Source organism: Rhizobium leguminosarum bv. viciae USDA 2370, assembly GCF_002008365.1.
GTDB classification, from domain to species: Bacteria; Pseudomonadota; Alphaproteobacteria; order Rhizobiales; family Rhizobiaceae; genus Rhizobium; species Rhizobium leguminosarum.
Genome location: NZ_MRDL01000037.1, coordinates 114,986 through 171,695, shown reverse-complemented (window position 1 = coordinate 171,695; position 56,710 = coordinate 114,986). Strand labels below are relative to the sequence as shown.

General features: G+C 58.8%; 52 protein-coding genes and 10 pseudogenes (1 of these 62 only partly in view). 31 read left to right on the top strand and 31 right to left on the bottom strand.

The window, feature by feature from the left end:
* On the top strand, window positions 1–111 hold the end of the coding sequence (locus tag BS629_RS19860; RefSeq protein WP_018245347.1) for a thiamine phosphate synthase. The gene continues 498 nt to the left of window position 1, outside the view; the window shows 111 of its 609 coding nt (coding positions 499–609); its start codon lies off the left edge, out of view; it ends in the stop codon at window positions 109–111.
* A gap of 227 nt (window positions 112–338) precedes the next feature.
* Here BS629_RS19860 and BS629_RS38945 read toward each other — a convergent pair whose 3' ends face one another.
* Window positions 339–485 (bottom strand): hypothetical protein, encoded by a 147-nt coding sequence (locus BS629_RS38945; RefSeq protein WP_155256962.1) that lies wholly within the window; start codon window positions 483–485, stop codon window positions 339–341.
* Between the two features lie 394 nt (window positions 486–879).
* Between BS629_RS38945 and BS629_RS19850 the strand changes: the two genes are divergently transcribed.
* The 4 genes from BS629_RS19850 to BS629_RS19835 all read left to right on the top strand — a co-directional run bounded on the left by BS629_RS19850 (window position 880) and on the right by BS629_RS19835 (window position 3,237).
* On the top strand, window positions 880–1,299 hold the full coding sequence (locus BS629_RS19850; protein WP_018245344.1) for a GNAT family N-acetyltransferase: 420 nt from the start codon (window positions 880–882) through the stop codon (window positions 1,297–1,299).
* 323 nt (window positions 1,300–1,622) lie between these two features.
* Window positions 1,623–2,360, top strand: coding sequence for a GGDEF domain-containing protein (locus BS629_RS19845; RefSeq protein WP_018245343.1), 738 nt, complete (start codon window positions 1,623–1,625; stop codon window positions 2,358–2,360).
* 273 nt (window positions 2,361–2,633) lie between these two features.
* Entirely contained in the window at window positions 2,634–2,906 is a 273-nt protein-coding gene (locus BS629_RS19840; RefSeq protein ID WP_018245342.1) for a type II toxin-antitoxin system ParD family antitoxin, read from the top strand.
* Entirely contained in the window at window positions 2,893–3,237 is a 345-nt protein-coding gene (locus BS629_RS19835; protein WP_018245341.1) for a type II toxin-antitoxin system RelE/ParE family toxin, read from the top strand. Before BS629_RS19840 ends, BS629_RS19835 begins: the two co-directional genes overlap by 14 nt.
* Window positions 3,238–3,336: 99 nt before the next feature.
* On the opposite strand, the pseudogene BS629_RS39860 reads toward BS629_RS19835, so the two are convergent.
* The 3 pseudogenes from BS629_RS39860 to BS629_RS19830 form a co-directional block, all read right to left on the bottom strand.
* Window positions 3,337–3,490, bottom strand: a pseudogene (locus BS629_RS39860) (integrase); the annotation flags it as partial.
* A 43-nt stretch (window positions 3,491–3,533) separates the two neighbouring features.
* A pseudogene (locus BS629_RS40550) lies at window positions 3,534–3,641 on the bottom strand (PGN_0703 family putative restriction endonuclease); the annotation flags it as partial.
* A gap of 90 nt (window positions 3,642–3,731) precedes the next feature.
* Window positions 3,732–4,456, bottom strand: a pseudogene (locus BS629_RS19830) (DUF2726 domain-containing protein).
* A gap of 498 nt (window positions 4,457–4,954) precedes the next feature.
* Here BS629_RS19830 and BS629_RS19825 point away from each other — a divergent pair.
* Window positions 4,955–6,916, top strand: a complete 1,962-nt coding sequence (locus tag BS629_RS19825; RefSeq protein ID WP_018245340.1) for an elongation factor G — start codon at window positions 4,955–4,957, stop codon at window positions 6,914–6,916.
* Between the two features lie 39 nt (window positions 6,917–6,955).
* Here the strand turns inward: BS629_RS19825 and BS629_RS19820 are convergent, their stop codons facing one another.
* Together BS629_RS19820 and BS629_RS19815 are read right to left on the bottom strand one after the other, a co-directional pair.
* On the bottom strand, window positions 6,956–8,449 hold the full coding sequence (locus tag BS629_RS19820; protein WP_018245339.1) for a xylulokinase: 1,494 nt from the start codon (window positions 8,447–8,449) through the stop codon (window positions 6,956–6,958).
* Between the two features lie 116 nt (window positions 8,450–8,565).
* On the bottom strand, window positions 8,566–9,522 hold the full coding sequence (locus BS629_RS19815) for a sugar-binding transcriptional regulator (RefSeq protein ID WP_018245338.1): 957 nt from the start codon (window positions 9,520–9,522) through the stop codon (window positions 8,566–8,568).
* 139 nt (window positions 9,523–9,661) lie between these two features.
* On the opposite strand from BS629_RS19815, the gene BS629_RS19810 reads away from it, so the two are divergent.
* The 10 genes from BS629_RS19810 (at window position 9,662) to BS629_RS19765 (ending at window position 22,041) form a co-directional block, all read left to right on the top strand.
* Window positions 9,662–11,017 carry a sn-glycerol-1-phosphate dehydrogenase gene (locus BS629_RS19810; RefSeq protein ID WP_018245337.1) on the top strand — a complete coding sequence of 452 codons (1,356 nt, stop codon included), beginning with the start codon at window positions 9,662–9,664 and terminating at the stop codon, window positions 11,015–11,017.
* A 4-nt stretch (window positions 11,018–11,021) separates the two neighbouring features.
* Window positions 11,022–11,834, top strand: coding sequence for an HAD-IIB family hydrolase (locus tag BS629_RS19805; protein WP_018245336.1), 813 nt, complete (start codon window positions 11,022–11,024; stop codon window positions 11,832–11,834).
* Entirely contained in the window at window positions 11,831–13,378 is a 1,548-nt protein-coding gene (gene glpD / locus BS629_RS19800; RefSeq protein ID WP_018245335.1) for a glycerol-3-phosphate dehydrogenase, read from the top strand. The genes BS629_RS19805 and glpD overlap by 4 nt, the downstream gene beginning before the upstream one ends.
* 154 nt (window positions 13,379–13,532) lie before the next feature.
* Window positions 13,533–14,420 (top strand): carbohydrate ABC transporter permease, encoded by an 888-nt coding sequence (locus BS629_RS19795; RefSeq protein WP_018245334.1) that lies wholly within the window; start codon window positions 13,533–13,535, stop codon window positions 14,418–14,420.
* Window position 14,421: 1 nt separating this feature from the next.
* Entirely contained in the window at window positions 14,422–15,303 is an 882-nt protein-coding gene (locus tag BS629_RS19790) for a carbohydrate ABC transporter permease (RefSeq protein ID WP_018245333.1), read from the top strand.
* A 69-nt stretch (window positions 15,304–15,372) separates the two neighbouring features.
* The gene (locus tag BS629_RS19785) at window positions 15,373–16,872 is read left to right on the top strand and encodes an ABC transporter substrate-binding protein (RefSeq protein ID WP_018245332.1); all 1,500 of its coding nucleotides are present in this window, start codon (window positions 15,373–15,375) and stop codon (window positions 16,870–16,872) included.
* A 125-nt stretch (window positions 16,873–16,997) separates the two neighbouring features.
* Window positions 16,998–17,723, top strand: coding sequence for an SDR family oxidoreductase (locus BS629_RS19780; protein WP_018245331.1), 726 nt, complete (start codon window positions 16,998–17,000; stop codon window positions 17,721–17,723).
* A gap of 49 nt (window positions 17,724–17,772) precedes the next feature.
* A complete protein-coding gene (locus tag BS629_RS19775; RefSeq protein WP_018245330.1) occupies window positions 17,773–18,837 on the top strand; it encodes an ABC transporter ATP-binding protein in 1,065 nt (354 codons plus the stop codon).
* A gap of 70 nt (window positions 18,838–18,907) precedes the next feature.
* Window positions 18,908–20,956 (top strand): bifunctional aldolase/short-chain dehydrogenase, encoded by a 2,049-nt coding sequence (locus BS629_RS19770; protein WP_018245329.1) that lies wholly within the window; start codon window positions 18,908–18,910, stop codon window positions 20,954–20,956.
* A 44-nt stretch (window positions 20,957–21,000) separates the two neighbouring features.
* Window positions 21,001–22,041: an NAD(P)H-dependent glycerol-3-phosphate dehydrogenase gene (locus BS629_RS19765; protein WP_018245328.1), complete on the top strand. Its 1,041-nt coding sequence runs from the start codon at window positions 21,001–21,003 to the stop codon at window positions 22,039–22,041.
* A gap of 29 nt (window positions 22,042–22,070) precedes the next feature.
* On the opposite strand, the pseudogene BS629_RS19760 reads toward BS629_RS19765, so the two are convergent.
* Window positions 22,071–22,333, bottom strand: a pseudogene (locus BS629_RS19760) (Gfo/Idh/MocA family protein); the annotation flags it as partial.
* Window positions 22,334–22,349: 16 nt separating this feature from the next.
* Window positions 22,350–22,553: pseudogene (locus BS629_RS39855) on the bottom strand (DUF433 domain-containing protein); the annotation flags it as partial.
* A gap of 153 nt (window positions 22,554–22,706) precedes the next feature.
* Here BS629_RS39855 and BS629_RS19750 point away from each other — a divergent pair.
* Window positions 22,707–23,801, top strand: coding sequence for a nucleotidyltransferase family protein (locus tag BS629_RS19750; RefSeq protein ID WP_018245327.1), 1,095 nt, complete (start codon window positions 22,707–22,709; stop codon window positions 23,799–23,801).
* 296 nt (window positions 23,802–24,097) lie between these two features.
* On the opposite strand, the gene rsgA is transcribed toward BS629_RS19750, so the two are convergent.
* Together rsgA and BS629_RS39265 are read right to left on the bottom strand one after the other, a co-directional pair.
* On the bottom strand, window positions 24,098–25,150 hold the full coding sequence (gene rsgA, locus BS629_RS19745) for a ribosome small subunit-dependent GTPase A (protein ID WP_018245326.1): 1,053 nt from the start codon (window positions 25,148–25,150) through the stop codon (window positions 24,098–24,100).
* 34 nt (window positions 25,151–25,184) lie between these two features.
* Entirely contained in the window at window positions 25,185–25,361 is a 177-nt protein-coding gene (locus BS629_RS39265; RefSeq protein ID WP_018071841.1) for a hypothetical protein, read from the bottom strand.
* A gap of 176 nt (window positions 25,362–25,537) precedes the next feature.
* Between BS629_RS39265 and BS629_RS38940 the strand changes: the two genes are divergently transcribed.
* A complete protein-coding gene (locus BS629_RS38940; protein ID WP_018517229.1) occupies window positions 25,538–25,867 on the top strand; it encodes a hypothetical protein in 330 nt (109 codons plus the stop codon).
* On the opposite strand, the pseudogene BS629_RS39850 reads toward BS629_RS38940, so the two are convergent.
* The 5 genes and pseudogenes from BS629_RS39850 to BS629_RS38935 all read right to left on the bottom strand — a co-directional run.
* Window positions 25,851–26,189: pseudogene (locus BS629_RS39850) on the bottom strand (PIN domain-containing protein); the annotation flags it as partial. The gene BS629_RS38940 and the pseudogene BS629_RS39850 sit on opposite strands and share 17 nt — an antisense overlap.
* Window positions 26,186–26,413, bottom strand: a complete 228-nt coding sequence (locus BS629_RS19735) for a CopG family transcriptional regulator (protein WP_085990123.1) — start codon at window positions 26,411–26,413, stop codon at window positions 26,186–26,188. The gene BS629_RS19735 and the pseudogene BS629_RS39850, both read right to left, overlap by 4 nt.
* Before the next feature lie 209 nt (window positions 26,414–26,622).
* On the bottom strand, window positions 26,623–27,006 hold the full coding sequence (locus BS629_RS19730; RefSeq protein ID WP_018245324.1) for a type II toxin-antitoxin system VapC family toxin: 384 nt from the start codon (window positions 27,004–27,006) through the stop codon (window positions 26,623–26,625).
* Window positions 27,003–27,203, bottom strand: a complete 201-nt coding sequence (locus BS629_RS19725; protein WP_018245323.1) for a type II toxin-antitoxin system VapB family antitoxin — start codon at window positions 27,201–27,203, stop codon at window positions 27,003–27,005. Before BS629_RS19725 ends, BS629_RS19730 begins: the two co-directional genes overlap by 4 nt.
* A gap of 164 nt (window positions 27,204–27,367) precedes the next feature.
* Window positions 27,368–27,607, bottom strand: a complete 240-nt coding sequence (locus BS629_RS38935; protein ID WP_155256963.1) for a hypothetical protein — start codon at window positions 27,605–27,607, stop codon at window positions 27,368–27,370.
* Window positions 27,608–27,706: 99 nt separating this feature from the next.
* Here BS629_RS38935 and BS629_RS19715 point away from each other — a divergent pair, with 99 nt between their 5' ends.
* On the top strand, window positions 27,707–28,057 hold the full coding sequence (locus BS629_RS19715) for a hypothetical protein (protein ID WP_080646143.1): 351 nt from the start codon (window positions 27,707–27,709) through the stop codon (window positions 28,055–28,057).
* Window positions 28,058–28,205: 148 nt separating this feature from the next.
* Here the strand turns inward: BS629_RS19715 and BS629_RS19710 are convergent.
* Window positions 28,206–28,337, bottom strand: a pseudogene (locus tag BS629_RS19710) (transposase domain-containing protein); the annotation flags it as partial.
* Between the two features lie 59 nt (window positions 28,338–28,396).
* Between BS629_RS19710 and BS629_RS19705 the strand changes: the two are divergent.
* Window positions 28,397–29,029 carry a DUF433 domain-containing protein gene (locus BS629_RS19705; RefSeq protein ID WP_018245319.1) on the top strand — a complete coding sequence of 211 codons (633 nt, stop codon included), beginning with the start codon at window positions 28,397–28,399 and terminating at the stop codon, window positions 29,027–29,029.
* Window positions 29,026–29,400, top strand: a complete 375-nt coding sequence (locus BS629_RS19700; RefSeq protein WP_018245318.1) for a DUF5615 family PIN-like protein — start codon at window positions 29,026–29,028, stop codon at window positions 29,398–29,400. Before BS629_RS19705 ends, BS629_RS19700 begins: the two co-directional genes overlap by 4 nt.
* Before the next feature lie 71 nt (window positions 29,401–29,471).
* Here the strand turns inward: BS629_RS19700 and BS629_RS19695 are convergent, their stop codons facing one another.
* Window positions 29,472–31,052: an ABC transporter substrate-binding protein gene (locus BS629_RS19695; protein ID WP_018245317.1), complete on the bottom strand. Its 1,581-nt coding sequence runs from the start codon at window positions 31,050–31,052 to the stop codon at window positions 29,472–29,474.
* A 121-nt stretch (window positions 31,053–31,173) separates the two neighbouring features.
* On the opposite strand from BS629_RS19695, the gene BS629_RS19690 reads away from it, so the two are divergent.
* Window positions 31,174–31,959: a helix-turn-helix domain-containing protein gene (locus BS629_RS19690; protein WP_018245316.1), complete on the top strand. Its 786-nt coding sequence runs from the start codon at window positions 31,174–31,176 to the stop codon at window positions 31,957–31,959.
* Between the two features lie 56 nt (window positions 31,960–32,015).
* Here the strand turns inward: BS629_RS19690 and BS629_RS19685 are convergent, their stop codons facing one another.
* Entirely contained in the window at window positions 32,016–33,050 is a 1,035-nt protein-coding gene (locus tag BS629_RS19685) for a LacI family DNA-binding transcriptional regulator (RefSeq protein ID WP_018245315.1), read from the bottom strand.
* A 160-nt stretch (window positions 33,051–33,210) separates the two neighbouring features.
* On the opposite strand from BS629_RS19685, the gene BS629_RS19680 reads away from it, so the two are divergent.
* The 6 genes from BS629_RS19680 (at window position 33,211) to BS629_RS19655 (ending at window position 39,284) form a co-directional block, all read left to right on the top strand.
* Window positions 33,211–34,785 carry a sugar ABC transporter ATP-binding protein gene (locus BS629_RS19680; protein ID WP_018245314.1) on the top strand — a complete coding sequence of 525 codons (1,575 nt, stop codon included), beginning with the start codon at window positions 33,211–33,213 and terminating at the stop codon, window positions 34,783–34,785.
* Window positions 34,785–35,795, top strand: a complete 1,011-nt coding sequence (locus BS629_RS19675) for an ABC transporter permease (RefSeq protein ID WP_018517231.1) — start codon at window positions 34,785–34,787, stop codon at window positions 35,793–35,795. The genes BS629_RS19680 and BS629_RS19675 overlap by 1 nt, the downstream gene beginning before the upstream one ends.
* A 100-nt stretch (window positions 35,796–35,895) precedes the next feature.
* The gene (locus BS629_RS19670; RefSeq protein ID WP_018245311.1) at window positions 35,896–36,819 is read left to right on the top strand and encodes a sugar ABC transporter substrate-binding protein; all 924 of its coding nucleotides are present in this window, start codon (window positions 35,896–35,898) and stop codon (window positions 36,817–36,819) included.
* Between the two features lie 108 nt (window positions 36,820–36,927).
* On the top strand, window positions 36,928–37,932 hold the full coding sequence (locus BS629_RS19665) for a Gfo/Idh/MocA family oxidoreductase (RefSeq protein WP_018245310.1): 1,005 nt from the start codon (window positions 36,928–36,930) through the stop codon (window positions 37,930–37,932).
* Window positions 37,929–38,888 carry a sugar phosphate isomerase/epimerase family protein gene (locus BS629_RS19660; protein WP_018245309.1) on the top strand — a complete coding sequence of 320 codons (960 nt, stop codon included), beginning with the start codon at window positions 37,929–37,931 and terminating at the stop codon, window positions 38,886–38,888. The genes BS629_RS19665 and BS629_RS19660 overlap by 4 nt, the downstream gene beginning before the upstream one ends.
* Window positions 38,889–38,996: 108 nt before the next feature.
* Window positions 38,997–39,284, top strand: a complete 288-nt coding sequence (locus BS629_RS19655; RefSeq protein WP_018245308.1) for a MurR/RpiR family transcriptional regulator — start codon at window positions 38,997–38,999, stop codon at window positions 39,282–39,284.
* Between the two features lie 664 nt (window positions 39,285–39,948).
* Here BS629_RS19655 and BS629_RS19650 read toward each other — a convergent pair.
* Complete coding sequence (locus tag BS629_RS19650; protein ID WP_018245307.1) at window positions 39,949–41,376, bottom strand: aldehyde dehydrogenase family protein; 1,428 nt, start codon at window positions 41,374–41,376, stop codon at window positions 39,949–39,951.
* A gap of 165 nt (window positions 41,377–41,541) precedes the next feature.
* Window positions 41,542–41,952 carry a winged helix-turn-helix transcriptional regulator gene (locus tag BS629_RS19645; RefSeq protein WP_018245306.1) on the bottom strand — a complete coding sequence of 137 codons (411 nt, stop codon included), beginning with the start codon at window positions 41,950–41,952 and terminating at the stop codon, window positions 41,542–41,544.
* 296 nt (window positions 41,953–42,248) lie between these two features.
* Between BS629_RS19645 and BS629_RS39845 the strand changes: the two are divergent.
* The 3 genes and pseudogenes from BS629_RS39845 to BS629_RS40355 all read left to right on the top strand — a co-directional run.
* A pseudogene (locus BS629_RS39845) lies at window positions 42,249–42,569 on the top strand (hypothetical protein); the annotation flags it as partial.
* Between the two features lie 464 nt (window positions 42,570–43,033).
* Window positions 43,034–43,249, top strand: a pseudogene (locus BS629_RS39840) (methyl-accepting chemotaxis protein); the annotation flags it as partial.
* 176 nt (window positions 43,250–43,425) lie between these two features.
* On the top strand, window positions 43,426–43,617 hold the full coding sequence (locus tag BS629_RS40355; RefSeq protein ID WP_312860767.1) for an exonuclease domain-containing protein: 192 nt from the start codon (window positions 43,426–43,428) through the stop codon (window positions 43,615–43,617).
* Here BS629_RS40355 and BS629_RS19620 read toward each other — a convergent pair.
* The 11 genes and pseudogenes from BS629_RS19620 to BS629_RS19570 form a co-directional block, all read right to left on the bottom strand.
* Complete coding sequence (locus BS629_RS19620) at window positions 43,538–45,130, bottom strand: amidohydrolase family protein (protein ID WP_018245304.1); 1,593 nt, start codon at window positions 45,128–45,130, stop codon at window positions 43,538–43,540. The two genes, BS629_RS40355 and BS629_RS19620, sit on opposite strands and share 80 nt — an antisense overlap.
* Window positions 45,127–46,176 (bottom strand): questin oxidase family protein, encoded by a 1,050-nt coding sequence (locus BS629_RS19615; protein WP_018245303.1) that lies wholly within the window; start codon window positions 46,174–46,176, stop codon window positions 45,127–45,129. Before BS629_RS19615 ends, BS629_RS19620 begins: the two co-directional genes overlap by 4 nt.
* Before the next feature lie 41 nt (window positions 46,177–46,217).
* Window positions 46,218–46,641: pseudogene (locus BS629_RS19610) on the bottom strand (tRNA-specific adenosine deaminase).
* Entirely contained in the window at window positions 46,631–48,319 is a 1,689-nt protein-coding gene (locus tag BS629_RS19605; RefSeq protein ID WP_018245302.1) for a CocE/NonD family hydrolase, read from the bottom strand. The pseudogene BS629_RS19610 and the gene BS629_RS19605 overlap by 11 nt, the downstream one beginning before the upstream one ends.
* 2 nt (window positions 48,320–48,321) lie before the next feature.
* Complete coding sequence (locus BS629_RS19600; protein ID WP_018245301.1) at window positions 48,322–49,140, bottom strand: creatininase family protein; 819 nt, start codon at window positions 49,138–49,140, stop codon at window positions 48,322–48,324.
* Window positions 49,137–50,651 (bottom strand): NAD(P)-binding domain-containing protein, encoded by a 1,515-nt coding sequence (locus BS629_RS19595; RefSeq protein WP_018245300.1) that lies wholly within the window; start codon window positions 50,649–50,651, stop codon window positions 49,137–49,139. Before BS629_RS19595 ends, BS629_RS19600 begins: the two co-directional genes overlap by 4 nt.
* A complete protein-coding gene (locus BS629_RS19590; protein WP_018245299.1) occupies window positions 50,648–51,445 on the bottom strand; it encodes an ABC transporter permease in 798 nt (265 codons plus the stop codon). The genes BS629_RS19595 and BS629_RS19590 overlap by 4 nt, the downstream gene beginning before the upstream one ends.
* Complete coding sequence (locus BS629_RS19585) at window positions 51,442–52,320, bottom strand: ABC transporter permease (protein WP_018245298.1); 879 nt, start codon at window positions 52,318–52,320, stop codon at window positions 51,442–51,444. The genes BS629_RS19590 and BS629_RS19585 overlap by 4 nt, the downstream gene beginning before the upstream one ends.
* Window positions 52,320–53,405, bottom strand: coding sequence for an ABC transporter ATP-binding protein (locus BS629_RS19580; RefSeq protein WP_018245297.1), 1,086 nt, complete (start codon window positions 53,403–53,405; stop codon window positions 52,320–52,322). Before BS629_RS19580 ends, BS629_RS19585 begins: the two co-directional genes overlap by 1 nt.
* Window positions 53,406–53,407: 2 nt before the next feature.
* On the bottom strand, window positions 53,408–54,490 hold the full coding sequence (locus tag BS629_RS19575) for an ABC transporter substrate-binding protein (RefSeq protein ID WP_245268268.1): 1,083 nt from the start codon (window positions 54,488–54,490) through the stop codon (window positions 53,408–53,410).
* Between the two features lie 137 nt (window positions 54,491–54,627).
* Window positions 54,628–55,668 carry a LysR family transcriptional regulator gene (locus tag BS629_RS19570; RefSeq protein WP_018517233.1) on the bottom strand — a complete coding sequence of 347 codons (1,041 nt, stop codon included), beginning with the start codon at window positions 55,666–55,668 and terminating at the stop codon, window positions 54,628–54,630.
* Window positions 55,669–56,710 lie beyond the last annotated feature (1,042 nt).

Genomic DNA, 56,710 nt, shown 5'->3' with positions numbered 1-56,710 from the left:
TTCGACGCGAGCGCTGACACCGTGGCGGTTGTCACCGACATCACCTTGAACGCCGATCCCGAAGCGCGGACGCGCGAATGGATCGATCGCACGGCACCGTGGCGTTATTGAGGGTACCACCACGCTTCCGTCGTGCGCTCTGCAGGAAGTCCACGTTGTTTTTGGCGCAGTATCCCGATATCGACGTGGAAATTAGCGTTGATGAGGGCCTGACCGGTATCGCAGCCGCGGCCGCAGGCGTAATCCGCCTTAGTAGCGTCTGTTGAGGTGGCTTTGTCCAATGCAAGCGGTGCAACCGACGCCGCTTCGCGAATCCGCTATTCATCCAATATGGCGGCTCAGGGCCGGTGCGCCGGCGCCAGTCTGGAGGTCTTTTCCGAATGGATTTCCGGCCACTTGCTATTCGGCGCCGGTGCAGTGCCAATCGCCGAAATGGACACCACGATCGCCGTTACCGCCGAGAAAAGCACGAGTGCATAGGTCATAGCTTTTGATCCTTTGAGGTTGGTTCCCAGCCATCCCGGCCGCAAACTGCTCTGGGAGGATGAATCAAAGGCTAATCAACATGGTTAAGCGCACGGATTTTTTCCCGCTTAGGGACAGAGCTCTGGATGAAACTTCCATCGCCACGGTCTTCGGGACCTTTGGCTTGCCGCGAGTTCCATTTTAAGCGCGATTGTCGGCCGCGGTTATTGGCGAAGTGATCGCAGCCGTTTGCGGATGATCAGAGAGTGGTTCGGAGGAAACATGGCCTGGAGAGACGTTCTGTTATCTTTTTAGGGCCAGTTCATAGCGCGATAACTTGGCCCATCAATCGCCAGCACCGCGATAACGGTGGCGAGAGAGATTTTTTAGGAGACGTACATTGAAAGGCATCACATGACCCAGCATGACGATTACCGCATCGAGCCCCGCGTCCCGGGCATCGACGATTACCTGCGCCTGCGATACCTGTCGGGCCTCAGCCCCTTTTCGAAAGAGGCGGCCGAAAGGGGGCTGCCCAACTCGATCTTTGGTGTCTGCCTGATGAGCGGCGACGCGGTAATTGGCATGGGTCGCATCATCGGCGACGGAGGCTGCTTCTTTCAAGTCACCGACGTCGCGATCATGCCCGAACACCAGGGCAGGGGGCTTGGCAAGATGATCATGGCTGCGCTGACGAACCATATCGAGAACCAGTTGCCAAAGACGGCCTATGTCAGTCTGATCGCCGACGTCCCGGCGAACCGCCTGTACCGACAGTTCGGTTTCGCTGAAACCGCGCCGCGCTCGGTCGGGATGGCGAGGAAAGTTGCCTGACGACAGGCCGTCCGGCGAGCCTTCCCGTCTTCTGCCGGCAGGCTTAGACGCGCAAATCCGCCGGGCGGCAATCATGGGATAAACCTCTCGATGTTCCACGACCATTCAAGACGGCCACGATGACCGACCGCGCAGCCGCGCTTTCTCGCATAGTTAAAAACAGAACAAGGATAGCTGCGACGATCTGGCGGCCAGATGAGGGGGGTGGCCATTCGAGGCAAATCGTCGGTGAGAGAGACGCATGAATCAAGTTTTATCGATGTGTTTCAACCCATTTTAAATTGATGAGCTCATAGCAGTTTCACTTCGTCACGGTGGTATTGATGCGTCGTATTGTCGAAAAGTCTATTTTAACTGGACTGCTTTCAGTGTTCGCCTCGCTGGCACTTTCGTTCATCATTGTTCCACTGTTGGGCGGACAAGTGGCAGGCGCTGGCCTATTCATGACGATTTTTTGCCCGCTGGCGATATCGATCCCGGCTTCGGCGCTGCATTTTACTCAGTCGGAAAAAGTCCGACGCGCTGAAGCTGCGACAAAAGAGGCTTTGAACAAGCTCGCGGACGCTTATGACGCCCTTCGCGTCCAATCTCGCACGGATGGCCTGACGGGCACCCTCACTCGCAGCGCCTTCCTTGAAGAGCTAGACGCGACCAGTCAACACGGTGTATCCGGCGCCTTGCTGTTTCTGGACCTCGACTATTTCAAGTCGATCAACGACCGATATGGTCATGCAACGGGCGATGAAGCACTCCACTGCACCGGTCTTATCCTCGCCCGCTACCAAGGGCAGTCAGGGTTCGCAGGACGCCTCGGGGGCGAAGAGTTCGGTCTGTTTCAACGCAATTTGACTCCTGCCGAGATGCTTATACGTAGCGAGGAAATCCGGGACGAGGTCGCGCGTATTGATCTGCGATCTCCTTCGGGTTCGAAAGTGCTAATCTCGGCGAGTATCGGTGTGTTTCATTGCCGGCCGGGGTTTCATCCACACTCTTGTTTGAAAGCCGCGGACGAAAACCTTTATCAGGCTAAAGCCTCGGGTAGAAACATGGTGATCGGGTAGCTGTCGAGCATATGTCCGAGGACCTTTCCACGATCACAGCTAGTGCTGAGAGTCCGAGAACCGGATATTCATGAATCGCTTGGGACACTCGGCCCCGGCGGGGCGCTGGGCGGCGCACATCGTGACGCGGACCGCGAACCAGCAAAAAGCTATTGATCCAGCGTTGATCCTGGATTGACATTGCGCGGCCATCCTTTGCCGCCCTGACGGACATCTCGTCATACTGACAAATGTGCTACTGAGTAGCAAATTAGGTTCAAAGGAGTTAAACCTATGAGTGTCAAATCGTCGATCTCGCTGACCGACCAGCAGGATGCGTTTGCCCGTTCGTTGGTGGAGAGCGGCCGGTATGCCAGCCTGAGCTCCGTTCTTCAGCAGGGCCTAGAACTGCTTCGCCAAAAGACGGAAACCGAGACCGTCGAAACGGCAGCGCTTCGCGAATTGGTTCAGCGGCGATTGAATGGACCTATGATTACTGCGACGGAAATGGAAAGCCGCGTCTCGGCAATGATTGAGCGGAAGCGACGGGTTCGTGTGGACTCTTGAATATTCTGAGGATGCCGAACGCGATTTCGAGTTGATCTTCGATCATCTGTTCGGCGCCTATGTCGAACTCGGGGACTCGCCTGACGAGGCGGTGGAGCGTACCGCTGAACGGATCCACAAACTGCGTGTCAAAATCGATCGTCTCGCCGATACGCCTTATATCGGGACTCTGCGGCCCGATATTCATCCCGGGATCCGGTTTCTTCAGCGGGACAAGGCAGCTATTTGGTTTCTACCGGTAGAAGATAGCCGCAAAATCATTGCCGCGGCAATTTTCTACAGCGCGCAGGACTACATCAGAAATATGCTCGCACGTATGCTGGCCCGATAAGGTCCCTACAGCCCTGTAGCTTTTACTCCCTGATTTCAATTGAAGCGCTAAGCTGAACACCCAGCCGGCAATTTTGACCGCTTGGGGAGGGCCCTTAAAGCCCAGACGCTTGGTGAGGTTGCTGCGGAAGCGGCCGCGCCGCCGCTGACGTTTGCGCGTCAACTCAGCCGAAGTGTGCCCCTGCTGTTTTTCAACGTAGCGCTCCTCGACATCGCCCGAGGAGGGCAAGGCCGGCGCGCAGCAAATGGCCGGTCAAGTTGCGTTCCTATTCATGGTCCGAGGGATGGAGCCCGAAGCATTTGATTGGTTCGATCACGATGCCAGGGGAACTTGCTCCAGTCCTCGATCGCTCCGTGACTCGCCGGAAACAGATTTTCGCGAACTGCCTCGAAGTCGGAGATCATCTCGGGTGCGCCTCAATTCCATTAAGGCACGGCAATCTGCTTATCCACTCAGAGAGGCACGAGCGTGCAGTCATGCGTGTTGAGATCGCTTTAAGTGACAGTCGGCTTGTCCACCAGCTTCTCGACCAATCGCCTGAGTTCCGACGGCGTCGTTTGACCAGCCACCACTTCATAATAGCCGATCCCGGCGCGTCGTAGCGCCTCCTTCTTTACCGCGTCACGCGCGGCCGTGGCTCCTTGATGGTGCGCTCCGCCCTGGTATTCGATGACGTCCGCGGTTGGCAGTTGCCGTCCACGAGGAGCAGGTCGACACGTTTGGAGTTGATGCAACTGTAGGCCTCCGGATCGGCACTTCGGAGGATCTCGCCCATTGAAACCTGCGCCATCACCTGCCAGGAGGAATTGCAGCCGATCACGACGCTGTCGAGCTCCCAAAACACCCGGGCTTCGCTTTTGTTCAGCAATGGTTGAATCGTGAAATTCGAGCGCATCACGATACGCAGTTGATCCGCAGCATCGACCGGTCGCAATCGCTCCGCAACTGGCGTCTGAAGCCAGGGCCTCGGTACGATGCGCTCGTTCCGGCGCCGGTTCTCCCAGCGTGATCTGCTTCTCTGCCGCCACGCCTGTTTGTTCATCGTGGCGAGGAACTGCTCAACGGCCATTCCGATGATAATGCCGACAAACAGTGCGGCGACTAACAGTTCCGGCTTTTCGAAGTCTGCAATCGTTATACCGCTCGAAGCGCCGGCTGCGGCAGCTCCGATGATCAGCCAAGGTGCTGCGAACAGCACCGACCTTTGGCGATATTGCATGCCCCTCTCCGGATTTCCCGCCAAGATAGTATTACGCTTTTACGATGCGCGAAAAGCTATCCAAAAGAATGAGGGCGCGCACGCATGAAGCTTCCCCCGAGGAACCGATATTGGCTCTAGCGGTCAGTTAACATCCGCCTCGGCGCAGGACGTTCCTACGTCCCTGGCACAAGCAGCGGCGCGGGCGGAGATTTCTGCGGAGGAACTGAACCTGACGCCCTCCGCCGTCGACGGCTTCCAGCCCTTGGCCGTAATCAGCACCCGAAGCCTAGGTCGAGAAAGGCGGAAGAAGCAATTTTCCTGCCAGCCCGTCGGGTTGGCTTCAAGATCAAACGAGACTTTCTCGGATTTAGTATCGAACCGTAAGCTCAATGGATCAGCCTCAAATGCAAGTCTAAGTCAAAGCGTCGTGAAACTGAACACCTCTGGCGCCTTGCAGCGGTTCAGGGCATCCTATGATGGCTGAAAATTGTGTTTATGGCAGTTGGAGGAAGACCGATGCGCTGCTTTACCGTGCTTGGACCCTCGCAGACCGGAAAATCGACAGTCGTGGAAAAGCTCGGCTCCTTGGAGGGGGCGCCGAAAAAATCCAGCTCCCCCTACGGATTGAACCTCACGGAATTCACCTTCGGAAACGAGGCGTGGTGTGCGCTGGATGCGCCAGGACCCAACGAAGCGTTGGCGCATGCGCAGCACGCGCTTCTTGCCAGCGACGCCTGCATCCTGTGCGTTTCATCGGCACCCGAGGAGGCTGTGCTCGCCGCGCCCTATCTGCGGATAGTCGAAGCCTCGGAGACGCCGTGCATCCTCTTCGTCAACCGGATGGACGAACCGAGAGGGCGGCTGAGGGACGTGATCGCCGCGCTTCAAGACTACGCCAACCACACGCTTTTGCTTCGCCAGATCCCGATCCGCGAGGGAGACAGGATCATAGGCAGTTGCGATCTGATTTCGGAACGGGCGTGGCGCTACCGGGAAGGCCAGACTTCGGCGCTGATCGCAATCCCCGAAAGCGCCGCCGAGCGCGAGCACGAAGCGCGCACCGAGCTCCTGGAACACCTGTCCGAATTTGATGACTGGCTTCTCGAGGAACTGATCGAGGATCGCGAGCCGCCCAGCGACGCGCTCTATGCCATTTCATCACGGGTTCTCAGGGAAAACAGAATTATCCCGGTCCTGATCGGTGCTGCAAGTCACGGCAACGGCATGACGAGGCTGATGAAGGCGCTGCGCCACGAGGCGCCGCCGTTAGGGGTTCTTCGGCAGCGTCTCGCTCATACGGGAACTGTCGATGAAGGCAAGCTGGTGGCCGTGAGCTTCCATGCCTATCATCGCCAGAATGTCGGCAAGACGGTGCTCGTGCGCGCACTTGGCGAGGGACTGCGGCAAGGCGCATCACTGGGCGGCTCCAACCTCGGCGCCGTACAAAATCTCGCAAACGGGCGGTCCAATTCGGCGGTTCTGCCTGCGCCGGGGGATGTCTTCGCGACGGTCAAGTCCGACCACCTGCCCGTCCCTTCGCTATTGACCTCCGGAGCGGTGGTCGCCCCGCCTGAGTGGACGGATCCACCCACGCCGATGCTTGAAAGGATCCTAATTCCGGGCAGCGAGCGCGATGAAAACAAACTTTCCGAAACGCTGGCGAAGCTTTCCCAGACGGATCGCGGTCTGAAAGTCTTGCAGGAGGAAGGCACGGGCGCTCAACTCGTGCGCGCCCAAGGGCCGGTCCATCTGCGTGATCTCTGCCGAACGCTGTCCGATGTCTTTCATATCTCCGTGACCGACCGAACGCCCAGCCCAGTCTACCGCGAGACGATCACGAAACCGTCGGAGGTTCACTACCGCCATCGCAAACAGACCGGCGGTGCCGGGCAATTCGCGGATGTGAAGTTGAGCATTCACCCCAACGAGCGCGGCCAGGGCTTCACCTTTGGCGAAACCATCAAGGGCGGCGCCGTTCCGCGCAATTACATCCCCGCCGTCGAAGCGGGCGCGCGCGAAGCGATGGAGAAAGGACCGCTAGGCTTCGAAGTCATCGATGTCGGCGTAACGCTGTTAGATGGTCAGCACCATACCGTCGACAGTTCGGAACACGCCTTCCGGACTGCATCGAAAATGGGAGTGCGACAGGCGCTTTCCGAAGGGTCGACCGTCTTGATGCAGCCGGTCTTTCGCAGCGAGTTCCACATCCCGTCGGTCTATTCAGGCAGCCTTGTCCAGATCGTCGCCGCTCTCAACGGTCAGGTTCTCGGTTTCGACCGTGATGAAACCGCCAAGGGATGGGACATCTTCCGGGCGCTCGTTCCGGGCGGCGCGCTTAACGATCTGGCGCGGGCGCTGCGCTCGGCGACGCAGGGCATTGGTTATTTTTCCAAGACCTTCGATCACTTCGAGGAACTATACGGCAAGGAAGCGGACGCCATTGTGAGGGCAAACGAGAAACCAGGCACCGCACACTGAAACGTTCGCGCCACTTCATGCTCGTTCACACAGCCGGGCTCACGTCCGCCCTTGCTCGCGATTGTTGATGTAAACTTGGGCCTGTCTTTCCGAGAGGGTAAGCCAATCCTCGTAAGCGGCAGGATCAGGCGCAAGGGCTTCGGTCGTCCGCGCCATGGCATTTTTCGCTTCGTGGAAATTGCTGTACCACCCGGCACCCACCGCTGCCGCAATGCCTGCACCAAGTGCCGATGCCTCATTGGAGAGGCTGCGATGGACAGGAAGCCCTGTAGCATCTGAAACCATTTTTCTCCACAGCACACTCGAAGCTCCGCCGCCGATCACGAAAATTCGCTCGGCTACGAGCCCCGTGGCCCTCATCTCCTGCAAGCTCCTTGCAAATTCGAGCGTGATCGCTTCAAGGGATGCGCGATAGAGATGACCCATTCCGTGATCCGGCCCGAAGCCAGTAAAACTCGCCCGCGCATTTTCATCCCAGTAGGGATCCATACAGCCCATCAGATATGGGCACACCGTCAGCCCGTCAGAGCCGACAGGCAGGCGCATGGCTTCCGCCTCTAGTCGTTGAAAAACCGCCACATCCGTGCGTCCGCCAGCGAAATTATCGAGCAGCCAGTTCACGAAAAAAGCACCGCCCCGCTGTACGCTTTCCAGAACATAGCCGTCGCCAGTGGGAGATACCAGCGTGCGCCAATGTCCGCTCAATTCCGGCGTGGCTGACCAGAGGCCACCCACGACCGCTGTTCCGAGATTAAGATAGACTGTCCCCGGTTCGATCGCGCCTACGCCAAGAGCGGCGCAATGACCATCTCCGCCGGCAGCAAAGATTGGCGTGCCTGGTTTCAGGCCCGTCTGCGCAGCGGCTTCCTGGGAGATAGAGCCGATTCTGGAGGCGGGCGGATTGAGCGGCGGAAGCTTGGCCTCGTCGATCATGAGGTGGCCGAGGATCGTCTTCGACCAGGTTTTACTGACGATATCGAAAATTCCGAACGGATCGGCGCTTGTCCATGTCGCCTGCGGCGTGCCGCTCAGCTGCATCGTCAAGTAGTCATGCACGGACAGAATATAAGCCGCCTTATCGAGCAACTCCGGCTGATTGGCACGCATCCAGCGCAGGCGATAGACGCAAGGAATAACATCGACCGGCTTTCCGGATATGCCGTGCAGAACATCCGCGCCCAATTCGTCAGCAAGGAGGGCGGGCATGTCCCGCGCACGCCGGTCGAGCCAAACCGTGGCGGGCGCCAGCGGACGTCGCTGGTCGTCCAGCAATGCCATTGTCTCGCGCTGATTGGAAATCGCTATGCCATCGATGCGGTCGGGGTCGGTAGCTCCGGCTACAGCTTTCAAGGCAGTGATCGCTGCGCTCCACCATTCGTCGGGATCCTGTTCTGCGCGGTGGGCGTCAGGCGTTATCAGCGTGTGCGGCGCACGCCCTTCGAAACAAGGCTGACCGTCTTTCGACCAGGCAATGGCCTTCACCGATTGCGTCGATGAATCGATCCCTATGACATAACGTTCCTCCGACTGCATTAAAGCGGCTCCTCTCCGCTGAGTGATCCGCGATACCTCGGTACGAACCGATGTGATGCGGGTGGGTCCATTGAATACCTCCACAGGCAGCGGCCCTTCGCCACCGCTTGTGATTGTCAAACCCCCAACAAGGCCTCTCCCGTGGCCATGTCTGTGACGAAATGCGTCGCGTAACCGCCTTCGAGTGTTGCGGTAATGGCCTCTATCTTGCCGGCCCCACCTGCCACGCAAATCCTATTGGGCGTCTGAATAAGCTCTTCGAGTGCGATTCCGACCATTCGTTCATCGTGCTCGCCGCCTACCGCGCGACCGTGCGCATCGATAAACCGACCGATGATAACCGCGACCGCACCATGTTCGACATATGTGTCGATTTCCCTTTGGCTTGCGATCCCGGACGCTCGCACGGTGCTTTTAGGGCCGACATCGCCGACACCAAACAAAATGCGGTTTGTCGAGTGTATGAGGTCGAACTGTTTTTTCAGGACTGGTTCGTCGAGCAGCATCGCCCTGAGTTCCTTGGTCGATAGAATGGCCGGCGCCAGAAGGTTGACGCAACGCGCGCCAATACGGCTCGACAGTAGCGAGGTGCACAATTCGGGCGAGAAATCCGGCTCGCCCGTCGAACTTCCCGAGACCTGGACCACGGTGAGATTGGAGAGCGGTTCAGGAAGTGAAATCTGATCGGCGACCGAAAGCACGGTGCGCCCCCAAGCCACCCCAATTACATCTCCCGTCGTCACCTGGTCGGCCAGAACACGGGCTCCGGCGTCCCCCAACCGACGCACGAGGTCGCCATTTCCGGTCGAGGGGATGACCAGCGCGCCTTCAAGGCCAAATTTTTCCTTCAATGCACGGGCGATCTTTGTCCGTCCGCTCGCATAGGTGCTGATCCGGATGGAGACAATGCCACGGCTGCGCGCCTCTTGAAGGTAATTGACGACTGTTGCGCGGGAGACGTTGAGCGTTTTGGCGATTTCGCTCTGGGTCATCTCGTCGGCGTAATAGAGCCATGCGGCCCAATTGACGGCGTCGTCGAACTCCGTGGGCAGGGTGACGCCTGCGTCCAGCATGTGTTTCCTCAGTGTTTCCTTGTTTCCACCTTATCTGATGACACCGAATGGCAAATGTCAAGGCTATTTGATTTATGTATTGACAAGTGTCAGTGGCGGGTGTCTTTTGTTTTCATCACAATAAGACTGGACATCAGGAATGGAAACGACAGGGAACCAGGGCGGCGCCGCAAGCGCTCCCCAGGGCGGCTGGACCGCGTTGATTGATGATATCGTCGCCGGGCGCTGGGTGGATCCGGAGACGGGCAAACCAGCAACTGTGCCTTACGAATCTATCGTCATCGCAGATAGCCTTGAGGGACGGGAAGCCGAACTGGTTGCCGGACTAGGGCTAGGCAACACATTCACAGTCGTGGCCGATCACGCCACCTGGGATGCGATGGGTGAACGCATCGCCCATGCTCTCCGATCGCTCGGCCCCGTCAAGACCGTTCTTCTCGACCATCCGCATGCCGATATGGCGAATGTGGCTGTGTTGACCGAAAAACTGAAAGGCGCCGAAGGTGTGGTCGCAGTGGGGTCGGGCACGATCAACGATCTGGTGAAATACGTGACCGGCCTCGATGGACGGCGGTATTGTGTATTCGGCACCGCCGCCTCGATGAACGGCTATACCTCGACCACCGCGTCTATAACCCTCGACAACGGTCTCAAAGTGTCTTTGCCATCGCATGCGCCGGCGGGTTTCTTTGTTGACCTTTCTGTCGCCGCTGCGGCGCCCACCTATCTATCGGCTGCCGGCTTCGCCGATTGCCTCGTTCGGTCTGTGGCGCAGGTGGACTGGTGGCTGTCGCATCGTCTCTTCGGGACGGCCTACGATAACGCGCCTTATATCATTCAGCAGGAGGACGAGGCGGAGCTAAACCGGCGCGCCGAGGGGATCAACCGCGGCGATGTCTCCGCAAACGGCTACCTCTACCGTGTTCTGACGATGTGCGGTCTCGGTGTCTCCTTTACCGGCATGTCGAACCATGGCTCTATGGGCGAGCACCAGATCTCCCACTACATCGATTGCTTCGCGGGAGACCGCCATCCGGGGACGCTTCATGGCCAGCAGGTTGGCGTCGGCGTGCTGACCATGGGCCGCTTACAGCGGCACTATCTGGAAAACGCGTCACCGCCGAAAATGAAGGCAACCAGGATCGATCTTCAGGGAATGTCGCGTCGCATGGGCGCAGATATTGCCCAACAATGCTTCAATGAGATTCAGCCCAAGATCTTCGATGAAAAAGAAATCGGCGCGCTCAATGAAAAGATCGCCGAGATCTGGCCGGTACTGCGGGAGGAACTGAAAGCCTTCGTCATTCCGGTCGAAGAAATGACGCGGCTGCTCAAGGCAGCAGGTGGTCCCACGACGGCACAGGAACTCGGCGTCCCGGTCGACTTTTACCGTGAGGCGGTGGTTCACTGCCGCGAGATGCGCAACCGGTATTCGTTTCTCGATATCGCCGCCGACGAAGGCATTCTCGAAGACTTCTCGCGCGGGGAGGTGTGATCTCATGCGCGCCATCGTCGAAATGCCGTTGGAAGATGCAGGCAGGATCCATACTCTGTTTGCCGATATAGACGACACGCTGACCACGGACGGACGTCTGCCGGCCTGCGCCTATCAGGCGTTGGAGCGACTTCTGGACGCCGGCATTGCTGTAGCTCCCATCACCGGCCGACCCGCTGGCTGGTGCGATATGATTGCGCGGATGTGGCCCGTTTCAGGCGTTGTAGGTGAAAACGGCGCATTCTATTTTTCCTATGATCAACACAGCCGGCGCATGCGCCGTGTTTTCGCGATCAGTAGCGATCAGCGCGCCGATGATCGTAAACGGTTGGAAACAGTGCGCGCTCGCATCCTGGCCGAAGTGCCCGGTACCGCCATTTCGGCCGACCAGCTTTATCGCGAGGCCGACCTCGCCATCGACTTTTCTGAGGATGTGCCATCCTTGCCGGCCAGCGCAGTGGACCGCATCAAGCGGATCTTCGAGGAGGAGGGTGCGGTTGCAAAGGTTTCGTCCATCCATGTCAACGGCTGGTATGGTGCCTATGACAAGTTGACGATGACGCGCCGTTTCGCGGCCGACGTGCTCGGGCTCGACATTGACCGGGATAAGGACAAGGTCGTGTTCGTCGGCGATAGTCCGAACGATGCGCCGATGTTCCACTTCTTTCCCAACGCCTGCGGCGTTGCCAATGTCCTGCATTTTCAAGGCCGCATCGAGGCTGAACCGACTTACGTAACGGCCGCTGAAGGCGGACAAGGTTTCGTCGAGGTTGCAGACCGTCTTCTGGAAGCCCGCAAGGGGAGACCGACTGCATGACGATGGCGACGTACGACCTGGCGATCATCGGTGGCGGAATCAACGGCGCTGGTCTGGCGCGCGACGCGGCCGGTCGCGGGCTCCGCGTCTTTCTGTGCGAACAGTCGGATCTTGGCTCCGCCACGTCATCGGCGTCGACCAAGCTCATTCATGGTGGCCTTCGTTACCTCGAACACTATGAATTCGGGCTCGTGCGCCATGCGCTGCGCGAGCGGGAGGTTCTGTGGCACATAGCGCCGCATATCATCTGGCCGCTCCGTTTCGTGCTGCCGCATCGCAAGGGGCTGCGGCCGGCGTGGCTGTTGCGGCTCGGATTGTTCATCTACGATCATCTCGGCGGTCGGAAAAAGCTTCCGGGAACACGGACACTCAAGCTTTCGCGTGATCCCGTCGGCGCACCCCTTCGCGACGTGTCCGCCATCGCGTTCGAATATTCCGATTGCTGGGTACAGGACAACCGCCTCGTCGTCCTCAATGCGCGCGACGCGGAAAAACGGGGCGCCGACATTCGCACGCGCACACGTTGCGTGCAGGCAAGCCGCGAGAACGGGCTGTGGCATGTGACCGTGGAGGATGCTGAAACCGGGCGATGCGAGACAATTTCTGCCCGGGCGCTTGTCAATGCCGCCGGTCCGTGGGTGGACCAGGTTCTGGCCATCGTTTTGAACCGGAAGACGCAAGCAAAAATCCGGCTCGTCAGGGGCTCTCACATTGTCGTACCGCGCCTGTACGCACACGATCGCTGCTACATTTTCCAGAATCCCGATGGACGTATCGTCTTCTCCATCCCGTACGAGGACGACTTCACACTGATCGGCACAACCGATGTCGATCATAAGGATCAACCCGAAAACGTCCGTATTTCGGATGACGAGATCGACTATCTGTGCCAGGCAGCCTCTTCCTATTTTAAGGCCGGGGTGACGCGAGAAGAGGTCGTCTGGACTTATTCCGGTGTTCGGCCACTTTACGACGACGGTGCTGCCAATGCGCAGGAAACCACGCGCGACTATGTGCTGGAATTCGACGGCGCGGAAGACGAAGCACCGCTTCTGAGTATCTTCGGTGGAAAGATTACAACCTATCGCTGCCTTGCCGAGAATGCGATGCAGAAGTTGGCAACGCGGTTCCCAGAGTGGGGTGTAAGGGCGCACTGGACGGGCAAGCATGCCTTGCCCGGCGGCGACTTTCCCGCAGGTTCAGCAGAGTTCCTGGCTCAGGATCTTACGCGGGACTATGGATTTCTGGACATACGCGCGGCGCGGCGCCTTGTCAGGCACTATGGTTCCGAGGCGCGCGCCATTCTGGTCGGTTCCCGCACACGGGCTGACCTGGGCCGGTCCTTCGGCGCCGACCTGACGGAGGCGGAGGTCCGTTTCCTGATGACCCGCGAGTATGCGCGCACGGCCGAGGATGTGGTGTTTCGCCGGACAAAAGCCGGCATCCGCATGGGCTTGAACGAGATTACCGAATTGGATGCCTGGATGGCAGAGCAACGCTCCGCGACAGGCATGCACAGTGAGAAGAAAGCAGCGGCACACTGACCGGCCGCAGCTTTGATGACGCATGCCGGCTTGCGCCGGCGTAGAGAAACAGGATCGAGCAGAGCTGAACCGGCAGAGGAGTGCGGGTTTGGCAACGGTGACGCGCGCTCATGCCGGGCGCAATAGCCGCAGTCCGCTCGCTGGAGGGTACGGAATGTCCGTCGCACAGGTGAAACGCATTGCAATATCGGACTCGCCGATCCCGTGGCTCCTGCCACTGGTTTGCTTGCTCGTGGTATTCACAATCTATCCGCTGATCTACAACGTCTGGCTGAGCTTTCACGAATTCGTGCCGACAAAGCGCGCGTTGAAATTCGTCGGCATGGCGAATTGGGTTCAGCTCTGGAACGACACGCGTTTCTGGAGCGCGCTGGGCGTCACCTTCCTCTATTTCATTGTCGCGCTGGTGTTCGAAATCATCCTCGGCATGGCAATCGCCATGCTGTTGGATGCCGAACTGCCGGGCTTCAGCGTACTGCGAGCCACACTGTCGATGACATTGGTCATCCCCCCCGCCATCGCCGGTATGATGTTCCTGTTGATGGAGGATCCGCAATTCGGCGTGCTCCCCTATCTGCTCAACACGATGGGTCTGCTCGACAAATCGACTCCAATCCTTGCCACGTCATCCCTTGCTTTGGCCGGCGTGCTTGTCGCTGAAATCTGGCAGTGGACGCCCTTCATGGTGCTGATCTTCATGGCCGGTCTTCGCTCGCTGCCGGCCGAGCCCTATGAAGCAGCGATGATCGATGGCGCCTCGTCCTTCCAGATGTTCCGCCGGCTGACGTTGCCGATGATGTCGAAGGTCATCGCGGTCGCCGTGCTCCTGCGCGGCATCGATCTCTTCCGGGTGTTCGACTATGTCTTCGTCATGACCTCGGGCGGCCCGGGAACGGCCACCTATACCGTCAGCCTTTACGCCTGGCAGCAGACCTTCTCGTTCCTGAAATGGGGGTATGGCGCAACGCTGAGCCTCGTCAGCCTGGCAATGGTGATGATCATGGCCAACGTCTTCATCAAAGTCTTCAAGGTGAGGTGGTAACATGCACCAGAGCGCTGGGACACGGACACTTCGCACGATCGCCGGCTGGCTCGTCGTGGGAGCCTTCTTCTTCCCGATCTACTTCTGGACGTCGGTTGCTTTCCGCAACGCCAAGGACATCTTCAACTGGCCGCCGAAATTTTTCGTCTTCGAACCGACGGTCAAGAATTTCGAGCAGGTATTCGGCGTTTCGCTCGGCTTCGGTTTCGGGACGCAGGAAACGGTCAATCCCGGCGGCGGCAATTTCTACATGGCGCCCCGGCTTTGGGATTCGATCGTCGTCGCCTCGATGTCGACGGTGCTCGCCATCATCGTCGCGACGCTCGCCTCCTATTCGTTGTCACGGATGAATTTTCGCGGCCGGCACGAGTTCGTCAACTGGGTGTTGTCGACCCGCATGATGCCGCCGGTCGCCGTCGCCATCCCGATGTTCTTCATCTTCAAGCAGTTCAGCCTGCTCGACACCTATATCGGCGTCATCCTGATCCACGGCCTGATGAACCTGCCGCTGGCGGTGCTGCTCTTGAAGAGTTTCTTCGACGATATCCCGGCCGAGATCGACGAAAGCGCGCTGCTTGACGGCGCGTCGCGCTGGACGATCTTCCGGCGCATCGTCCTGCCGATGGCCAAGGGCGGCATCGCCGCGACCGCGGTTCTCTGCTTCATCTTCAGCTGGACGGAATTCCTGTTCGTGCTGACGCTGACGCAGACCGGCCTAAAGACCGTACCGGTGGTGTCGTCGACCTTCGTGACATCGATTGGAACGGCCTGGGGCAACATGGCGGCGCTGGGTGCAGCGGCCATCGTACCGGCCTTTATCGTGATCCTGCTGGTCCAGCGCCATCTGGTGCGTGGCCTGACGATGGGGTCGCTGAAACAGTAATTCGGGGCGGAGGCGCTTGAATATCCGGCCGGCAATTCTGTCGTCCGTTTAAAAGTGGAGGAGAAGAGGATGAAGGACAGTATTAGAAAGATGCATCTCGCATCGATCACCGATAGGTTCGTCAAGGGCCAGATGGCCCGCCGCGACTTCCTGATGGCCGCCGGCAAGCTGGGCCTGGGTGCCGGCGCACTCGGCATGGGTTTGGGTCGCCGGCCGTTTGGCGGGTTCTCGCAGGCCAATGCACAGGAAGCACTGCAGCCGTCGCCGGAAGTGATCAAGTGGCTGCAGGACGTCGGCAAGCCGTTTGCCGGCACCACGCTCAAACTCGCCACGGAATCGACACCCCCGTCAAACGCCATCAACTCGCAGCTGAAGAAATATTTCGAGGAAGCCACCGGCATCAAGGTCGAGATCGAGGTTCTGCCGCTGGAGCAAGTTCTGCAGAAGCTGACACTCGACGTGGCCTCATCGCTCGGCACCTATGACCTCTATTATATTGACCAGAGCTGGGCGGCATCCTTCAGCAAGGACGTCTTCGATCCACGCGAGCAGATCGAGGCCAAAGCCGACCTGGCGATGCCGAACTACAATATCGATGACTTCCTGCCGGCACTGGTTGACGGTATCGCCAAGTATGAGGACCGCTGGGTCGGCGTTCCCTACGACATCCCGATCTTCATCATGATCTATCGCAAGGATATCTACGAGAAGCTCGGCCTCAAGGCACCGGCGACGCTCGAGGAACTGTACACCAATTCCAAGACCATCACCGACGAGATGGGCCCGAACGTCTACGGCACCAGCGGCCAGATGAAATCCGGCCATTACAGCCTGGAATGCGACTGGACCGCATGGCTCTGGGGCCACGGTGGCTCGATCTTCGGACCGGACGGCAAGTTCACCGGTAACGACGAAAAGGGCGTTGCGGCGCTGGAATACTGGACGAAGCTCAAGGCAACCATGCCTCCAGGCGTCGATGGCTGGACCTGGGATGGTCAGGGCCAGTCGGTGGCACAGGGTGTTGCCGCGTCGATGCTGTCTTGGGGCGAATTCTTTCCCTATTTCGACGATCCGACCCAGACCAAGGTTTCGGGCCTTTGCGAAGTTGCAGTGCCGCCGCAGCCGATTGCCCTTCGCACCGTCAAGGAAACCGGTTACGGCGAAATCCCCGGCGTCGGTCACCAGGGCGGGTCGTCTCTTGCCGTGTCGAAATACTCAAAGAGCCCGGATGCAGCCTGGCTGTTCATGCAGTGGGCGACTTGCGCCGATACACAGGCCCTCATCACCACGCTTGGTGGCGGTACGGGTCCGACCCGCACCAGCGTCTATGACGATCCGCGCGTTCTCGCCAATGCTCGCGTCGGTGCCGGCACCACCCGTCACTTGCCGATCGTGCGCGAGACGATTGCGAAATACATGGGCTCGGAACCGGACCTGCCAGAGTGGGCACAGCTGTCGAGCGACACGATCCCCGTTGGGCTGGGCAAGTATTTCGCCGGCAGCTACGGCTCGCCAAAGGAAGCCCTCGACGACATCGCTGCCCAGGTTGGCACCGTGATTAAGGGTTGATTGGACGGGCGGCGGTTTTCCGCCGTCTGCCAAACAAACGGTTCCTGGGGTTGCGATGCCACTTGCCCTCTTCCAGTGGCATTCGCATCCCGGGGATCGACAAAACAAATGCGGGAGGCTGAAACATGGCGGACAAGCCGCTGATTGCAATTACAGGTGCGAGCTCCGGCATCGGCGAGGCGACGGCGCGGGCCTTTTCGGCCGCCGGCCACCCGGTGCTGCTGATGGCACGCCGTCTCGATCGCCTGGAGGCGCTGAGGCTGCCGGACGCCGTGCTGAAACAAGTCGATGTCCGTGACCGCGCCGCACTGACCGCAGCCGTCGCCGACGCCGAAAGTCAATTTGGCCCGGTGGACATGATGTTCGCCAATGCCGGCATCGCCCGTCTCGGCGACATCGCCAAGCAGCCGCCGGAAGAATGGGACGAGATGATCGACATCAATACCAAGGGCGTAATGAATTCCGTCCATGCGGTGATGAACGGCATGATCGCTCGCCGCCACGGCACGCTGATGATGATGAGTTCGATCGCCGGCCGCAAGGTCTATCCGGATCACACCGTCTACTGCGGCACCAAATATTTCGTCCATGCGGTCTCGGAAAGCTTCCGCGAGTATCTGGCACCGCACAATGTGCGCGTCATCGTTCTGTCGCCTGGCATCATCGACACCGAGGTGCTCGACCATGTGAAGGACGAGACTACGCTCGCCAATTACAAGGCCAACAAGGAGGCGATCGGCGGCGGCATTTCCGCCGATATCGTCGCCGAGTTGATCCTCAATGCTTACAATCTGCCTCAAAAGGCGATCGTGCAGGAAATCGTCATCACCCCGACCCGGCAGAAATACTGACCGGCACGCGACCGTCAGCAATACTAGAAGACGAGTGGAGCAGAAATTTATGGCAACCGTGGAATACAAGAGCATCGGCAAGTCGTTTGGTGCCTTCAACATCATGCGGGATATTTCGTTCCTGATCGAGGATCACCAGTTCGTCGTGCTGCTCGGGCCTTCGGGTTGCGGCAAGACCACCTTGCTGCGCATGACAGCCGGGCTCGAAACCGTCAGCGAAGGTGATCTTTTCATCGGCGGCAAACGGGTGAACGATATGCATCCGCGCGACCGTGATATTGCCATGGTGTTTCAGAACTATGCGCTCTACCCGACAATGAAGGTCTACGAAAACATTGCCTTCAGTCTCGAAGTGGCAAAGCAGCCACCGGCCGAAATCAAGCGGCGGGTCGAGCATGCCGCCGAAATCCTCAATCTGACGCCGTATCTCCAGCGCTATCCGAAAGAACTTTCCGGCGGCCAGCGCCAGCGGGTCGCCATGGGTCGCGCCATGGTGCGCGAGGCGGCGGTCTTCCTGTTCGACGAGCCGCTCTCCAATCTCGATGCCAAGCTCCGTGCGCACATGCGCACCGAAATCCGGCAGTTGCACAATCGTCTCAAGACGACAACGATCTATGTGACCCACGACCAGATCGAGGCGATGACGATGGCCGACAAGATCGTCGTCATGCGAGCCGGGAAGATCGAGCAGATTGGCACGCCCGACGATGTCTATGATAGACCCGCAAGCAAATATGTCGCCGATTTCATCGGTTCATCGGCGATCAATTTCCTGACGGGGACGATCGTCGCGGACCAGGGAGCTCCAGCTGCGGAGACCAAGGCCGGCCTTATCCGGCTCGAGCCGTCCCTCAAACTATCTGCAGGCCAGCGGGTGATCTGCGGCGTCCGCCCGACAGATGTCACGGTCGATCCGCAGGGATCCATTGTAGCCCGGTCGCTGCTAATCGAACGCATGGGGCATGAAGCTCAGCTCTGCTGCGAGGGGCCGGAAGGTCAGTTCCTGGCGATCGTCGACAAGTCTGCGCATTTTGACGAGCGGATGGATGTCCGTTTCTCGATTGCGCCCGAAAAGGTCCACGTCTTCGACGCCGCAACGGAAAACCGGGTCTGACACATACGCATCTAGATATCTAACGTTTGTAACCCGGTTCGCCAACAACGCGGGAAGAGAGGTGATAGTCATGAAATCGAGATGGAACGACACCGAGTTTACATCCGTGGTCGAGGCTTATGTTGGAAAGGGCATCAACCGCGATCTAGCGGTCCGAACCTATACAACGCGACTGCTCGGACAGGATCCGGAACTAGTGCTGCACGGCGGCGGCAATACATCGGTCAAGACGGCATGGACTGATCGGGACGGCACCTCGGTTGATGTGCTTTGTGTCAAGGGCAGCGGTTGGGACATGGGCACTATAGAGCCACAGGGCTTGCCGGCCGTGCGGTTGGACCCGCTGAAAGCGATGGTCGGTTTCGATGAGCTGAGCGATGATGAGATGGTGATGTTGCAGCGGCGGCTGCTGATGGATCCGAACGCGCCTAACCCTTCGGTCGAAGCCATCCTGCACGCCCTGTTGCCATTCCGGCATATCGACCACACCCATGCTAACGCGATAGTCTCTCTGACAAACCAGCCGCATGGCGAAGACCTTATCCGAGAACTGTTCCCTGATACGATCGTCGTGCCCTATGTGATGCCTGGCTTCCTTCTCGCGAAGGCTTGTGATGCAGCCTTCCGCGCCAATCCCAAAGGCGACGGCATGGTTCTCCTGAAACACGGAATTTTCACTTGGTCTGACGATCCGCGCGCGGCCTATGAGGACATGATCGCTAAGATCGACCGCGCGCAACACAGGCTGGCGAAAGGTCGGGCAAAGCCGTTTACTTCCGCCAAAGTGCCAAAATCGCTCGCCAGTGTGGCGGAAATCGCACCGATCTTGCGCGGCGCCATCGCCATCGATACCGGCTTAGAGGGCGCACCGAAACGTTTGATACTGGAACACCGCTGCACAGAGAGCGTGCTCGACTTCTGCAATGCGGAAAATGTGGAGAGCCTGGTCAGGCGCGGCAATGCGACGCCGGAGCATGTCATCCATATCAAGCGCCACGGTGTTGCGCTGCCGGCACCGGTGGCAGGCGAACTCGATACCTGGAAGGACATGGCCCAGGTCGCCGTTGATGCTTATCAGGCGGACTACCGGGCTTATTTCGAACGCAACAATGGTCGCGTCGGCGGCGGAAAAACGATGCTCGATCCTATGCCGCGTGTCTTTTACGTTGCGGGTGTTGGATTGTTCGCCGCGGGCGCCACGCGCAAGAACGCACTCGTCGGTGCAGATGTGGCAGAAGCAACGGTCGATGTTATCACCAAGGCGGAGGGCATCGAATCCTTTGAAGCGCTCTCCGAGGCTGACCTATTCGATATTGAATACTGGTCACTCGAACAGGTCAAGCTGACCAAGCAGGTGGAAAAGCCCCTGACCCGGCAGATAGCAGTCGTGACAGGTGCCGCCGGCGGACTAGGCCTCGCCATCGCCGAAGCACTTCGCTCCGAGGGCGCCGAGGTTGCGCTGATCGACATTGCACAGGACGCCGTAACTCACCAGGCAAAGCGGCTAGGAGGGTTCGGCGTCGCCTGCGACGTGACCGACCCGGCCGCAGTGGATGCCGCCATTGCCAAGGTGGCGAGCCATTTCGGCGGGGTGGACATCCTGATCTCCAACGCAGGAGCAGCCTTTCAGGGCTCGCTGATCGACGTGCCAGAGGAGACGTTCAGGAAGGCGTTCGAATTGAATTTCTGGAGCCATCATTACATGGCCCGAGCCGCCGTGCGTGTGATGGAGAAGCAGAAGACCGGCGGCGCCATCGTCTTCAATGTTTCCAAGCAGGCTGTCAATCCAGGTGCGGATTTCGGCCCCTACGGCACCTCCAAGGCCGCGCTGATGGCGCTGATGCGCCAATATGCAGTCGAGCACGGCGCATCCGGCATCACATCCAATGCCGTCAATGCTGACCGGATCCGCACGGGTCTAATGACGGACGAGATGGTCACTGAAAGAAGCCGCGCGCGCGGCCTGACACCCGAAGCCTATATGCGCGGCAACCTTGTTGGCCGCGAGGTAACGGGTGCCGATGTGGCAGCCGCCTTCGTGCATCTCGCTAAGGCGCGCTCAAGCACCGGCGCGGTTATCACGGTCGATGGCGGCAATGTCGCTGCTATGATGCGGTAGCGGGTCGGCTTTCCGTTTCGAACCACACCAAGAGGAGGATTACCGTGGCAAAAATCGTTGTACTCGGTGCGGGTGTCATGGGCACCGCGCTTTGCGTACCCGCTGCAGACAACGGCCACAAGGTGCTGCTCGTCGGCACGCCGCTCGATCAGGACATCGTCGTTACCATGCGGCGTCCGGGCGGGATCCATCCCAAACTCGACGCTGCCCCGCCCGCCGGCGTCGAGGCGATCCGCTTCGACGAACTGCGATCGGAGCACCTCGCGAACGCGGATATCATTGTTGTCGGAGTGAGTAGCCCAGGCATTGGCTGGGTGACCGACATTCTTAACCGGGTCATGACGGAGGCCTGTCCCATAGCCTTTGTGACAAAAGGACTTGAGTCTGCGGGTTCCGCCGTATCGACCTATGCCCAAACGCTTCCCTCCCGTATTCCGCTGATGAGCGCTTTCATCGGGATCGGCGGACCGTGTATCGCCCGCGAACTCGCCAACCGTCTGCCGACGGCATGCATCTACGCCTGTGAGGATATTTCGGTCGCCGAACAGCTCGCCGCGATCATGCAAACGGACTATTACCGTCTGTCGGTGACGACGGACGTCACGGGCGTCGAAGCTTGTGCCGCGCTCAAGAATTTCTACGCGATCGGCGTGAGCGCCATGCAGACGCGGTATCCCGATCAAAGACGTGCGGACGGCCAATCTAAGAATCCGACGGCTGCAGTCTTCACCCAGGCAACTTTGGAAATGGCCAGACTATGCGAGAGGCTGGGCGGGCAAACCACAACGGCATTCGGGCTGGCCGGATTGGGCGATCTGCATGTCACTGTTGGCGGAGGGCGTAACAGCCGCCTAGGCCAAGGATTGGGAACTGGCCGCACAGTCGTTGAAATGTTGTCGAGCGAACTGTTTGGCGAAACGGTCGAAGGTGTGGATACAGCGCGGGTTCTGGCGAATATGGCGCTTGAGAAGCAACATACCGATGAAGGTCCGCTCGCTTATTTCCCTCTGGCGTCTGCCATCATGGACGCCGTTCTTCAGCAGAAACGCTTCTCGTTGGATTTTTCAAACCTCATTGTCCAGTAAACCGGGTCGTTGATTTCCAGTGAAATCTGCGGCTTTTCGCAGAGAGCCCGTTTGCCGGCTCTTATGCAGGACAGCGACAAGGGCGCGTGCGTGAAATCGGGGCTTGCGATGATAACTGCGTCCACGTCCAGACGAGCGGACACCCGGTCGGGTCTGAGTCGACGTCGTGAGCGCCGTAGGCGTCCGCCACCTTGCGGGCGCGATCTGCATCCATGTCGCAAACGACCTGGAGGCTCGCCCCCGGCAGATCCGCTGCTGCATCGGCAGAACCACGAGCGATGTGTGCAAGCATTCATCGACGAGAAACTTCACGTAGCCGTGCCCGAGGGCTTTTCGGTGGCGGCCTTTCCGAGAGGCAATCGCTTCACCGACTTCACTTTCAGTCCCTGCTCCGACAATTTTCGTGGCCGCCCACGGGCAGGATGAGCCGCTGCCCAGATTTCGGCCAGGTCCACCATGCGCGCAGTGAGAGCCGGATAGCCCTCGACGATCTCCTCCGTGGGAGCGCCTTGCGACCGGTATGACGGGCCGACGATTAAAGAGCGCTCGCGCTTTGCTGCGGAGATTGTTGGCGCCCTGCGCGAAGGCAAGCATCCTATCTTGCGACCTATCCTCTCGGCGGTTATACTGTTTTTGAAAAACAGTATAACGCCGGAGTCGAACTTATGAAGTCCATCGACCTCATGTATCAGACGATGCTCGCCGAGCTCGGTCAGCGCTCGCTCGACGCCGCCTGGACGGCCGATTTCCCTCCAGAGGGTCGGTTCACTCCGGCGAACATCAAGGGGCGCAAGTACTGGTACTTCGACATCCCAGATGGACATGGTGGTACGAAACGTCGTTATGTCGGTTCTGCTGAAGATCCGGATATCGCGCGGCGCGTAGCTGATCATAAGCGGGACAAGGACGATCTACGCGCTCGCAGGCGCTTGGTAAATACCCTGACCCGCGAAGGCGGGATGATCGCCCCTGATGCCATGTCGGGCGACATCGTCGAGGCTCTTGCCGATGGCGGTCTCTTTCGGCTCCGAGGTGTTCTCATCGGCACGGTGGCCTTTCAATGCTATGCAGGACTGCTGGGCGTCCGCCTCCCCATGGCTGCGATCCTGACCGGCGATGCGGACATCGCCCAGGACCACGCCATCAGTCGCGAGGTTGAAGACAGTCTGCCTCCGATCGTTGAGCTGCTGCAGGGCGTCGACCCCAGCTTCCGGCCAGTTCCACATCGATCGGGGTCCGCGGCCTCGTCGGCGTTTCAGAACGCCAACGGCTACAGGGTTGAGTTCCTGACGTCGAACCGTGGTTCTGATGACTACATCGACCAGCCGGCGAAGATGCCCGCCCTTGGTGGCGCCAGCGCGGATCCACTACGCTTTCTCGACTTCCTCATAAGGGAACCCGTCAGGACAATGCTGCTCCACCGAAGCGGTGTCTCAGTCGTCGTCCCTGATCCGTCCCGGTATGCGGTCCACAAGCTCATAGTCGCCAGCCGCCGACACACTGACCGGCAGGGACTGGCGAAGCGAGAAAAGGACGTTCGTCAAGCTGCGCTGCTCTTTGAAGCCCTGCAGCAGACAAGGCGATCTGCCGACTTGGCGCTCGTCTACAACGAAGCATGGGAGCGCGGGCCTGCCTGGCAAGAAGGTATTCGAACCGGGGCGGGAATGCTGCCGGCACAAGATGCCGAGCGATTCAACACGGTCCTGATCGAGGGCGCAAAAAGAAACCGCGAAGAAATTGAACTTCCGCTTGGAGTATAGGCTGTCTTCAGCTTCGACAGCCAAGCTGTTGATTTGATTCGAAGAGCCGAAGACAAATATGGTGCCGAGAGTTCGAGGCCCAAGGCGATTTGCACGAGCGGGACAGCTAGAGAAAGCACGTCCGCATCTCGTTTGTTCAAAGACATATCCCGCACAAGCGGGGAGCGGCCGTTTGCAGGGTCTTCTTCTTGACCGCAATCCCAATCATTGAGCGCTGACGCTATCCCCAGCCCAGCCAATTCAGGTGGCGGATCGTGGCTGACGCCGATGAGCACCGTCGCAAACGTTCAACACTTTCAATATTTCTTCTTGCGGACGATCTTGTTGCCGCGGGGTCCGCTCACGACCGGTGTCCGGTCGCGATTTTCTGTAAGCAGGTTCCGCCAGCGTTCCAGGCGATCGGCGACCAGGGCACCGCTTGCGACAGCTGCCTGAACGGCGCACCCCGGTTCATGGGCATGGGTGCAGTCGCGAAAGCGGCAAAGCGGCGCCAGTTCGGTTATTTCAGCAAAGAGGGTGTCGATACCGTCGGTAACATCACTCACGTAAAGCGTCCTTATTCCCGGGGTATCGATGACCCAGCCGCCGCCTGAAATTGCATGCAGGGATCGTGCGGTGGTTGTGTGTCGGCCCTGCGCGTCATATTCGCGGATGGTGCCTGTCTTTTGCTTTGTGTCAGATTCAGGCCCGGTCATGGTGTTCACCAGTGTTGATTTTCCGACACCAGAAGACCCCACCAACGCAACTGTTTGGCCGATGCCGCACCAGTGCCTCAACAGGGAAACTGCGTCCGCGGAGCGCCCATTCAAGGCAATGACAGGCAGGTCACGCTGCAAAGCCTCGGCTTGCGCCTGGAACATGCCGGCATCTTCCGCGGTGTCGGCCTTTGTCAGCACAATCACCGGATTGCTCCCGGCCTGGTTGGCCATGATCAGGTAACGTTCCAGCCGAGCAAGATTAAAATCGGCATTGCACGAGGTCACGATCAACAGGGTGTCGACGTTGGCGGCAACAAGTTGCTGGCCACGCCCGCCTTCCGGTCGTCGCTGAAAGACGCTTTTTCGGTCGAGACGTCTGATGAGCATGTCGGTCAGTGGATCGGCAAGAACCCAGTCGCCGACCGCGTAGTCACCAGTATTGGTATTGGCTGGAAATTCCAGTCCGACCGGCCCGGTGACATCGATTGCCTCGATGCGTGCCCGGTGAACGGAAGCAATGCGTCTGGGGATCAAGTCAGCTTCGCTGGGCTGGACCTGGTCCGCGAAGAATTCTGACCACCCAAGCAGTTCCAGCGGCGGAGAAAGTTGGGAGCTGGTCAAATCCTGTTCCACATTCGTTAAGGCTGCCATAAAGGGTTTTCAATGATCTTCCGCGGCTTCTCGCCTAGCTGCGTGGATGATCCCGTTTTGGCAACGAGGTTGCGTAAGCAGCAGCTTCGCCGGGGTAGGGGAAATCGTCCCCGAGCTGACGGTCGCCATCGTAGACTTTGAAGCTGGGCCCTTCAACTTCAACGATCTTATAGCCATTCACGTATTCGATCTTCGGTGTTTTCCAGCCCATCAAAGCTCTCCGATCCGGTCCGAGGCTCTCTGAAGATGGTGCCAAGACCTCATACTCGGCGGTCCTATCAGGTGCTTCACGATTAGCCAACGCCGGGTCGATCCTGTTCAAGGCGAATGTCGATTATTTAATGAAGCGAGCTCATCCTGGAGGAAGAGAAGGAATTCAACGCCCGCATGGCCCGTTTCCGGTCGGAACAGACCATTCTCAAATGGCGCCTTGAACAGCTAGATCAAACCTTATCTGGCTTACGCGAGCAGGAAGCTGCAGTTCAGAAGCAGGCCGAGGTCGTAAAGGACGAGCTGCAAGGCAAGCAGTCGCCGGTCGAACGGGGGCTGATCAATCGATCAGATTACACGGAGCTTCTGGGCATCGACGCCGATCTGTTGGGGCAAGCGCTGCCATCGCCTCTGAACAGGCAACAACCGGCTCGCAAATCGCGGAAGCCAAGGAGCAGGTGGAACGCCTGCGAACCCAACGCACGGAAGAAGCCGTTACAAAACTGAATGAAACAGTTACCTGCCCCGATGTTAGAATTTTCGTGGCAGCGATATCACCTGACCCGACAGGGCTCACATCGTCCGGCCAAAAACTGTGACCGGGGAGCGACCGCAATTTGCGGACGATCTCCATCACGAGTGACGGTGAACCGGGAGAGTTGGGATATTTGGGGTTGCCGACAATCCGGATGACACCATTTTCGGTAATGGGGCAGGTAGCCCACGCGGTCTGACCCATCGCCGCGAACCATTCGTGCGCATCATCATGGGCTACATGGCCCGGATCGATTAAGGCAATCAGCACATTGACGTCGAGCAGGAAAGTCACTGCAGTTCGTCACGCAAGGCGTTCACGATTTCGAGCGTCACTGGCGGCGCATCCGGCCGAGCTGACAGGAGAGGAATGCCATTGCGCTCGCGGCTGCTGGGCGGTCGGCGCAGAGAACGTCTCGCCAGCTCAAAAATGACCTCGCCGACGCTCCGGTGCTGCTGGGTTGCCATCGCCTTTGCGGCGATCAGGACATCGTCGTCGATTGCCAAGGTCGTTCTCATATCCGCCTCATCACGCATCATATAAAGCAGGTGGCCGGCCTTCTCAAGGTTGATACCGAAAGGACGCACCATTGCGCCAACCTGTTCACCGGCGAAAACGATTGAAAACGCATTCTCAAATCTGTGCGCGAACCACGGGTCTCCGGTTCGAACCTGCTCAAGGCGAACGATCGGAAAAATGCGAAAGATCGGCAGAACTATTTAGGTGTTTAGTTGCGAGCATTGGCCGGCTTATGCAATGAAGCGCCTGCCTTTTTGGCCGCCGCCTGAAGACGCTTGTCCCTGGTCCATAACGCCGCTCGCCGATCAAGCAGTATCGAGGCGAGCAAGTGGGCATCTGTATAGCCGATGCCCATACTGAAAATGCCGTGACGATCAATCATTGTCATCACTTCGTCATGCGTTGCGACGAACGCTTGGCGCTGGGCTGCCAGAAACGCTATCACGCGCCCGCGATCTCGAAGGCTGCCAAGCGCCAGTTCGCCAACTACAGCCGGATGGCAGAGTAGACGATCGTCCTCAATGATCGTCCGAAGTTCCGCATCAACATGGCGGAAATGATCGATCCATATAGAAGTGTCTGCCAGTATCACTTGGCAGCTGCGCTCCGGCGACGTGGAGCTGCCTCTGCATCGGGCATAGTTCCGCCGAGCGCGATGAGGCGTTTTCCGGACTCTACTCGAACAAGCGTCTCCAACGCCTGGCGGACTATAGCAGCGGTTTCTTTTGTGCCGGTCAGGGACCTGGCCCTTTCCATGAGAGTGTCGTCTAGATTGATAGTCGATCGCATCGTTTCTTATCCTGTTCAGGCGCTTTAACTAGCACCATTTGGTGATAAAATCTACGCCTAGTTCCCACATCGATACCTGAGGACCGCCGAGTGAGAGCGGGAGCTGCGCGACCGCGTGGCGGCTACCGTAGCCGATCAGGTCACTAGCGCTCGCTTGCTTCGACCTATTTCGACATCTTCTGAATCTTCTCGATCTGGACGTCGATGATCGTCTGCGCGGCAGGCGGGACAACATCCCATTTCATCAACACGACCCCGGCCGAGCCACTCCGGCAGGCTGTTGCCATAGCTGATGGAAAGCCGGTCAGGATTGGGGGCGGTGCCAGTGTTGTGCGCGACTTCCTCTGAGGCAACGGCCAAAAAGATGTCCGGATGTTCGACGCGATTGTGTAGGTGATCACCATTGGGGTCGCCTCGGGGAAAGCGGCGAACATGCGCTGCCGAAACGACGTGACATCGCCTTTTTGGACTGTTGTGAACCGCCTCACCAGCCATAGCTGAAGGTGGCACCACTGCCGTTATCCCCATCCTGCACCCTGGGCGGGCAAACCACAACGGCATTCGGGCTGGCCGGACTGGGCGATCTGCACGTCACTGTTGGCGGAGGGCGTAACAGCCGCCTCCGCCAGGGATTGGGAACTGGCCGCACAGTCGTTGAAATGTTGTCGAGCGAACTGTTTGGCGAAACGGTCGAAGGTGTGGATACAGCGCGGGTTCTGGCGAATATGGCGCTTGAGAAGCAACATACCGATGAAGATCCGCTCGCTTATTTCCCTCTGGCGTCTGCCATCATGAACGCCGTTCTTCAGCAGAAACGCTTCACGTTGGATTTTTCAAACCTCATTGTCCAGTAGACCGGGTCGTTGATTTCCAGTGAAATCTGTCAGTATTTATTGGAAGTCGCTAATGGAATGCACAAAGCAACTCGGGCAGCATATGTGCATGGTGAGATTCTGTTTCGATGGATCGGATTTATCGTAAGCATCCGGTGAAGGCCGCAGATTAGGCTGCTTGAGCGTTCAGTCCGTGTAGCTGCCAATTCCACGGAAGCAATTGCACCAGCTTACTGATTGGCGTGTCGGCGATGCGGGCCAGGACGTCAGCAAGCCAAGTCTGCGGATCGATGTCGTTGAGCAGCCACATTGCGAATTACCCGTGAATCATATATATTCTTTCGAAGGAGAATATTAATTATGGCTGCAGGACTTCGCGAATACACACCCACTGAGGCGGCTGCCGTGAGTGAGATCGGCATTAAGTCGGTACACAACGCGATCGACAAACGAATCATTGGAAGCCCCTCTACCGGCCACCGAAGCCGAGCGATCACTGACGACGATCTGCTGCGCCTGAAACTCTGGTTCGGCGTCGGCTCAATCCTTTCCGCCGAGCGCCGGAAGCGCCTCTTTGCCGCCATCGACGAAAATCCTGAAGCCGACACGGTCAGAGCAGACGACTATCTGATCGTCGACGTCGCGAGAGCGAGGGAGCGCTTGGCCGCGCGTGGCGAAGCGCTCAGGGAAGCGGACAAGATCATCCACAGCGTGAAAGGTGTGGTTGGCGGTGAGCCGGTCTTCAAAGGAACGCGCGTTCCTGTCCGAACAATCGCTGCGATGAAATTGCAAGGCGCTCCCACGGACGAGATCGTCGAGGGCTATCCGGCTCTCACTGCGCGCATGGTGGACCTCGCCGAAATCTGGGTAGCGGCTCATCCTGCCCGTGGGCGGCCACGAAAGTTGTCGGAGCAGGGACTGAAAGTGAAGTCGGTGAAGCGCTTGCCTCTCGGAAAGGCCGGTACCGAAAAGCCCTCGGGCACGGCTACGTGAAGTTTCTCGTCGATGAATGCTTGCACACATCGCTCGTGGCCGTGGCTCAACATCACGGCCACGATTGCTTCCACGTCAATTGGCTGGGCCTGAGCGGCGAGACCGATTGGGATCTGATGCCTCGGATCGTCGCGGAAGATTTTACCTTCGTGACGAACAATGCCCGCGACTTCAGGAAACTCCATGCGCGAGAGGATCTGCATGCTGGCTTGGTGATCATCGTGCCGCAGGTTCTGCCGATGCAGCAGCGGGAATTGTTCACGCTCGTTCTGCGGGAACTCGCCGGATCTCCGGATCTGGTGAACGAGGTGATCGAGATCGCCATCGAAGAGGGCGAGGCTCTGCTGACGCGCTATGCACTGCCAGAGTGAAGATCAATTTCCGCCAATGCGGGACAGATTGGTTAGAATCCGCGCGCGCCCTATTCGCCCGGCTTCGGGCATCAGGCGTCCAGCCAGACACGCGTCGCGACGTAGCCGTTCGACATATCGTTGCCGATGTCGTCGACATAGCCCTTCAGCGTCTTCGAAGAGGCCATGATGTTGTCGTTGAAGACGGGCAGGATCAGACCGCCATCGTCTCGCACCATCAAAGCCAGCTGTCGATAAAGCACCTTGCGCTTGGCTTCATCGAGCTCAGACCGCGCCTGCAATACCAACTTGTCGAAGTCAGGCTGCTTGAAATGCGTGTCGTTCCATTCGGCGGTCGATAGATAGGAGGTGGAATAGCGCGAATCCTGTGTCGGGCGACCGCCCCAGAAGGAGGCGCAGAAGGGCTGCTTGTTCCAGACATTAGTCCAGTAGCCGTCTTCCGGTTCGCGCTTCACGTCGATCGTGATCCCGGACTTGCGCGCGCTTTGCTGGAACAGGATCGCCGCATCCACGGCGCCCGGGAAGGCTGCGTCGGAGGTGCGCAACAGAATTGGACGGTCGAGACCCGATTTCTTGAAGTAGAAGGCGGCCTTGTCGGGATCATAGGGCCGTTGCTCGATATCGGTCGGCGCCAGGGGGTAGTTGGAGTTGACCGGATAGTCGTTGCCGATCGTTCCATAGCCGGCGAGAACCTTGTCCAGGATCGACTGACGATCGATGGCATATTTCAACGCGAGACGAAGGTCGCTGTTGTCGAAGGGCGCCGTGTCGCAATGCATCAGGAAGCAGTAGAAGCCCTTGCCTGCATTCCGGATGATACTCACAGTCGGTGCCCGCTGCAGCATGGGAACTGTCTTCGGGTCGATGCTGTTGACGAAATGGACCTGGCCGGAGGCAAGCGCCGCAACGCGCGCGGTGTTGTCGTTGATGACGAGTATTTCGACGCTGTCGACAAAGCCGCGGTCGGAGCGCCAATCCTTTGGGTTTTTCTCGAATGTGGCGCGGACCCCGGGTTCGAAGCTTTTCAGAATGTAAGGACCGGTGCCGACTGCTGCTGCCGGATTTTCGACGCCGCCCTTGGGTTGGATAATCAGGTGGTAGTCGGTGAGAAGGAGAGGCAGATCCGCATTGCCTTCCGAAAGCGTCAGGACAAGGTCGCCCGCCTTTTCTTCAATGCTTGCAATTGACGCCATGAGCCCAAGAGCGCCCGACTGCGAGTTTTTGTCCGCGTGCCGCTTCAGCGTCGCGACAATGTCGGCGACGGTCATCTTGCTGCCGTCGTGAAACCGTACATCGTTCCTGATCTTGAAGGTCCAGATGGAAGCATCCGTCGACGGCGTCCAGGAAGTTGCCAGCGAGGGCAGGGGTGCGCCAGTCTTGGGGTCGGATTCGACAAGTGTGTCGCCCCAGAGGCGGCCAATGACGAACAGTACCGAGGCACTGTATGTTGCCGGGTCGAGCGCGTCGCTGGTGGCGCCGCCCTTAAGGCCAAGCTTCAGATGGCCGCCACGCTTGGCTTCCTGCCCCCGTGCGTCACGCGGCATCAGGAGGCCCGAGGCGAGGGCCGGCAAGGCGCCGAGCGCGACGGCACCGCCGAGGAAGTGGCGGCGGCCGATTCTCGGCTGCGAAGATCGATCCTTTTGATGCGTCATAACGGTCCCCTCTTTTTCATTTGTAAGTGGGAACGTAGAGGCTGGGTCGGCTCACGCAATTTCGCGACTTGACGCATCCTTAAGCGAGTTTACGCTAGTTCACGAGAAGACGGAGTTACGGATGCCTCACCTGGTCGAGAACCTCAAAATCGCCTGCGCAACGCAACGTTCAATTTCGCATCTGTGCCGTGCAATCGATATCAACCGGCAACAATTCAATCGATACATCAACGGCCAGACGAGGCCTTCCGCCCATAATCTGGCTCGCATCGCCAACTATTTCGATCTTGATGCAGCCGACTTTGGCCTCGCTCCCAAGCAGTTTCGCGAGCGACTTCACAAACCCGTCCTCGGTAGCAACGGAGGTTCAGAGCTTCTCAAAGCGTTTCCCGGAAACCTAGCCGCGCTCAGGCGTCATATCGGTTATTTTCAGACCTATTATCGTTCGCCATCCTGGCCCGGGATGGTTGTCTGTTCGTGCAGCCGCCTCATCGAGCAGGGTGGATTGGTGCAGGCCAAATCGATGGAGCGGCTTCGAGACCTCGGAAGCGGCATTCAACAGTTTTCGAAATATCTCGGCTTGGCGGCCTTCTATCGGAACCGGATCTTCATCACGCAGCGTGTCGTCGGACCGAACGCCATGATGTCGCAGACTATCCTCCTGCCATTCGACGAGTATCAGCGCGTCTATCTACGTGGGACGACGATGGGAATTTCGTGGCGAAGGGAAAACCTCCCCTATGCCTCGCGGATGATCTGGCGGCATGTCGGCACCGAGCCAGACTTGCGTGAACTACTTGCGCGCTGTGGACCTGTCCCGCTATCGTCGCGCCAGCTACCACCGACGGTGCGCTCATTCCTCGAGGATCCAGCTGCAGAAGTATATGAGGTGCCCGCAGAGTATTGAGAAAAGGCCAGGGGGCGATGTCACAACGGCCGCCAACGTATCACCAGGCAGTTTTCTTAGATATTAGTCGCTGTGTAGAAGTCGAAGGGTACAATGTGCTGCGACACGGTCGGTGATCGGTCGGTATCGAGAGCTTGCGCCATTGCGCGCACCAAGGTCTCCCCCAACTGCTTTGCCGGGTGAGATAGGACGACCTTGATCAATCCTTCAGCAAGACCGGCTTTTGTTTCATTCGTGAGCTCGTGTGCTATGACCACAAGGCGTTTGGCTGCCGGTCCACCATCCTCCCGCAGAGCTCGCATCACACCGGTGATGCCGCCGCCGGCAACGTAAAGCCCGACCCAATTTGGTTCGGTCTGTAGAAGGTGACGCGTGGCCTCATAAGCAATTTCGGGCTCTTCAAGGGTTGCAACCGTCTCCAGCATCTGAAAGCCCGGCGCGCTCTCCCGGAAGTATGATCGAAACCCCATTTCGTTTAGTTCTTGCGCAAGATATCGGTGATTTCCGACGAAGACGGAAACCTTGCCGCCATTGCCATTCAGCCCGGCTATGAACCACGCGGCCGTGCGGCCCTTTTTGACGCAGTCGTTGCCGACATAGGCTGCGCGGGAGGCAGTGGAAATATCGGAAATCATGGTCACGACCGGAATGTTCTCTGCTGCAAGACCATCGACGGCGTGGTTCACCTGCGGGTGGTCGGAGGTGATCATTCCAATGACGTCGGCTTCGCGACTGAGAGCGTAGATCGCCTCGGCAGCCTTGTCGGGCGCAAGATCGTCCATGAATCTAACGATGGCCCTTCCATGGGCGTCGGGAAATGCTTCGGTCGCCGCGACGAGAACATCGCCCCACATTTGATAAAGCTTGCGGTGAGACTGCTTGAGAAGAAAGCCAAATTTGATCACCGGCTTGTCGTGCTCGAGTCGCCGGGCGATGGCCGTCACGCCATGGAAACCAATCTGGCGGGCGGCGTTAAGAACCCGCTCCGCCGTCTGTGGGCGCACGGGGTCGCGACCGTTCAACACGCGGTCGACTGTTGAAATGCTTACATTCGCGGCTTTTGCCAAGTCGGGGATCGTTGGGCGTGACATAATAAGCCTCTCATAATCTGACGCTATTTATGAGAGGTTTTGGGAGAAAAATCCACAGCTTCGTTGACAGCTGGCGGAATTTTCGCAATTTCATCTTTCAGCAAAAGCCAATTTGGCGGGAGGGCTTGGGAGAGCTCTCTCATTTGGAGGAAATACTCTCATGTCTGCGACCTTGCAAAAGGTGGCGCCGCTTTCAGGCGGCGAAGGCCATCGCACGCCTATAGATAGCGGAGCCGGCTTCGTTCTTGAAATGCGTTCAATCACCAAGGCCTTCCCTGGTGTTCTCGCGCTCGATGGCATGAGCCTGAAGGTTCGTCCCGGCACCGTCCATGTCCTCGTCGGGGAAAATGGCGCCGGCAAGTCGACGCTCATGAAGATTCTGAGCGGTATCTACGCGATCGACGGCGGAGAAATCCTTTTCAGAGGCGAAAAGCTCGACCACCAAAGCGCCGCAGCCGCACTGGACCGAGGGATCTCGATGATCCATCAGGAACTCAGCCCGGTGCTCGACATGACCATCGCCGAAAACATCTTTCTCGGCCGCGAACCCACTTACGGCCGGACAGGCATTTTGTCCCGGTTTGTCGATTTCGATCGCATGAATTCAGATACGCAGACGCTCCTGGATCGGCTGGGTCTGAAATACAGCCCCCAAACCAAGATGCGAGACCTGTCCATCGCGACGATGCAACTCATCGAGATCGTCAAGGCGATTTCGCGCGAGGCCTCTCTGGTGATTATGGACGAACCGACGTCGGCGATCAGCGACACGGAAGTCGCGATGCTCTTCAGACAGATCGCAGACCTGAAAGCAGCAGGCGTCGCGATCATCTACATCACACACAAGATGGACGAGATCTTCCAGATCGCCGACGACATCACGGTGATGCGTGATGGCCAGTTCATCGCTGCCGCCCCGGCCAGCGAATATGAGCCCGCAAAGCTGATTTCCCAGATGGTCGGCCGCACGATCTCCAGTATTTTTCCGAAAGAGGAAGTGCCGATCGGCGAGATTGTCCTTTCCGTCGAGAACCTCTCTCGTGACGGCAGCTTCGAAAATGTCAGCTTCGAGGTGCGCGCCGGCGAGATCATTGGCCTTTCCGGCCTGATCGGCGCAGGGCGGACAGAGGTCGCCCGGGTGATCTTCGGCCTGGACGCGGCGGACGCGGGCGTCATCCGTCTGAACGGAAAACCGTTAAAGCTCATGTCCCCGAAGGATGCCATCGCCAACGGCATCGCCATGGTCTCAGAGGATCGCAAAGCGGAAGGTCTGGTGCTTTGCCGGTCCGTCGGCGAGAACATCTCGCTTGCGAACCTCAAGAAGTTCGCTTCCGGCCTTTTCATCAGCGAGCGGCAGGAAGAGACAGCTTCCCAGCGCATGATCAAGATGCTCCAGATCAAGACGCCCGATACGGCAATGATCGTTGAAAACCTCAGCGGCGGCAATCAACAGAAAATCGTTCTCGCCAAGTGGCTGCTGGGTGATCTGAAGCTGCTCATTCTCGACGAACCCACACGAGGCATCGACGTCGGGTCGAAATCCGAAATTCACAGACTGATGACCGAGTTCGCTCGTCAGGGGCTGGCGATCGTCATGATCTCATCTGAACTGCCCGAGATCCTAGGCATGAGTGACCGCGTGGTGGTGATGAGCGAAGGCCGGGTGACCGGCGAACTAACAAGGAACGAGGCCACGCAGGAAAACATCATGCGCCTCGCCACGGGAGGACACTGATGAGTATCGAACGCGCAGAGGCGGCCGTGAAACGAGGAGGCCAGGTGATTTCAGGCTCTCGAAACATGAGCTTTTCCCAGATCTACCGGCAGTACGGCACGGTTCTCATCTTCGTCGGAATCTGCATCCTCGCGTCGATTTTGAGCCCGACGTTCTTGACGGAAGCCAACCTGACCAACGTCCTTCGTCAGGTTGTGGTGGTTAGCCTTCTCGCATGCGGCGTCACCTTTATCATTATTCTGGGACATATCGACGTATCGCTGGGATCTGTTCTCGCGCTCTGTGGGGTCATCGCCGCGAGCGTAATGGCCATCACCGCCAGCGTCATCCTCGCGGTCGTCGCGGGCGTAGCAGTCGGCATTCTGACCGGCATCGTAAACGGTTTCGTCATCACCTTCTTCCGCATCCCGTCGTTCATCATGACATTGGCAATGACGACCGTCGCACGCGGCGCAGTGCTCCTTTATACGGGTGGATCGCCCGTGACGGGCTTGGGCGACTTCAAAGTGATCGGGCAAGGCTCGCTTGGCCCAGTACCGATCTCCGTGCTCATCCTCGCGATCGTCATCGTCATTTCCTGGATTCTTCTCAACAAGACCAAGTTCGGCCGATACGTCTATGCGGTAGGCGGCAATGAGCGTGCCGCGCGCGCTTCCGGCATCAATCCAGACAGCATCGTCGTGAAGGCTTTCATCTTCAACGGCATTCTGTGCGCCGTCGCAGGCATCGTCCTCATGTCTCGCATCAATTCCGGTCAACCGGCCGGCGGCGTCGGCTATGAGTTCGACGCGATCACCGCGGTGGTCGTTGGCGGCACCAGCCTGATGGGCGGCACCGGAACCATTACCGGCACAATTATCGGATCGCTGATCATCGGCGTCATCAACAACATGCTCAATCTCATGAATGTCAGCTCGTACTGGCAGCAGATCATCAAGGGTCTGATCATCGCGATCGCCGTGATCCTCGATGTCTGGACGAAGTCTGCCCGCAGCAAAAAGAAGGCATGACCGATGTTCTTCGGCGGGCTAGCGCCTGCTGAGGAACCACCTCTTTGTCGGCGGGATTTCCCGCATCCGGAATGAATCTGAAACTCTATGGGAGGACCCAATGAAAGCCATTTCCAAACTCGCTCTCGCCTGCGCCATATCCCTTGCCGGGATCTCCACCGGCGCTGCATTCGCCGCGGACAAATTCGTCGTCGGTTACGCCAATATGGCGGATACGGACGTCTTCGTCATGGCGCGCAAAAACGCCTTCATCGAAGCGTCGAAATCCGATCCGGCAGTCGAAGTGAGCTTCTCCGACGCCAACAACGACGTCAGCAAGCAACTCGATCAGATCGACAACTTCATAGCGCAGAAAGTCAATGCGATTGTCGTCGTGCCGGTCGACTATCAGGGCATCGTACCGGGCGTCGAGAAGGCGAACCAGGCCGGCATTCCCGTCATCGCTCTCGGCATCCAATCGGCAGGCGGCAAATACACGTTCGTCGGCTCGAAGAACATCGATGCCGGCCGTCTCCAGGGCGAATACATGAAAGAACACCTGCCCAAGGACGCCAAGATCCTCTACCTCGAAGGCACGCCGGGGCTTTCGCACACGCAGGAGCGAAAGAAGGGATTCGAGGATGCGCTCGGCCGTTCCGACGTGGCCACCCTCGCCAGCCTTTCGGCAAACTACGACCGCGCTGAAGGCATGAAGGTCACGGAAGACTGGATCCAAAGCTTTCCGAAGTTCGATGCAATCGTCGCAGCCAACGATCAGATGGCGCTGGGCGCGCTCGAAGCACTTCAAGGTGCCGACCGCCTCAAGGGCGTGATGATCTCCGGTGTCGATGGTACGGCCGATGCTCTGAATGCGATCAAGGCCGGCACCATGTCGCAGACCATCTTCCAGGACGCCGCAGGCCAGGCGAAGGCCGCCTTCGAGGTCGTGGAAGGCCTGAAAAAAGGCGAGGATGCGCCGGCCGAAAAGCTGGTGCCGTTTGCTTCGATCACCAAGGACAACGTTGACCAATACGCAAAGAAATAAAGCCCTCCCAAGGGTGCGTGCCGGGATGGGGTTCCCGGCACGCATTTCGCACGACAGACGCAATGCTTGCCGCAAATCGCTGGTTCTCTAACGACAGGAAATATCGAAATGACAATAAGGATCGCCGTCATCGGGGCAGGGTTGATGGGAGCCGATCATGCGAGAATCGTCGCAGAAGATCTGCCGGGGGCGAGCCTCCAGGTCGTTTGCGACATGGATGCGGATCGCGCCCGCAAGGTGGCGGACGCCTACAGCGCTCACGACGTCGACTCAGACCCCGACCGGGTGTCCGCCCGTCCGGACGTGGACGCAGTTATCATCGCAAGCCCCGATTTCACGCACGCGCCCTTGTCGCTGTCCTGCATAAGAGCCGGCAAACGGGCTCTCTGCGAAAAGCCGCTGTCGCAATCTTCGAAAGAATGCTTGGAGATCATGCAGGCGGAAGAAGCCGCGGGAAAGAAGTTCATAATGCTCGGCTTCATGCGCCGCTTCGATCAATCCTATGTGGAGATGAAGCAGGCTCTGGAGCACGGTGCGATTGGCCGCGCCCTGATGATGCACAACTTTCATCGTAATGTCGCGACGCCCGCGTCGGACTTCACCGGAGCGATGGCAATCACCAATTCCGCCCCGCACGAGTTCGATGTCGTCCGACATGTTCTCGACACCGAATACGTATCGATCTCCGCCTTCCAGCCGAAGCGCTCCGACGCGCTGGTCGCACCGGTTTATATGGTGCTCGAAACCGCCGATGATCAACTCGTGAATATCGAGATCAACAATAACGCGGCCTACGGATACGACGTGCGCGCGGAACTGGTGGGCGAGAAGGCGACCATCGCCATGAACGCCGTCAACTACACCCGCGTCGACCGGGAGCTCGGCCAGAGCACAAGCTACGAAGCGGATTGGCGCGGCCGCTATGCCGAAGCCTATCGCCGCCAGAACCGCGCTTTCATTCGGTTCGTCGAGACCGGAGTGTTCCCGCACATCGCGTCGAGCAGTTGGGACGGATACTGCGCCGCAAGGGTCGCCGAAGCCGGCGTCACGGCCTTGAACGACGGCTGCAAGGTTCCCGTCGAAATGATTTCCAAACCGGAGTTTTACGCATGAAGCTTGGATTCGTATCAGACAGCCTCGGCGGCCTGCCCTTCGAGGCAATGCTGGATCACGCGCAAAGGCTGGGCGTCTCCGGCGTCGAGGTCAACACCTGTGGCTGGTCGACGGCGCCGCATTTCGATCTATCGACGATCCTGCGGGACAAGAACGCGCAGAAGTCATTCCTCAGAGCTTTCGCCGACCGGGAACTTGAAGTGGTAGGCTTGAACGCCAACGGAAATCCCCTGCATCCGACCGATCATGGCCAGGGGCAGGGTCTTGAGGATACGATCCGCGCAGCCGGCGAGCTGGGTATCAAGACCGTCTGCGCGATGTCGGGACTTCCAGCCGGGAATGCCGCCGACACCATGCCGAACTGGGTGGTCTCCTCATGGCCGCCGGAAACGCAGGCTATCCTTCGCTACCAGTGGGAGGAGAAGCTCCTCCCGTACTGGACCAGGATCGTGGCACTAGCGAGAGAGCACGGCGTGGAACGCATTGCGCTGGAACTGCATGGCAATCAGTGCGTCTATAACGTCCCTTCGTTGCTGAAGCTTCGCGAAGCCGTTGGCCCGGTCGTCGGAGCAAACCTGGACCCGTCGCATCTCTTCTGGATGGGTGCCGATCCTCTTGTCGCCGCAGAAGCGCTCGGCGGAGCCGTATACCACGTTCATGCCAAAGATACCCTCCTCAACACTCCGAAGCAGGCCGTCACCAGCCTTTTGGAGAACGGCAGCCTAATGGATATCCCGGCGCGTAGCTGGTCCTATATAACGCTGGGATTTGGCCACGGCGAAGAATGGTGGCGGCAGTTCTGCTACAGGCTGAAGATGGCCGGTTACGATGGCTGGCTCTCGATAGAGCATGAGGATGTGCTTCTGAACAGCCTTGAAGGACTGGAGAAGTCCGTCGCTCTGTTGCAGGGCGTGATGCCGGTCGCAGCCAGCGATTTCAAGCCGCAGGCGATCTAGTCGGAGCGAAACACGCCCGACTGCACTTCGCATATCTTATGTGTGGCGCCGCCTCTGTGCGGGCTTCGGCTGAGTTGCGTGAAGTCAGCTCTTTTGAAAGTGAGCGCAATGCTACAGGATCGGAACTCTCCTCCTCCCTCAACACTGCAGGAGCTGAAGCGCCTGATCGCCAGCCGGCAGCTGGTATTTCCCGTCGGTCTCGAACGGGTCGCAAGGGAGATCCTGGAAAGGCCGGAAATAACGGCCTTTGAAAGTGCTGCCGCGGTGGCGCGCAGGTGCCGCGTTTCTCCAACAACGGTCCATCGGCTTGTCCGGCACATTGGATTCCAAAGTTTCGGCGAGCTTCGTGTGATAATAAGAGAAGATATCTGCCGCACTGCCGCTAGTCATCGCTGAAGATCCGCGATTTCTGCGGCCCCATCGGCGGTGATCGGCGGAGTTTCCTGGCGAACTTTACGACAAGGAGATCGACGAAGCACGGAATGCAGCTAGAAATGGCGACGCGCGGGCCATAAAGGCCCTGAAGCTAATGTTCGATAAGATGAAGTTTCCCAAGGTGGCAATTTTCGTATTTGCGCGCAAAGGTGATCGGGAGAATGCGGAGCCTTTATGGGCAGCATCCGGACTCTAGGGACGCCTGCGGATGCCATTCGCGAAGTCTCTTGGGGCGGAAACTGCGGAAGATGAAAACGGATGCTGTCGAGGAGACCGCTTGCTTTTGTAAGCTATCGGATCCGCAGGCGATGTCATTGCACAATCCGTACGAATGCTTTCGAGATCCTGCCAATCGGTCTTTGCGGGTAGGTGCATGCAACCCGGCGATTCCGTCAGGTGAGTTCTTACTTCATGCTGTTCTGAAATCGGCAGGACGCTCCATCCGCCAGCACCCCTTCTATTTTTTTCCGCGCCGGGGTGAGAGATCGAGGACAGATGGGGGCTGCAAGAACGCATCGCGCTTTCGAGAAGTACTGACAGATCACGGTCCTCCGCCGGCGGTGGGAAGAAACAGCAGAATGCCCGGATCAATTGAGTTCCGGGCATCCATAATCAGGTTAGGCTGTCAAGCTGCCTCACGGAAACCGATGATGGCCTTGGTCTCAAGGAATTCAGCGATCGCCATCGGACCCCATTCACGTCCGTTGCCGGACTGCTTGTAGCCGCCGAAGGGCGCAGCCAGATCAAGATTAACATTGTTCAGGTAGACTTGGCCGGCACGCAGGCGACGCGCGACAGCTTCGGCCGCAACCCGCTCACCCTGGACATAGGCAGCAAGGCCGTAGGTCGTGTCGTTGGCGATCCTCACCGCTTCCTCCTCGTCGGAATAGGCGATGATGACCAGGACTGGCCCGAAGATTTCTTCGCGCGCGATCGTCATGTCGTTGCGAACGTCAGCGAAGATCGTGGGCCGGACGTAAAAGCCAGCATCAAGTCCGTCGGGACGGCCGAGCCCTCCAGTCACAAGCGTGGCGCCTTCATCGAGACCCGACTGGATCAGACGCTGGATTTTGTTCCATTGCGCTTCCGAGGCCACCGGTCCCATCTTTGAATTAGAAGAAGGATGGCCGACCGACCACGTTTCGGCGGCCGCCTTGGCATAGCTGATTGCTTCGGCAACCTGATCGACATGGACCAGCATCCGAGATGGTGCGCTGCAGTTCTGTCCGCTGTTCAGCATCATCTGGGCCACGCCCCCTTCGACAGCAGAAGCGAGGTCCGCGCTACGGAGAACGATGTTGGGTGACTTCCCCCCCAGTTCCTGATGTACCCTTTTGACTGTGAGCGCACCGGTGCGAGCCACCTCGATCCCAGCCGCAGTTGAGCCGGTGAAGGAGACAAGGTCCACCTCGGGATGGCTCGTCAAAGCATTGCCGACAACGCGGCCATTTCCATGAACAAGGTTGAACACGCCCTTGGGTATTCCGGCGTCATGGAGGATTTCGGCAAGGATCGTACCTGAGAACGGCGCGATTTCAGACGGCTTCAACACCACGGTGCAACCCGCAGCAAGTGCAGGTGCCACCTTTGCGGCCATCAGCATCAAGGGCCAATTCCATGGCGTGACCAGCGCACAAACGCCGATCGGCTCGCGCACGACTTCACTTGTGCCAAGAGGCTCATCAAATCGGTAGGTCTCAAGCGCTGCTCGTGCAATCTTGAAATGGGCAACGCCGACGGTCACCTGCAATTGCTCTGAAAGCCATTGCGGCGCGCCCATTTCATCCGTTACCGCGAGGGCTAGGTCGCTCACTCGCTTGTCGTAGGCAGCTATAATCCGGTCGAAGAGCGAAATTCGCTCCTCAATCGAGGTGAGTGAATACGGTTCAAATGCCTTTCGCGCGGCTGAAACCGCGTCGTCCACATCACTTGCATCGCCTAGCGCGACTTGACCAACGACGCTTTCGTCCGCGGGGTTGATAACATCGATCACGGCCGTGCTTTTGGGCTGTACCCAGGCTCCGTCGATATAGAATTGAAGATTGTTGCGCATGAATATGCTCCATCATTGTTGACGGAAACACAAGTATATTTTGTACACCTAGCGTCAATTAGGCACTTAAAGTAGCCCTGGTAGGGCACAGTATACCTGGTCCGAGTTCTCTTTCCCGAACCGCCGCGAGCCAGTATCGGACCTCCTGCAGTCGCTCTCGTCGCGTTAAAGACGTAACTGGATTAGCGATCTGTCCGCGCCCTTCTGCCCGCCATCTATGCTGTCGAAAGCCTCTCTTGCTGCGGTGACCTCCGGCAGTTTTACCAGTGTCCATTTGTGAAGTTCCTGGAGTGGCTCCCGTAACGTGCGGCCCAGCGGCGTCACCTGATACTGAACGGCGACCGGCGAGAGTGAAATCACCTCTCTCGCTATCAGGCCGTTGCGTTCGAGCCGGCGGAGGCACTGAGTGAGTGCTTTTTGCGTGACACCTTGCAGCCGACGGCGAATGGCGTTGAAGCGCTGCGGTTCGTCGTCGAGTACGGCAAGCACCATCATTGACCACTTATCAGCAATCTGATCGAACAAGGCCCGGCTCGGGCATTCAGAAGAAAAGCAGAGCGGTTCAAGTTCGAGCATGACGGTTTCCTTCGATATACCTAGGCGACTTGAAGTGCCTAATTGACGCTAGGTTTACATGGTATACCGGTGGGCCCGTTAAACGCAACGGAGTTCTACTGAGGGCCAGTCCCGATACAAGCAGTCTTTTCCGCCCCATCGCCAACCGATCGCTTGAACTCAAAAATCGCATAGTTATGGCGCCGATGACCCACCTTTTTGCGCCCGAAGGCGTGCCGGGGTCAGCGAGTGCTGACTGCCCATCGGCGCCGGGCAGAAGGTCGCGCCGGAATGATACTGTCTGAAGGGGCGGTGATTGTGCAGAGGCAATGAACGCAAGGGCATTGGGTCTATACCGCCGGACTTGTGCTCGTGCGGCAAAAGCCGGGATCGGCCAACGGCGTCATGTTCATTACCATCGAGGACGAGACAGGGCGGGCCGACACTCTTCGAAAAACGCCGGCGGATCGTTCTCGAATCGTCGATGATGGCGATCAATGGCCGGATCCAACGGGAAGGGAAGGTCGTCCATCTTGTTGCCCAGCAGTTGTTCGACTGGTGTCAAGCGATTTGGCCGCTCTGGCTGATAGTGACGAACAGTTCAAGCGAACGGCGGAGAGGGCAACGAGTTCGCGCATTGCAGGGAACGGGCGTAAATTTCTAACGATCACAGCGCTTCCGCGATCGCCAGAACCTTCAAAAAGCTTTCGTCTTCCGGGGCCAAATGCTGGAATTTATTCAAGCGTGCGGTCGCGCCTTCGCTGACTACGAATTTGAGCTTGGGCGCCCAGGGATGGCTTAAGATTGATTTTGAGAAGCCGCCGTCGCTCGACGCATATATGTGACGACGACGCTCAACCCGAAGGCCCTTGTGTTCGGACTTGTTCTTCTACCTCCGCCGAGCGCGTCGGACTTCCTGCCAAAGCTTATCATTTTCGTTGCCTTGGCAAGCATAGTTGCCGTGATTTGGGGTTTGATCGGCAGGTTGACGCAGGTCGGTGCGCGAAGCCATTGGCGGCTGACGATACTTCAGCGGACCGCGTCCGTGTGGTTCGCTATCGTGTCCTGCACGGTTGTCGCGGGGCTGTTTCAAAGGGCGAATGCCCAGGAGGTCCGTGAACTGGCGCAACGATCGGCACAGGCTGCCAAGGAAATCAAGGCGCTCATTCAAACCTCAAGCGGTGAAGTTGCTACTGGTGTTGAACTCGTTTCGAAAACAGGCGGCTCATTGAAGCAGATCGGGGAACTGGTGGTCGCGATGAACAAACACGTCGATGCCATTGCGGCGTCGTCGCGCGAGCAAGCCGTGGGGCTGGCCGGTGGAACAGTTTGACATGCTTTCGGAGCAAGCTACGCGCGACCAAGTGGTCATGCGTGGCTCCTCAAAATCCGCCAAACCCGACAAGCATTCCAACCCCATGAGTGGAGGGGACATGGCCCGACATCTGTCAGAGACAGCTCGATATTGGATCCTGCAGAAACTGATCGCGCTTAATCGCACCATTCGCCCCGGCCCACGTACCCCTCAAGGGCATCATTCTCGACACCGAGACCACGGGCCTCAGTGTTCGCAAGGATGAGATTATCGAGATTGGCGTGATCGCTTTCACTTTCGATGCGGCAGGACGTATTCCTCGTCCGCCATCGCGTTATATCGATAGGAGCGATAACCGGCCGCCGGCGTGAAATTGCGGTGATAGGCTTCAAGATGGGGGAGCAGGGAGGCGATCGCATCCAAGGCCTGCCGCTCGCCTTGCGTTTCGGGACATTCCAACCGGTCGCGAATTTCTGAAAGCACCGCCTCACGGTCGATCGTAATGACTTTTCCATCATTGACGACAAGGCGACCGCCGACGAACACCTGGGTGATGGCATGTCGTCCGCCGCGATGCAGGAGGCTTTCTACTGCCGGCGTCCGAACGTTCACATGCGGCCTTCCGATCTTGCGGCGATCCATCAGCACGATATCGGCCTGATGACCTGGTTCGAGCCGGCCCGTAAAGCCGCCGAAGCCCACGGTTCTAGCACCGTGTTCCGTCGCCATCTGCAGCACGGCACCAGCATCAGGACGGTCGTTCCACAGGCCTGTTTCGCGGTGTAGTGCCCAGACGAGCTTCATTTCAAGCGTCATGTCGCGGTCGTCAGCTATATTCGACTGGTCTATGCCGAGTGCTACCGGAATGTCGCGCCGGCGCATTTCGTTGACGGGGGCGATGCCGCTGCCGAGCCGCAGGCCGGATGAGGCATTGTGGCAAATGCTGCAGCCGCAATCGGCTACGATGTCGAGATCCGCGCGGCTCATCCAGTTGCCGTGCCCGAGGGTGACGTTCGGACCGAGGCATTCGAGCGCCTTCAAATGCTGAACGGCGCTATGGCCAAATTTATTGTGGGCGAAGTTCGATTGCCGCTCGGTTTCCAGGAGATGCATATGAACCTGCGCGTCGGTCTCCCTCGCCGTTTCGAAAATCGTGTGCAGGCATTCATCCGTACACCAGTGCAGATTGGCAGGGGCGAGATTGATGCGGACGTGATCCGGCCGAGCGTCGAACCAGCTTTCCCTGAGCGCACGGTAAAATGTCATCAGATCTGCGATTGGGATGTTGGACGCGTGGAGTTTGGGCGCGATCCAACTGCGGACGGTGTCCGGAAGGGTGGCCAGCACCTTGGCATCCTCGTCATAGGTGAGAATGTTGCGGTCGCGGATCATGAAGGAAAAACCGGCCCGCATGCCTATCTCGATATAGGCCTCCAGCGTGGCATTTGCCGTCGCCATCCAGTTCTCCGGTGCGCCGGCAAGCCCGCTGTTGATATGCTGCACCATCGTCGTTCCGCTTTCCAGCATCTCGATGGCCGAATAGAGCGTGTCGAGCCGGACATCGATTTGGCGCATCGCCCGGAATTGCGGCAGCCAAAACTCCAGGGGAGCAAAGGGTACGCCCTGCATAAGCGGCGTGATCCCGAAATGGTGATGGCTGTTGACCAATCCCGGCATCGCGATCATGTCGGGAGATCCGAAGCGGGCAAGATGGTCGTTGCCATAGGCAACGGCGGCAAGAGGCCCGATCTGCGCGATCATGCCGCCCGCGACACGGATGCCTACATCGTGGCGCATGGACATGGTGCCGTCGGGCAAAACGCCGCATAGCACGGTTCCGGCTTCAATGATGCAGTCGCCTGACATCGGCTGTTCCAGGCTCATTTCGTGTAGTCTCCAACAAGTCCGAGGCGGCGGGCGACCACGACGCGGTAGAGCGGGTCGCTATAGACTTTCATTTCCTCGCTGGCGGAAAAGGCGAGACTGATATCGTGCTCGTCGTAGCTTTGCGCGGCGATCGCATGCATCTCGGGCCAATCCGGCACATGAATAAGACGCCAGCGATCGACTGCCGCTCTGTCAGGCATATGGGGAAACCCGAGTTCGCCCATCAGTGCGGCGATCCCCTGCCAGAACACCCGCAACATCCGATAGAGGGTCGCCTCGTCGCAATGCGGCTTGAGCAGACGAATCCAGTGCAGCCCGGTGATAATGTGTAGAGCGGCGAAGTGCTGGGTTGCCGCAAAAATGGCGAGCGCAGTCGCCGCCATTTTTTCCATCGTGTCCGGCCCGATGTCGAGCCAATCGACGACCGGCACAAATTCAGGCACGTTGCTGGCGTCGCGTATGTTCTGCCAGAGAAGGTCGTGAAGTTTCATGCCATGCAGTGGTTCGATTGCAGCGGTCAGGGCCAAGACTTCGGCCGGGTCGTGCGTGATCGGCGGCGTCCCTTTGGCTTGGGGAAGCGGCAGATAGGTGGCGGCCCAATAGGCGAGCGCAATGGCGACATCGGTCTCGTCAGAACGAAGCACCCCGTAGGCCGTTCGCATCAGCGCATGAAAGGCGCTGGCAGTTATGCCGTCGGCAAGATCTGGAAGATAAAGCTGAAGAGCCTCATGTATCCCGAGTCGCGCCAACTCCCCGGCAAAAAAATGGCGCAGATCAGGTTCGCGCTCACGCATCCCGATCGCGGTTTTCCAGTTTTTACTATCCAGGCTCTTCAATGGCTGGGCGAAGGGTAAAAGCTGCTTGGCGTCTCTGTAGTGATGGAAGAACCGTCGAAGCTGAGCCGATCCGCCGCCGATCCGGTCCAGCGCGACGAGGACCATCGGCGCATGATTGGCAAATGTGCGCGAAAATTCAGAACCCCATGCCGGCATGTCGGCTAGCAGCGTTCTCAGTTCGTCCGAAGTGCTTTCTTTTGGTACCATGGATCTAAACTCCTCGTTGAAAACGGAATGCCCGCTTGCATTCACACCGTTGGTTGCCAGGCGTCCCGGTGAACAGCTTCCGCTTCCGTCTCAATCAAGCGTCCGATGACCTCGACGCTTTTCTGGCCCGCCGAAAACACATCGCGGCATGGCAAGTCCATTGTCGAGTTGTCCGGGTGATCCCCTGTCATGGCCTTCAGCCGATGTTCGGAAAGGCCATAGACGACCCGGCCGATAACACTGCGCCAGAAACGGCTCGCGATAGAGCTTCGAGGCACGCGTCGCCAACAGGCGCTCGGCATGGGCCGTTGCATCGAGGTCGGGGAAATATTCGTTTTCTTCCTCAAGAAGAATTTCACCGCCGGGACCGGCCAGAAGCGCGCCGAAGGGCATATTGCCATGCGCTTTGGCTCGGTGCGCAATCTCGAAGGTCAATCTGAGAAGGCTTTCGTGATCAAGGCTCATGTCCGTTCTCCTCTACCGTATGCGATTGGCTGTCTTTCGCATCGGCCTGCCGCATCACGGGCAATCGCAGGGTGGAGGGGTAGCCATCGCCTGACTGGAGCACGAGGGTCGTGACCAGCCGATCCGTTACGGCCGCGTCCTGCGGTCGTGCGCCGGTGCCCGGATTGACGGGGAAAGCGGGAAACGACGCCGCCTGTATCGATAGACGCAGGCAATGCCCCGCCCGCACCGTTACGTGGACGGGCCGCAGCGCGACGGAAACCGGCGATCCTGCGTCGTCGGCCTTTACGGTTTTATGTCCCGACGTCACGCTGATGGCGGCTCCATCAGAGGTGAGCGTGCTCAAGGTGCAATCCAGGTCGAAACTCGGCCTGTCGGCGGTGACGAAGAGGTCCACTTTCGGGGCTCCGGTCAGCAGGAGCGGCCGGTCGAGCGGATCGGAGGTGTAGACCAACACGTCGGCCCTGTCGTCGATGGCCGCCCTGTCGGCAAAATCCGGCGGTGTGCCGAGATGCAGCCCGACGCTCGGGGCCGGCCGCCATGGATCGTGGACGAGATAATCGGCGCTCGCAAGCTCTGGCATCTCGGCAAGCGTTCCATCGATGCTCGTCGCGGCCGCCCGGCCGCCCGATGAGAGATGAAGCACCAGCATCTCGGCTGTGGGCAGGCTTTCGAAACCGGCCCAGGCCTCTTTGACGACATCGTAGAGCCGGACCTTCGGGTAAGGATTTTCGCGGCCTTTGAGCGCCTCGTCGAAGAATGCGACGATCTCGCGGTCGATGCCGTCTGCAGCGTCGGCTCCGGCATGCAATGCCCCGACCCGTCGCCCCCAGGGGATATGCGACCATGGTCCGATGGAGAGCCGCTGCAGATTGCTGCCCGCGGAAAATGCTTCGAAGGCGGCGAACGTGCCCTCAAGCATAATGTCGTTCCATCCGCCGACATGCAGGACGGGGACGTCGAGTGTCACGCCCTCAAGTAGTAATTGCGGCGACCTTGTCCGCCAATAGGACGGATCATCGGCAAGCCAGTCGTGATAATGCGTGTATCGCGATGCCTGCTCCAACCCGTCCGGCCGTGCCGAAACCGCGCCCGAATGCAGAGAAGGCAAAGCGGCATGCAACATGTGGGCGGCATCGAGGTCGCCGGCCAGCCGGGCATTTTCGACGGCCATCTGGCACGCCCACATCTGGTTGGACTGCAGACGGAACCCGTCGCCTTCGAAGGCCCAGTGGTTGCGCACATCAAAAGCCGCCATGGCGATTGCCATCGCATCGGGCACTTTCCCGCCGGATTTTCGAGCGCCGGCAAGGGCCAGGAACTGGTTCATGCCGTGGTAGCTGAAGCCATAGCTTGCCACCATGCCGTTGCCGCCGGCAAGATCGGCCGCCAGCGACAATGTCTGCGCGCCGTCTGCGACATCGTCCTCGAGAATCCTGAAGATCCCTTCCGAATCTCCACGGCCACGAACATCCTGCACCAGCACCACGTAACCCTGCGCCGCATACCATGCGGGATGGGCCAGAACGACCGTCGAGGCGACCTTTCGCCCATAGGGCAGGCGCATCACCAGAATGGGATAGCGCTCCGGGCCGACGGGACGATAGACGTCGGCCGCGAGATGAACGCCGTCCGCCATGCGCATCCGAAGAGTTTCGATGTCGCGGAGTGCCAGCATGCTTATCTCATGACCGAAAAGCGGGTTTCGGAGGTGAGCCTCGCCATGTCAAATTTGCGCGTCGCCTCGATCAAGCGCACCAACCCGGTCGCTGCCCGCTCAAGCACGATCGCGCCTTTGACGGCATCGGCATTGGCGGCATTTCCGCTAACGCCTGCGGGGTGAAGATCCTGCGCCTGCCAGCCGAAGCCGACCGCGCCTTCCGCCGTCAAAGGACTGCCCGACTGCTCGATGTCGACGGTCAGCGGCACGAAATCTTCGGCCTTGTCCATGGCGACCAGTTCCGGCGCGATGGCCAGCATCATGCTGGTTTCGATATCGCCGCCGTGAATGCCGTGAACGATTTCCGCGGACGAAAACAGATCGTCGACCGGCGCGATCCTGAACCAGGAGCAGGCGACCGCCAGCATGTCAAGTTCGACACGGATATCGCGGCAGGTCATCTCCATCAGCGAGATCTGCCCGCCATGAGAATTGAATAGGATCATCTTTCGGACGCCGGCACGCTTGACGCTTCTGGCCATATCGAGCCAGACGAGCCGCAGGGTTTGCGCCGATATGGTCAGCGTCCCCGGATAGGCGAGGTGCTCATCCGACTTGCCGACACCGAATGCCGGCAGGATGAGGACGTCCGCGTTTGCGTCAAGCAACGGCACCATCCGATCGATGATGGCGGCGTTGATGGCGGCGTCAACCTGTACGGGAAGATGGGGGCCATGCTGCTCGACAGCCGCAATCGGCAGGATGACGACGGTTTCGCTCAGATCGCGGGACGCAAAATCCGCGGTCGAATAATCGGCCCAGTAAAAGGAATGCGTCATGCGCCACTCCGCATGGCCGACTTGCCGGTATCGGGCGAGCTTGCCGATTGCCGATTGGCCTCGGCTATCACGATCTCGAAGTCGTCGGGGATCGGCAGATCCGGTGAGACGTAAGATGCCAGTTCCGGCAGGATGACCGCTTCCCGATCGAGCAGCAGCCGGCGCAGGACGCCGCGCACGAGCCGTGGAACGGCATGCTTGTGCCCACTGATCGACGTCGAGTGCGGACCGTGACTGACGAAACTGCTGCTGTTGAAGGCAAATACCCGGCTGACCCACGTCTCATCCGGATCTTTCGGGATGAACCCGTAGAATCCGTCGAGATAGGGAAACCGTGCCAGCCGGGCGTCCGCGCGGCCGTCTTGCGGCGTGTAACGTTCGCCCCAAAGCGCGATCTTGTCGTGAATGGTTTTGAGTTCAGGCCTGGCGGCGAGATCGACATCCATCCCCGTTGCAAGAAGCAGGTGATCGAACTCCAGAATACCGTCCGGGGTGGTGACGCGGATCGCATCTGGCTGTTGAGAGACCTCCAGCCATGGTGTTGCGGGACGAAGCTTGAAATTTTCAAGGCGCATTGCGGTCTCGAAACTGCGCACCGGCGGCGGCTGATCGACGCTGCGAAAGAACCGGGCGATATCCCAGCGTGTGGTCTCGGAAAGGTCAGGGTAATGCGTCATCATGCCGGGCGTCTCGACCGCGCGGTGGGGATTGGTGCGCGGCAGGCGCGCGCGCCGGAAGCAGAGATCGACGGAGGCAGCACCGGCTTCCAGCGCCTTGATCGCATTGTCGAACGCAGAGGCGCCATGACCGAGCACGCCGACGCGCAATCCCTTCAAAGCGTCGAAATCGACGGGACCGTTCGTGTGATCGAACTTTTCGGCCGCCAATGCTTCTGATACAAATGGCGGCACCCGCCATGCGCCGGCGCCGTCATACCCGGTGGCGAGCACCACGGTTCGCGCCAGAGATTTTTCAATCCGGCCTCCGATGCGGGTCGTAACCGCAATCAGATCGCCCTCCGGCGCGACGTCCAGGACGTCGCAATGATTGGTGATGGCGATCTCGAAAACGTCGGCATACCAGTCGAGATAGGCCTTCCAGTCTGTTCGCGGAATGCGGGACAGATCCGTCCAGGCCTGCTGCCCATAGCGCGTTTCGAACCAGCGGCGGATGGAGAGATTGACGACGTTGAACTCGTTGCCGACCTGGGTCTTCGGGGTACGCAATTCCTCCATGCGCGCAAAGGTCAGCCATGGCCCCTCAGCGCCCGGCGCTCCGCTGTCCAAGACGCAGATGCGCCGGAGCCCGTCCCATTTCAGGGCTGCTGCGATCGTGACGCCTGACTGGCCACCGCCGACGATGATCGCATCGGCGATATCAGCCGCGTCTGGTCTCGGCAGGTCGCTGAGCCATGCTGCGCTCGGGTAGCCGAGGGCGGCAAGATCGGCAAGCGCTGCCTGCTTCAGGTCATCAAGCGTCCCGCGCGGCGCATCGATTGGGGCAATCATCATAGGTAATCTCTTATATGGGCCAACCGTCCGCGCAGGCGGCGTCGGCGATTGATTTCGGTCAGCGCCACGATCAGGGCCGTCAACACGAGGACGGCCACCTGCATGGCATTGAGGTCGGGCTTCAGCTCGCGCCGGAATTCCGATGCGACGATCAGCGACAGGGGCTGCGTGCGGCCGGCGAGGAACATGGAGATGGTCAGATCGGCCAGCGACAGGATGACCCCGATGGAATAGGCGGCACTCAGCGCGACGCTCAACTGTGGTAGCAGAACACGCCGGAAGCTCTGCCACGGGGTGGCGCCGAGATCCCGCGCCGCTTCTTCAAGCCTGGGGTCGAGCCGGACCATCACGGCGGCAAGGATTGTGGTGGTGAAGGGAATGACGACCAAAGTCTGCGCCAATATGAGCGCGGTTGCCCCACGGCCCAATCCCACCCAGCTCATAAGCATGGCCTGCGCAATGGAAAGCACCGTCTTCGGCACCAGAAAGGGCACGAGGACCAGGATGGCGAATGCTGCCCGGAACTTCATGCGTGGCGACGTCACGGCCAATGCGGCCATCAGCCCGATCAGCGCGCCGAGCAGACCGACGGGCTGCGCAATCAGAAAACTGGTGACGAAGCCACCCAGAAATGCTTCGTTGCCGAAAAGATCGGCATACCAGGTGAACGTAAATCCACTCAACGGGAAGGCCATCGTGCTTGCGGCGTTGAAGGAAAAAATTCCGAGAACGACGATCGGCAAATAGAAGAAACACACGGCAAGACCGAGCGTGAGAATGACCAGGCGGCTCATCGTGCCCCCCGTCGAAAGACCGCGCGGGCGCCATCGAACCGAAGAAGGATGGTCACGAACCCGGTGGCAAAGGCGATCAGGACGACAAGGAGGCTGAGCGACAGCGCGGAAGCCAGCGGCCAATCGAACGCCGTCCCGAACAGGTTGTCGATCATGGCCATCGGCGTCGCACCCGACGTCCCGCCCAAAAGGCTCGGCGTCATCATGTCGCCGGCGGCGAGTGCAAAGACCGTAAAGACGCCGACAGCCAGTCCGGGTGTGGTCAAAGGCAAGATGACCTTGAAGAACGCGTCTATCGGGCGAGCCCCGAGATCCCGTGCGGCTTCGATCAACCGCTTATCGATCAATTCCGCCGAGATCCAGATGGCCAGCACCATGAAGGGCAGATTGTTGTAGAGAAGCACGAGATGCGTGGTGAACGGCGAAAACAGCAGGAACTTCAACGGCTCATCGATCACGCTCAACCATTTCAGAGCAGCGTTGACCAGCCCTTCGGAGCCGAGAACGACCCGCCAGGCATAAATCCGGACGATCTCGCCGGTATAGAGGGGCGTCAAAAGGACGATGCTGCCGATGCCTTTCCAGAGAACGGGAAGGCGCGTCATCGAAACGGCGATCGGGTATCCGATCAAAGCTGCCAGTAAAGCCGTGCCCGCGCCCGAGACGACCGACTTGCCGATCAGAAAGGCGAAGACCGGATTGGTAAACATCTGAGCCCAACTCTGTCCGGAAAAGGCCGGAACGAGCGTGAACGCATCGGGATCCACCTCAAAGACGCTGAAAACCAAGAGCACGGCAAGCGGTAGAACGCATCCGAGGATTAAAATAAAGGCGACTGGCACCGCGAGCTGTGCCCGGTGAAAAACCGACGCCATCAGTCGATCCTCGTGATGAAGGCGCGGTCCTGATCGACGACGAGCCCGACATTCGCGCCAGGCGTCAGCGGATTAGCCGCCATGAACCGCAAAATGACACCGTTAACCTCTGCCTCGACAAGGTAGCGATCTCCTTTGAACACCACATGCCGGATCGTCGCGTTCAGGCCATCAGTCCCAATACGGACATGCTCCGGCCGAATGGCGAGCACGGCCTTATCCCCTTTCGCCAATCCCTCCACTGCCGGGCATTGCATGATACCGGTGGCCGTATCGATCGCAGCCGATCCGGAGGCCTCGCCGGCATCGACGATTTCGCCTGGAATGAGTGTCGCCGCGCCGATAAAGTCGGCAACGAAAGTGTTGGCAGGACGGGCATAGATTGTCAGCGGCGCCGCCTTTTGAACGATGCGCCCCTTGTTCATGACGACGACGATGTCGGAGAGCGCGAAGGCCTCCTCCTGATCGTGCGTGACGTAGACGAATGCAATACCGAGACGCCGCTGCAAATCCTTCAGTTCGATTTGCAAATGTCCGCGCATCTTTTTGTCCAGTGCAGACAAGGGTTCGTCGAGAAGCAGCAGATGCGGCTCGGCGATGATGGCGCGTGCCACCGCGACCCGCTGCTGCTGGCCGCCTGAGAGCTGGTGTGGATACCGATCGCCGAACTCCGCCATATGTACGGCATCCAGAGCCCTTTTGACGCGCGCTGCCACGTCGACATTGCTGTGGCGCCGCAGTGTCAGCGAGAACGCGACATTTCCGAAGACGGTGAGGTGGGGAAACAGCGCGTAGCTCTGGAATACGGTGTTGACCGGACGACGCTCCGGCGGAACGCCGGAAAGCGACCGTCCGTCAAGCACGAGCGATCCCGCGTCCGGCGTCTCGAAGCCGGCGATCATGCGCAAGATCGTGGTCTTGCCGCATCCGGAAGGGCCGAGAAAGGTGGTGAAAGCCCTTTCCGGAATATCGAGATCGACGCTATCGACCGCGCGGTCCCTGCCGTAATTCTTGGTCAGACCGCGCGCCGAAAGCAAAAGCCCGGATCTTGACGGATCGGCCGCCATGTCAGGCGTCGTCGTCATGATCAGCTTGCCTTGACTTCATTCCAGATCTTCAGCCACTCGGAATAATTCTCCGGGGCGACCGGCCACATGAACGACTTCATCACATCCATGTCGTCGACGAATATCGCTTCCTGCTGCTGCTTCGACAATTCGTCGCGGATGATCGAGGATGTGGTCGCATAGTTGCCGATCTTAGCGATCTGGGTCGCGAATTCCGCCCCAAGCAGATAATCGATAAACTTGTAGCCGATCTCGCTCTTTTCCGCAGACAGGGTGGCCGGCATGGCAAAGCAGTCGCACCAGCCCATAATGCCGGCTTTCGGCTTGGCCATCCCCATCGCCAGCTTGTCTTTCAACGCATCATAGGGAACCCGCCACGAAAACGCGCAGGAAACCTCGCCGGTGGCAAACAGATTGGTGAGATCGCCGATCGTCTGCCAATAGGTGCGCAGCAGCGGCTTCTGCGCAACCAAAAGCTTCTTGGCTTCCGCCAGCTCCTTGGTCTCCATGAGAAAGACCTTGTCGCGCGGCACGCCGGCGACCAGACCGGCGATGCCAATGGATTCCAGCGCATAGTCGCGCATGGCGAGCTGGCCCTTGTATTTCTCGTTGAACAACGTCGTGTAGTCAGGCTCGCTCTCGAACTTGTCCTTTCGGTATACGATTGGATTGAGGCCCCAGAGATAGGGAACCGCGAACTGCTTGCCGGCGGCATCGAGAACCTTGGGCGTGGTCTTGAAGACGTCGTACATCTTGGCGGCGTTGGGGATCTTCGCCATGTCGATTTCTTCGAGCAGGCCTGCCTTGATATAGCGCCAGCTTCCATTCAGCGACGGATTGATCATGTCCCAGTCGGAAGCCGTGCCGGTTTTCAGCGCCGCGAACTGCGCGTCCTCGCTGGAAAGATAAGACAGCTTCACCTTGACGCCGGTTTGCGCCTCGAAGGCCGCAATGTATTCAGGATGCCCATTGGAATCCCAGGTCGCCCAGACCATTTCGGAAACGGCAGCTTTGGCACTGCTCAGTGAACCGAACATCCCCGCCGCCGCCCCGGCGGCGATCCCTGCAAGCACTTCGCGTCGGCTAATTCCTGAACCTGCCATCATGCCCTCATCTGGTTGCGAGTGAACTGCGACCAATGTCGTTTGTTTGGACAAGAAAGCCTATAACAGAACCCAAATAGACTATATTGCACTGCGCAAAAGCCGGACGACCTCTGCCGCGATCCCGCGAGATTGGTCTAAACGAAGACCTGCGCTCCGGACCGCAGGAATGTGATCGGTACGGACTCCGTCGGATCGCAGACGCGGACGCCGGCCGCAACCGACTTGATCATCTGCCGGAGCCAGACGTGATCGGGAGACTGGTGCTTGCACTCATGCCAGAGCATGTAGAACTGCATCTGCCCGAGTTCGCGCGGCGCCTCCAGAACGACGAGTGGAAAGGCCTGAGCGATTTGCTCGGCAAAAATCCGCCCCGTCGTGAACACGAGGTCCGATTGTGTGAGCACGTAGGGCGTGATCGCATATTCTGGCACGGATACAGCGATGTTGCGCTTGAGCCCGAGTTCGATCAGCCGCCCGTCGATCGGGCTGAGATGGGCCCGCTTGTCGGAAGTCGGAGAAAGATGTTTTTCCTTCAGGAACTCGCCCATCGAGATCGGTTCACGTTGCCTTGCCAGTCTATGGTTCGGGCGGACGACGCAGACAATGTCGGTGGTTAACAGGGGGGACATCCGCAGGTACTCCGGCGGATGCGGCCAATTGCCGATGACCGCATCGATGGACCCGTCCGCAAGCTGGCTGATAAGATCATCATAGCTCGGCATGTGGGACGCATCGACACCGACATTGGGTGCCTTTTGTGCAATTTTTCCGACCAGCTGAGGCAGAAACACGGCTCCGAGGCAATTGTCTGCGATAATGCGGAAGTTTCGCGTCGCATTGTCCGGGTCGAAGGTGGCGTGAGGCGACAGATGCGCGTCGATCTGGCCGAGAATGTCGCGCAACGTCTCCTTCAGGGCGAGACCTCGCTCCGTGGGTACCAGCGCCCCTCCTGACCTGACCAGAAGCGGGTCGTCCAGCATTTCCCGCAACCGTTTCAGCGTCAGGCTGACCGTTGGCTGGGCCTGCCCCAGAATGTCGGCGGTTTTCGAAACGCTGCATTCCGTCAGCAAGGTCAGGAGCGTGCGCATCAGACGCACATCCATCATCCCATTCGCCTGTCGCATCATGATCAGCCTTCCCTTGTCGAACGGTGCAACAAGCTTGAAAAGAGGCATATTTCATGCCAACCGACGAGGTCGCTGGTCATGCCGTTATGTGTAGTCGTTGCAGTTAAGGGCGTCGAAAGCCAGCCGCCAGACATTCGAATATGACCCCGCAATCACGACGGTCGTCGTCTGGGTAAGGTGAGCGCGGGTTTTGAGCGGGTGGCGATATAGGGCTCACAATGAAAGTGGTCGGGGCATGGGTTCGTTCGATGCGGATATATTCTGACGCGAGGAATTGGCCCTGACCTGCCGTGTCGCGCGCTACCCGAACGAAGTCATCACATCGATTCTACGAGCAATGCGACCCCGTCCCCCACGCGGGTCATGGGCGCCCGCAAGTGAACCATCCGTCTGCCGCGCAATGATGCCGGCCCTTGCGTTCCGTAGATCAGGACAGGTTTACCGTCTCTCAGCCCCAGCCCCGGATTGAGCGTGTAGAAAGGTCGCTTTGCCGTGAAACAATACTCGCTTGAAGTCGGCGGTCCCGCCCCGCTCGTTCTGTTTGATAGGGTATCCCGCGCTGACGCCGTAGCCAGGCTTTCACCGGCGGTGACGGGCTGGAAGGATGGTCGTCAGACGTTTCTGCGGCCGGCGCCTCGATTGCTTTTCGGGCAATAAGCCTTGTGATCGCGGCGATCCAGGCGGCGCCTTAACCGAGTCCTTGACCTGAAGTAAAATGCGGTAAAAGTGTTAGCTTGGAGCCTTAAGCGGTCTTTGTACCATCTCAAAGTGACGTATACTTGGATTGCTACCGTCAGTCGTCCAAGCCTCTGCGAACGATAGATACACGGGACTTGAGGAAAGCTAATCAAGCCGACGCCACGCCTTGGAGTTCGCCTTTTCGATGCCTTAGGCTGCAGACTGATCTATGCAATCTCTATCAGCATACAGACTGATTATCGATATGCACAATTCATGCCGTAATCTGATTTATATCGATAATATCAGCTTATAGCCTGTGAAACAGGCGTAAGAAATCAGGCTGGCGTTGCCTGGAACAAGGAAGATCCGTCCGACTCGCACGATGTCGCCTGGTCAGGGGATGACGCTC

Coding starts and splice junctions, on each gene's coding strand:
- BS629_RS19620 (WP_018245304.1), bottom strand. CDS start 45,130: ATGAGCCTGGAACAGCCGATGTCAGGCGACTGCATCATTGAAGCCGGA.
- BS629_RS19600 (WP_018245301.1), bottom strand. CDS start 49,140: ATGACGCATTCCTTTTACTGGGCCGATTATTCGACCGCGGATTTTGCG.
- BS629_RS19660 (WP_018245309.1), top strand. CDS start 37,929: ATGAAGCTTGGATTCGTATCAGACAGCCTCGGCGGCCTGCCCTTCGAG.
- rsgA (WP_018245326.1), bottom strand. CDS start 25,150: ATGGCAGCCTTAACGAATGTGGAACAGGATTTGACCAGCTCCCAACTT.
- BS629_RS39265 (WP_018071841.1), bottom strand. CDS start 25,361: ATGGGCTGGAAAACACCGAAGATCGAATACGTGAATGGCTATAAGATC.
- BS629_RS19685 (WP_018245315.1), bottom strand. CDS start 33,050: ATGTCACGCCCAACGATCCCCGACTTGGCAAAAGCCGCGAATGTAAGC.
- glpD (WP_018245335.1), top strand. CDS start 11,831: ATGACGATGGCGACGTACGACCTGGCGATCATCGGTGGCGGAATCAAC.
- BS629_RS19580 (WP_018245297.1), bottom strand. CDS start 53,405: ATGACGACGACGCCTGACATGGCGGCCGATCCGTCAAGATCCGGGCTT.
- BS629_RS19750 (WP_018245327.1), top strand. CDS start 22,707: ATGAAGTCCATCGACCTCATGTATCAGACGATGCTCGCCGAGCTCGGT.
- BS629_RS19650 (WP_018245307.1), bottom strand. CDS start 41,376: ATGCGCAACAATCTTCAATTCTATATCGACGGAGCCTGGGTACAGCCC.
- BS629_RS19585 (WP_018245298.1), bottom strand. CDS start 52,320: ATGGCGTCGGTTTTTCACCGGGCACAGCTCGCGGTGCCAGTCGCCTTT.
- BS629_RS19680 (WP_018245314.1), top strand. CDS start 33,211: ATGTCTGCGACCTTGCAAAAGGTGGCGCCGCTTTCAGGCGGCGAAGGC.
- BS629_RS19805 (WP_018245336.1), top strand. CDS start 11,022: ATGCGCGCCATCGTCGAAATGCCGTTGGAAGATGCAGGCAGGATCCAT.
- BS629_RS19840 (WP_018245342.1), top strand. CDS start 2,634: ATGAGTGTCAAATCGTCGATCTCGCTGACCGACCAGCAGGATGCGTTT.
- BS629_RS38940 (WP_018517229.1), top strand. CDS start 25,538: ATGGCCCGTTTCCGGTCGGAACAGACCATTCTCAAATGGCGCCTTGAA.
- BS629_RS19605 (WP_018245302.1), bottom strand. CDS start 48,319: ATGCTGGCACTCCGCGACATCGAAACTCTTCGGATGCGCATGGCGGAC.
- BS629_RS19785 (WP_018245332.1), top strand. CDS start 15,373: ATGAAGGACAGTATTAGAAAGATGCATCTCGCATCGATCACCGATAGG.
- BS629_RS19725 (WP_018245323.1), bottom strand. CDS start 27,203: ATGCGATCGACTATCAATCTAGACGACACTCTCATGGAAAGGGCCAGG.
- BS629_RS38945 (WP_155256962.1), bottom strand. CDS start 485: ATGACCTATGCACTCGTGCTTTTCTCGGCGGTAACGGCGATCGTGGTG.
- BS629_RS19615 (WP_018245303.1), bottom strand. CDS start 46,176: ATGGTACCAAAAGAAAGCACTTCGGACGAACTGAGAACGCTGCTAGCC.
- BS629_RS19820 (WP_018245339.1), bottom strand. CDS start 8,449: ATGCAGTCGGAGGAACGTTATGTCATAGGGATCGATTCATCGACGCAA.
- BS629_RS19770 (WP_018245329.1), top strand. CDS start 18,908: ATGAAATCGAGATGGAACGACACCGAGTTTACATCCGTGGTCGAGGCT.
- BS629_RS19845 (WP_018245343.1), top strand. CDS start 1,623: ATGCGTCGTATTGTCGAAAAGTCTATTTTAACTGGACTGCTTTCAGTG.
- BS629_RS38935 (WP_155256963.1), bottom strand. CDS start 27,607: ATGGTGATCACCTACACAATCGCGTCGAACATCCGGACATCTTTTTGG.
- BS629_RS19825 (WP_018245340.1), top strand. CDS start 4,955: ATGCGCTGCTTTACCGTGCTTGGACCCTCGCAGACCGGAAAATCGACA.
- BS629_RS19590 (WP_018245299.1), bottom strand. CDS start 51,445: ATGAGCCGCCTGGTCATTCTCACGCTCGGTCTTGCCGTGTGTTTCTTC.
- BS629_RS19775 (WP_018245330.1), top strand. CDS start 17,773: ATGGCAACCGTGGAATACAAGAGCATCGGCAAGTCGTTTGGTGCCTTC.
- BS629_RS19655 (WP_018245308.1), top strand. CDS start 38,997: ATGCTACAGGATCGGAACTCTCCTCCTCCCTCAACACTGCAGGAGCTG.
- BS629_RS19595 (WP_018245300.1), bottom strand. CDS start 50,651: ATGATGATTGCCCCAATCGATGCGCCGCGCGGGACGCTTGATGACCTG.
- BS629_RS19850 (WP_018245344.1), top strand. CDS start 880: ATGACCCAGCATGACGATTACCGCATCGAGCCCCGCGTCCCGGGCATC.
- BS629_RS19675 (WP_018517231.1), top strand. CDS start 34,785: ATGAGTATCGAACGCGCAGAGGCGGCCGTGAAACGAGGAGGCCAGGTG.
- BS629_RS19705 (WP_018245319.1), top strand. CDS start 28,397: ATGGCTGCAGGACTTCGCGAATACACACCCACTGAGGCGGCTGCCGTG.
- BS629_RS19795 (WP_018245334.1), top strand. CDS start 13,533: ATGTCCGTCGCACAGGTGAAACGCATTGCAATATCGGACTCGCCGATC.
- BS629_RS19810 (WP_018245337.1), top strand. CDS start 9,662: ATGGAAACGACAGGGAACCAGGGCGGCGCCGCAAGCGCTCCCCAGGGC.
- BS629_RS19780 (WP_018245331.1), top strand. CDS start 16,998: ATGGCGGACAAGCCGCTGATTGCAATTACAGGTGCGAGCTCCGGCATC.
- BS629_RS19690 (WP_018245316.1), top strand. CDS start 31,174: ATGCCTCACCTGGTCGAGAACCTCAAAATCGCCTGCGCAACGCAACGT.
- BS629_RS19670 (WP_018245311.1), top strand. CDS start 35,896: ATGAAAGCCATTTCCAAACTCGCTCTCGCCTGCGCCATATCCCTTGCC.
- BS629_RS19815 (WP_018245338.1), bottom strand. CDS start 9,522: ATGCTGGACGCAGGCGTCACCCTGCCCACGGAGTTCGACGACGCCGTC.
- BS629_RS19570 (WP_018517233.1), bottom strand. CDS start 55,668: ATGCCTCTTTTCAAGCTTGTTGCACCGTTCGACAAGGGAAGGCTGATC.
- BS629_RS19575 (WP_245268268.1), bottom strand. CDS start 54,490: ATGGCAGGTTCAGGAATTAGCCGACGCGAAGTGCTTGCAGGGATCGCC.
- BS629_RS19645 (WP_018245306.1), bottom strand. CDS start 41,952: ATGCTCGAACTTGAACCGCTCTGCTTTTCTTCTGAATGCCCGAGCCGG.
- BS629_RS19735 (WP_085990123.1), bottom strand. CDS start 26,413: ATGAGAACGACCTTGGCAATCGACGACGATGTCCTGATCGCCGCAAAG.
- BS629_RS19665 (WP_018245310.1), top strand. CDS start 36,928: ATGACAATAAGGATCGCCGTCATCGGGGCAGGGTTGATGGGAGCCGAT.
- BS629_RS19790 (WP_018245333.1), top strand. CDS start 14,422: ATGCACCAGAGCGCTGGGACACGGACACTTCGCACGATCGCCGGCTGG.
- BS629_RS19695 (WP_018245317.1), bottom strand. CDS start 31,052: ATGACGCATCAAAAGGATCGATCTTCGCAGCCGAGAATCGGCCGCCGC.